Genomic DNA, 56,813 nt, shown 5'->3' on the forward strand with positions numbered 1-56,813 from the left:
GCCGGCCTCGCCCGTCTGCTTGGTGACGAGGGTGTTGCCGAGCATTTCCTTTGCGTTGGCGACCACGTCCGCGATGGACTTCGCCAGCCTGACGCCGCCCTTGGAATCGGGGCCGAGTTCCTTGAACTTGCCCTTGCCGCGCCCGCCGGCGTGGATCTGGCTCTTCACGACGTAGAGCGGGCCGGGCAGTTGCTTGGCCGCAGCCTCGGCCTTGGCGACGTCGTCAATGGCGATACCGGGCGCGATCGGCGCGCCGAACCTCTCCAGGAGCTGCTTGGCCTGGTATTCGTGGATGTTCATCGGCGGATCCCGCTGGTCAAAGGGCTTTGCAAGGAAAGGGCTCCCGCAACGCCTGCGGAAGCCCCTCGTCGGCATCGGCTGGTTTCTGCTAGAGCAGCCCCGCGCCGCGCGCCCAGCGATATTTCGCGCCGAGGACCTCGACCGGCAGCTCGGTCGAATAGGCATAGGCCGGGATGCCGTGGGCGTAGAGATATTCCGCCGCCGCCTCGACCTCGACGTCGCCGGCGAGCGAGGCGACCATCGGCTTCTCGATGCCCTTGGCCTTCATCTCCTCCTTCACCTCGACCATCAGCTTCGCGAAGACCATCGGCGGCGTGACGATGGTGTGCCAGTAGCCGAGGATGAGGGCGTGGATGCGCTCGTCCTCGAGGCCGAGCTTGACCGTGTTCTGGTAGGTCGCGGGGGGCTCGCCGCCGGTGATGTCGACGGGATTGCCGGCTGCGCCGAAGGGCGGGATGAACGTGCGGAAGGCGGCGTCGAGATCCTCCGGCATCGCCATCAGGCTCAATTTGTTGTCGACGCAGGCGTCGGACAGGAGCACGCCCGAGCCGCCGGCGCCGGTGATGATGACGACGTTCTCGCCCTTCGGCGTCGGCAGGACCGGCACGCCGCGGGCAAAATCGAGGAGCTGCCGCAGGGACTTCGCCCGGATGACGCCGGACTGGTTGAAGACGTCGTCATAGATCTTGTCGTTGCCGGCGAGCGCGCCGGTGTGGGACGAGGCCGCCTTGGCGCCGGCGGAGGTGCGACCGGCCTTCAGGACGACGACGGGCTTGACCTTCGACACGCGCCTCGCGGCCTCGGCGAAGGCGCGGCCGTCCTTCAGGTCCTCCAGATGCTGGGCGATGATCCTGGTGTTGTCGTCCTGCTCGAAGAAGCACAGGAGATCGTCCTCGTCGATGTCGGACTTGTTGCCGAGGCCGACGATGGCCGAAACGCCCATCCTGGCCGAGCGCGAGAAGCCGATGATCGCCATGCCGATGCCGCCGGACTGGGACGACAGCGCCGCCGAGCCCTTGACGTCGAAGGGGGTGCAGAAGGTCGCGCAGAGGTTTTCCGGCGTGTAGTAGAAGCCGTAGATGTTCGGCCCCATCAGGCGGATGCCGTATTCCTGGCCGATGGCGACGATCTCGTCCTGGAGTTCGGGCTCGCCGGCCTCGGCAAAGCCCGACGGGATCAGAACGGCGCCGGGGATCTTCTTCTCGCCGCATTCGCGCAACGCCCCGGCGACGAATTTCGCCGGGATCGCGAAGACCGCGGTGTCGACCTCGCCCGGAATGTCCTTGACGCTCCTGTAGGCCTTGTAGCCGAGGATCTCGCCCGCCTTGGGATGCACCGGGTAGATCTCGCCCCTGTAGCCGCCATCGATCAGGTTCTTCATCACCGAATTGCCGATCTTGCCGGCTTCGGCGGAGGCGCCGATCACCGCGACCGCCTTCGGCCGCATGATCCGGTTCATGGCGGCGACGATCTCTTCGCGGCTGTGTTGCTGGCGCGCCTCGGGCTGGTCGTAGGAGGTGACGATGCGCACGTCGGCGGCGATGGCGCCGTCTTTCGTGGCAAAGACCGGGTTGAGGTCGAGCTCGACGATCTCGGGATAGTCGGAGACCAGCTGCGACACCCGCACGATCATGTCGGCCAGTGCCTCGCGGTCGACGGCGTCGCCGCCGCGCACGCCCTTCAGCATCTCGGCGGCCTGGATGCCGTCGAGCATGGACAGCGCGTCTTCGCGGGTTGCCGGCGCGAGGCGGAAGGTGATGTCCTTCAGGACCTCGACGAGGACGCCGCCGAGGCCGAAGGCGACGAGCTTGCCGAAGCTCGGATCAGTGACCGCGCCGATGATGATCTCCTGGCCGCCGGTCAGCATCTGCTGGACCTGGATGCCGTCGATCCGGGCGTCGGCCTTGTAGGCCTTCGCATTGGCGAGGATCTTGTCGTAGCTGGCGCGCGCCTCCTCCTGCGACCTGACGCCGACGACGACGCCGCCGGCCTCGGTCTTGTGGAGGATGTCCGGCGAGACGATCTTCATCACCACCGGAAAGCCCATCGACGCGGCGAGCGAGGCGGCCTCGTCGGCCGAGGCGGCGATCCCCTCCTTCGGGACATTGATGCCATAGGCGTCGCAGAGGATCTTGCCTTCCGGCGCCGTGAGGGCGTCGCGGCCTTCCGAGCGGGCCTTGTCGAACAGGCTGCGGATGGCGGTTCTGTCGAGCATGATGGTCTCCATTCGAGGGTTGGCGCTAGGCCCGGCGGCGCCGGGGCGCGGCGGGTTGCGGGTTGGATGCGGCGGGCCGCGGTCGGACGAGGCCGGCCCAGTTTGGCGCTCATTGGCATTTGTAATGCCAGAGTTGAACGCAGATCGGCGGACAGGTCGGTCCTTCGACGCCTCCCATCGGGAGGCATCCCGTCGATCGCGATGACAGTGGGGCTTGCCTGCGGCCTTGCGGAGATCCTGCGGCGCCGGGGCGCCCGTCACTCCCTCCGGCCTCGGCACGGCCTCATCCGCCGTGGAGGTCCTTCCGGTTTCTCCGGCGATGTTCCTGGTGAACTCGCCGGAGAGAGAATCCCGAGCCGCCGGCGCAAAGTCAGGCGGGGCAGGCGGGGCCGGCGGCGCGTCAGGGGCGCCGCCGGCCGTGGCTCATTCGGCCGGCTGCAGGGTCGGATCCTGCGTCGCCTTGCGGATCAGGCCCACCCGCATCGGCTTCAGCACCGCGATGGCGAGGAAGGCCGCGAGCGCGTTGAGAACGACGCCGATGATGAACACCGGCCCCCAGTTGCCGTTGGCGGCCAGCGCCGTGCCGAAGGGGACGAGCAGCGCGGCGGTTCCCTTGGCGGTGTAGAGCAGGCCGGCATTGGTCGCCGCGAACTTCGACCCGAAGGTGTCGGTGCAGGTCGAGGGGAACAGGCTGTAGATCTCGCCCCAGGCGAAGAACACCATGCCGCTCAGGATGACGAACAGCACCGGATCGTGGGCGTAGAGATAGAGGAAGTAGATTCCCACCGCCTCGATGGTGAAGGCGATGAACATGGTGTTCTCGCGCCCGATCTTGTCGGAGATCCAGCCGCAGATCGGCCGGGTGATGCCGTTGAGGACGCGGTCGATGGTCGCCGCGAGGGTGAGCGCGGGGATGCCGAGCCACAGCGGGATGTCGGCGACGCCGAGATCCTTGGCCATGGGGGCGAGATTGGCCGTGACGACGAGACCGCCGGCGCCGACCATGACGAACATGGCATACATCAGCCAGAAGATCGGGTGCCTGACGGTTTCGGACGGCAGATATTGCCGGCGGGACTGGATGATCGGCCCCTTGCTGGTCGGCTCGGGCACCTGGCCCTTGCGCGGCGCCAGCATGAAGAAGGCGAGCACGACGACGACAATGCCCTGGCCGAGGCCGAAGCTGAAGAAGGCGCTTTCGAAGCCGTAATTGGCGATCGTGGCCTGGATCGGCCAGACCGTCAGGGCCGAGCCGGCGCCGAAGCCGGCGGCGGTGATGCCGGAGGCGAGACCGCGGCGATCGGGAAACCATTTCAGCGCATTGCCGACGCAGGTGCCGTAGACCGCGCCCGCACCGATGCCGGCGATGACCTGGCCGACGCAGAACAGGAAGATCGTGTCGGCCTGGGAGTTGACGATCCAGCCGACGCCGCAGAGGACGCCGCCGAAGATGATGACGTTCTTCGGCCCGTATTTGTCGACGAACCAGCCCTCGACCGGCACCAGCCACGTCTCGAACAGGACGAACAGCGTGAAGGACCACTGGATCGCCTCGCGCGTGAAGCCGTATTTCTCGACGATCTCCGGCACGAAGAACGTCCAGCCATATTGCAGGTTGGCGATCATCACCATGCAGACGACGCCGATGGCGAGCTGCGTCCACCGGAAGCCGTTGCTGACCGGCTCTGCGGCCGGTTCGTCATATACTGTAGCTACCATGCCTTCCTCCCATTATAGACAATGCGTTGTCTGGCGTTGTCTTGTTTGTTGTGAAAACAGAAGATCTTTTCTGGTAGTGCGCGGGGTCCGGCATCGCTCTTGCGGCGATGCGTCGGGATCGGGCTCCGCCCTCTGTCTCGTCCTGCCGCCGGGCGGGCCGGAGCCGCCGGCAGCCTTTGCCTATGCGACGCTCCTTTCCCGCGTTGCGTCCGCGGCCTGCCGCAGGGCGGCGCGGATCGTCTCGCCGATCAGATGGGGCGAGGGCGCGGCGACGATGCCGGCGCGCTCGAGGGCGCGGATCTTGCCAGCCGCGTCGCTCGTTCCCTCGGCGAAGGCGCCGGCATGGCCCATCCGCTGGCGGGGCGGGGCGTGCCGGCCGACCACCGTCGCGACGATCGGGATCGTCGGCCGGGCCGCGGCGACGAACTCCGCCAGCTCCTCCTCCTGGCTGCCGCCGATCTCGCCGATGAGGACGACGCCGTCGGTCTCCTCGTCCTTCAGGAACAAAGCGAGGCAGTCGCGCATCGACAGGCCGCAGATCGGGTCGCCGCCGATGCCGACGGTGGTCGACTGGCCGAGGCCCGCCGCGGTGATCTGGGCGATCACCTCGCTGGTCAGCGAGGCCGAGCGGGAGATGACGCCGACGCGGCCGGGCCGGGCGCTGGCCGTCGCCATGACGCCGATCTTGCACTGGCCGGGCGACAGGATGCCTTGCGAGTTCGGCCCGACGAGGATCGAGCGCGACCCTGAGAGCGCCGCGCGCACCTTCACCATGTCGTGGAGCGGCACCCGCTCGGTGACCGCGACGATCACCGGCACCTCCGCCTCGATTGCCTCGATCATCGCGGCACCGGCATTGTCCGGGGGCACGAAGACGATGCTGACGTCGGCCCGGTGCTCGCGCATCGCCGAAGCGACGTCCCCGTGGATCGGCAGATCGAGAAACCGCGTGCCGGCCTTGCCGGGGGTGACGCCGGCGACGATCCTGGTGCCGTAGTCGAGCATCGAGGACGAATAGTGCCGGCCGGCCCAGCCGGTCATGCCCTGGACGAGGACGCGGCTGCGGCCGCTTGCGAGAATGGCCATCGTCTCATCTCCTCCCATTGCGATTGGGGACGCCGGGCGCGGTGCGTCGGCGCGCGGTCATCGGACCGCCGCCTCCCGGCGCTCGAACAGCGGCATCGCCTTCGGCGTCTCGGCCGGGCGCGCCAGCCGGGCGGCGGTGGCCGCCGCCGTCCACATGTCGGCGCAGTCGACGATCTTGCAGCCGAAATTGGCGAGGCGGGCGCGGGCGAAATCGGCGTTGTTGCCGGCAAACCGCACCACCACCGGGCATTTGCGGCCGGTGCGGCGCATGGCGATGCCGAGCCCGTCGCCGACGGTGTCGCAGGACTGCATCCCGCCGCCATGGACGTTGACGAGGATCACCTTCACTGCCGGGTTTTCCAGAAGCAGCGCGATGCCGTGGGCGACGTCGAGGCTGGTGGCGGTGGTGCGGATGTCCATGAAGTTCGCCGGCCGGCCGCCCGCCGCTCGCACCAGATCGACCGTCGCCATGCCGAGCCCGGCGCCGTTGGCGACGAGGCCGATGTCGCCCTCCATCCGGACGTAGTTGATGCGGTGGCGCTGGGCGCTCGCCTCGAGATCGCCCGGCCGGTCGACGGGATCCTCCTGAGGCCGGTCCGGGTGGCGGAAGCCGGCGTTGTCGTCGAGGACGATCTTGGCGTCGAGGGCGACGAAGCCGCCGGCGTCGCTGAGGACCAGCGGATTGATCTCGACCAGCACCGCGTCGAGGCCGATCAGCGCGTCGGCGAGACCGGCGAGGACGGCGCGAAAGCCGGCGAGATGGTCCTCCGCGACCGCCAGCCGGGCGGCGAAGGCGCGGGCCTCGGCCGCGTCGATTGCGCCATTGGGGCCGACCGCCAGGCGCTCGATCGTGGTGCGGCCGGCGCGGACCTTCGCCTCGATGTCATCCTCGCCGCCCTTGGCGCCAAGAATGACGATGCCGGCGCTCGAGGTCTCGATCATGGCGCCGAGATAGAAGCTCGCGGGACCGTTCACGGCGGTTTCGACGAGGACCTGCCGGACGAGAGAACCCTCGGGGCCGGTCTGGTCGGAGACAAGGCGGCGCCCGAGGAGGGCGCGGCTCGCCGCCTCGACCGCGTCCGGCCCGTCGACGATCAGGATGCCCCCCGCCGCGGCGCGGCCGCCGGCGGGGATCTGCGCCTTCACCGCGAAGCGGGATCCGCCGAGGGTCGCCGCCACCGCGCGCGCCGCCTCGGGGCTATCCGCGACCCGGCCGGGCGGCACGGCGATGCCGTATCGCGTCAGGCATGATTTCGACTGGAATTCATGAAGTTTCATGACGACTCCCTCCCAAGAGCGGTGTCAGAACATCAATCGTCTCGTCTCACGTCGCTTGCCGAAGTCCCCCCGGGCGCCGGCTCCATCCGCCGGAATGCCGCCCTTTTGGGATTTATGATGCCAGTCGCCGAAGCCGCTGCCTATCGGCTGCCGTAACGCGGGCTGACTTTATTTCGCGCCAGCTTGGCCGGCGGTCATGGTCGGGTGTGGTGGGATCGGCCGCAAGCACTGCCCTTGGCGGCCGCGGTTCGGACGCCGGGGCGAGACCTTCGCCCGCCCCGGAGGCCGATGCTATTCGGCGGCCATCTGCCGCGGCGCGCCCATGGCGCCGGAGGCGGCCACGGCCTCGATCTTCGCCGCGTCATAGGCGAGGACGTCGCGCAGGATTTCCTCGTTATGCTCGCCGAGCAGCGGCGACCGCTTCACCTCGGCGGGGCTCGCCGACAGCTTGATCGGGTTGCCGACGGTCATGTAGGTGCCGCGCTCCGGGTGCTCGACCTCGACGAGGGTGCCGGTGGCCTGCAGCGACCGGTCCTCGGCGATCTCCTTCATCGACAGGATCGGGCCGCAGGGGACGTTGACCTTGTTGAGGATCTCCATCGCCTCGAACTTGGTGTACTGCATCGTCCAGGCCTCGATGCGCTCGAAGATCTGGTTGAGGCGCACCAGCCGGGCCTTGGGCTTGGCGTAGTCGGGATGGGTCTTCCAGCCAGGCTCGCCGATGACGTCGCAGATCGCTTCCCAGACGGGGGCCTGGGCGATGAAGTAGATGTAGGCGTTGGGGTCGCTCTCCCAGCCCTTGCACTTCAGGATGCGGCCGGGCTGGCCGCCGCCGGAATCGTTGCCGGCCCGGGGCACCGCGTCGCCGAATGCGACGCCCTCGCCATGCTGGCTGTATTCGGTGAGCGGCCCCGACTGGAGCCGCTGCTGGTCGCGCAGCTTGACGCGGCAGAGATTGAGGACGGCGTCCTGCATGGCGACCGAGACCTTCTGGCCGGCGCCGGTCTTCGTGCGGTGGTAGAGCGCGGTGACGATGCCGAGGCAGAGATGCAGGCCGGAGCCGGAATCGCCGATCTGGGCGCCGGTGACCAGCGGCAGGCCGTCGCGAAAGCCGGTGGTCGAGGCGGCGCCGCCGGTGCACTGGGCGACGTTCTCATAGACCTTGCAGTCGGCATAGGGGCCGGGGCCGAAGCCCTTGATCGAGGCGACGATCATCGCCGGGTTGAGCGCGTTGATGCGCTCCCAGGAAAAGCCCATGCGGTCGAGCGCGCCGGGGGCGAAGTTCTCCACCAGGACGTCGCAGACCCTGATCAGGCCCTCAAGGATCTCGCGGCCCTCGCGGGTCTTGGTGTCGAGGGTGATCGAGCGCTTGTTGTGGTTCAGCATGGTGAAATAGAGGCTGTCCGCCCCGGCGACGTCCTGCAGCTGGCCGCGGGTGGCGTCGCCGGTGCCGGGCCGCTCGACCTTGATCACGTCGGCGCCGAACCAGGCGAGAAGCTGGGTGCATGTCGGCCCGGACTGGACATGGGTGAAGTCCAGGATCCTGACGCCCTCGAGAGCTTGCATGTTTTCCTCCACGATTGTCGTTGGCGGCGGACGCGCGATCGGTCCTGCCGCGGATCTCGTCAGTCCGCGCGCCGGCCTTTGAGGGGCCGGCACGCCTCGGCCGCGCTCAGCCGACGGCCTTCGGCTTCCTGCCGACGGCGCTCTGCGGGTTGAGCTTGCCGATGTTGCCGCTCTCGGTGCCGGCGGCGGGGTCGATCACCGCGTTGACGAGGGTCGGCCGCCCCGAATCCATCGCCTCGGCGACGGCGCGGGCGAGCTCGTCGGGGGTGGTGGCGTTGACGCCGACGCCGCCGAAGGCCTCCATCATCCTGTCGTAGCGGGCGTTCTCGACGAAGACCGTGGTCGCGGCGTCGTCGCCGCCGGACGGATTGACGTCGGTGCCGCGGTAGATGCCGTTGTTGTTGAAGACGACGACGCAGACCGGCAGCCGGTAGCGGCAGATCGTCTCGATCTCCATGCCCGAGAACCCGAAGGCGCTGTCGCCCTCGACCGCCAGCACCGGCTTGCCGGTCTCGATGGCGGCGGCGATGGCAAAGCCCATGCCGATGCCCATGATGCCCCAGGTGCCGACGTCGAGACGCTTGCGCGGCTGGTACATGTCGATGATGCCGCGGGCGAGGTCGAGGGTGTTGGCGCCCTCGTTGACGAGGATGGCGTCGGGGCGATCCTTGACGATCTGCCTGAGCGCGGAGAGCGCTCCGTGGAAGTCCATCGGGCTCGAGTTCCTGCCGAGCCGGCCGGCCATCTTCGAAAGATTGTCCTGCTTCTTGGCCTCGATCGTCTCGATCCAGGCAACGGGCGGGGCCTGCCAGCCGGACGAGATCCTGTCGAGGAGCGCGGCGACGCAGGAGCCGATGTCGCCGACCAGCGGCGCCGCGATCTCGACGTTGCTGTCCATCTCCTTCGGCTCGATGTCGATCTGGATGAACCGCTTGGAGCCGGGCGGGCCCCAGCTCTTGCCCTTGCCGTGGGAGAGCAGCCAGTTGAGCCGCGCGCCGACGAGGACGACGACGTCGGCGTCCTTCAGCACCAGCGAGCGGGCGGCGCTCGCACATTGCGGATGGGTGTCGGGCAAAAGCCCCTTGGCCATGCTCATCGGCAGATAGGGGATGCCGCTCGCCTCGATCAGGGCGCGGATGTCGTCGTCTGCCTGGGCGTAGGCGGCGCCCTTGCCGAGGATGATCAGCGGCCGCTCGGCGCCTTTCAGGACGTCGATGGCCCGCTTCACCGCGTCCGGGCCGGGAATCTGCGCCGGAGCCGGATCGATGACCTTCACCAGCGAACGGGCGCCGAGCTCGGCATCGACGACCTGGGAGAGGAGCTTGGCCGGAACGTCGAGATAGACGCCGCCGGGCCGCCCCGACAGCGCGGCGCGGATGGCCCTTGCAACCGCGATGCCGATGTCCTCGGCATGGAGCACCCGGAAGGCCGCCTTGCAGAGCGGCCTGGCGATGGCGAGCTGGTCCATCTCCTCGTAGTCGCCCTGCTGCAGGTCGACGATCTCGCGCTCGGACGAGCCGCTGATCAGGATCATCGGGAAGCAGTTGGTGGTGGCGTTGGCGAGCGCCGTCAGGCCGTTGAGGAAGCCCGGCGCCGAGACCGTCAGGCAGATGCCGGGCTTTTTGGTTAGGAAGCCGGCGATGGCGGCGGCGTTGCCGGCATGCTGCTCGTGGCGGAACGAGATGACGCGCAGGCCCTCCGCCTGGGCCAGCCGGCCGAGATCGGTGATCGGGATGCCGGGAACGCCATAGATGGTGGTCAGGCCGTTCAGCTTCAGCGCGTCGATGATCAGATGGAAGCCATCGGTCTGCGCGGGTGCCGTGTCCGGTGCGTCTTCGGTCTCGATGACCTCAGCCAGTGCCGACATTGTCTCTTGTCCTCCCGAATGGTCGCGGCCGTTGGCCGGCCTGCCGATTGTCCGCAATCCCCGGCCGAGGGCCGCGATCGCCTGTCCCCATGCGCCGACCGGGCGCCTGCCGGGACGCCGGCCGTGGGCACGGCTTTCCCGTTCGTCCGCGCCGTCCCGGGGGCGGCGGAGGACGTGAAGCCTCGTGCGGACGGCGAGCGGCCGCGCGGCTTGCCTGGCCATGCGGCGGCCAGACCCAGTCGAAGTGCAGTAATGCTTGGCGTGTGACAGCAACTCAGTGCCGTCCCGGCGGACGAAGACCGTCCAGCCGGTGAATGATGCAGTGAGTCAGTGACCTCCGCCTCATTGCTCCAATGACGTTATTGCTGGCATGCCAGATACCAACCGTCAAGTTGGAATTCATCGAAACGTCATCGGGAGCGGAACTTTCGATTGTGCAGCGCCGCACGCGAAGACAATGCCGCAGCCTCGTTTTCCGTTGGATCTGGACGCAGAAGAGGCGCGGGAAGTGTCGTCGATTGCAGATGGTCAGGGGCTTCGGAAGCAGAACGGGCGAACTGCGGGAGGCCGACGCGGCGCCGTGTGCAGCTGCGATCCGGCGCCGCCTCCTGCCGGCGCATGGGCGCCGCTCACGAGGGCCGAGCCGTGCCAGGCATGCATGATGCTCGGGTCAGCCATGCAGCGGGGCGCGTTGCCCGTCATTCTCTGGCATGCCAGATACAAGGCCAGCCGACGGACAGTCCGCGGATCAGATCGAACCACCGGAGCCAGCCCATGCCGACGACCCACGCGAGCCTTTCCGGCACCCGCAACGCCGAGCCCCGCGGCCTCTTCGCCGCCGTGATGGCCTTTCTCGACAAGCGTGCCGTGAACGAGGCGAAGACCCGCAGCTACGTGCCGTTCGGCCTCTGAGCCGCGCGACCGCGTCAACTCCGGATCGGGCTCACCGATGAGCCGTCCGGACCGGATCTCGAAACGCCCTGCGTCCCGATGGACGACAGGGCGTTTCACATTTCTGCGGGATGCAGGACCTGTTTGCGCCAGATCTGCGGGGCGAGCTTGTTCTTCTGGCGGAACGCCCGCGAGAATGCCGTGGCGTCGCTGTAGCCGACCTCGAAGGCGATCTCCGTCAGCGGCATCGCCGTGTCGCGCAGCAGCCGGCTCGCCGCCTCGATCCGCATATGCAGGAGGATGCGGCGAAAGCTCGTCTCCTCCGCCGCCAGGCCGCGGTTCAACGCCCGTTCGCTGATCCCCAGCTCCAGCGCGACGTCGGCGAGGCGGGGCGTGCGGCCGCGGCCGACCTCGGCGCCGACCTGCCGCGCCACCACCTCCGCCAGCGACGGCTCATGGTGGCGGCTCGCTCGCAGCTTCGCGAAGTAGCTCTCCAGATGCTCGATCAGCAGCGGGTCGGGCGACGGCATGGCGAGGTCGAGCAGGGCGCGGTCGAAGAACAGGGCCGATTCCCGCTTGCCGAATTCGACGGCAGTGTCGAAATATTGGGCATGATGATGGTGCCGGGTGAGCGGCAGATGGGTGAAGTCCACCCGCATCGCTCGCCAGCGCGTGCCGAACAGCCGGCGGAACGCGGCATTCAGCATGCCGAGGGTGAATTCGGCGTCCTGCCGTCGGTGCCGCACGCGCGGATCGTCGATCCGGTAGACGATCCGGGCGAGGTCGCCATCGACCTCCAGCGTGATGGCGGAGCGTTCCTGCAGATCCTCGAAATGATCGGCGAAGAGCTGCAGCCCCTCCCGGACCGTGCGGGCGTGGATGAGCAGATAGCCGATCGGGCCGAGGTCGGTCATCAGGAAGGTCTCGCCGAATTCCAGCCCGAAATGCTCGTTTCCGGTCAGTTCCGCGGCTTCCTCGAGAAGCTGCGTGTAGTCGCGCAGCGGCATCGCGTTGGTGCCGCTCTGGGGCCGGTGGGCGAGCGCCCGGTACTTGTGGAGCAGCCTTTCGGGATCGCCGCCCATGCGCCGCGTGGTCTCGTCGATCCCCTTGGCGGCGGTGAGGAGGATCTCCGGATCGGTGAGGTCGGAGGGACGCTGGCCGATGCGCTGCGCCGGACCAGTCACGCCCTTTTCTTGGCAATGCGCTTGCTCTGGCATGAGGACGAACTCCGCTCTGGCTTGGAAAGCGTTGACGGGGATGGTTTCCGGCAAAGCAAGAACGGGGCCACTTGCCTGCATCGTCCCGCTCCCTTCGTCACGCCGCCCGCGACCCGCACAGGGTCCGGCACCGGGCGCAAACTGCCAAGAAGCTGGCGCAATCGGCCAAGCGGGCGGCGGGGCGCCTGACTAAGCTCGTCTCCACCGAGGAACGGAAGGCTGCGACTGCAGCCAGGGCCGTCAGAGAGCGAAGGATCCGGCGATGAATGTGAGCGAGGCGAAGTTCGAACCCGCAACCGGCCAGGCGACGCCGTTCGTCTCCGCCGGCGTCACCCATCCGCTGCAGCCGCTCACCGGAGAGGAGATGCATCTCGCCATGAAGATCGCCGGCGAGGCCCTCGGTCTCGGCGCCGATACGCTGTTCGAGCTGGTGGAACTGAACGAGCCTTCGAAGGACGCCGTCTGGGCGTTCCAGCCCGGCGACCCGATCCTGCGGGAGGCGCGGGTCAACGTCTATCCGCGGCGGGGGCTCGGCGTCTGGCGCTGCACCGTCAGCCTGGCGGAAGAGACGCTCTTGACGAAGACCTTCCACGAGACCGCCCGGCCGATGATCCAGCCGGAGGAGTTCCTGGAGGTCGAGGCCTGCGTCAAGCTCGATCCGCGCTTCGTGGAAGCCTGCGCCAAGCGCGGCATCACCGACATGTCCATGGTCTGCGTCGACCCCTGGTCGGCCGGCAACTTCGGCGTCGAGGGCGAGGAAGGCCTCCACCTCTCCCACACCTTTGCCTGGGTGCGCACCCGCGAGGACGACAATCTCTACGCCCACCCGCTCGAGGGGCTCAACGCCGTCGTCGACATCAAGACGATGACGGTGCTGCGGGTCGACGATCACGGCGGCGCGCCGGTGCCGTGGAAGGAAGTGAACTATGCCGCGCAGTTTCAGGGCGAGTTCCGCGACGACCTGAAGCCCATCGACATCGAGCAGAAGGAGGGCGTGAGCTTCGTCCTCGACGGCCATCACATCACCTGGGCCGACTGGTCCATGGTGATCGGCTTCTCCTCGCGGGAGGGCCTGACGCTGCACGACATCAAGGTCGCCGGGCGGCCGGTGATCTACCGCGCCTCGATCGCCGAGATGGTGGTGCCCTACGGTTCGACCGAGAAGGCGCATTTCCGCAAGAACGTCTTCGACATCGGCGAATACGGCATCGGCAAGCTGGCGAACTCGCTGAAGCTCGGCTGCGACTGCCTCGGCGCCATCGCCTATCTCGACGCGGTCTATGCCAACCGGACCGGCGAGACGATCACCATCGAGAACGCCATCTGCATCCACGAGGAAGACGACGGCATCGCCTGGAAGCACTGGGACTTCCGCACCGAGAAGACCGAGGTCCGGCGGGCCCGGCGCCTGGTGATCTCCTCGATCGCCACCGTCGGCAACTACGAATACGGCTTCTACTGGTACTTCCATCTCGACGGCACGATCGAGCACGAGATCAAGGCGACCGGCATCATCAACACCGTCGCCTGCGAGCCGGGAAGCCCGGGCAAGTACGGTGTCGAGGTGGCGCCGGGCGTCTCCGGCCAGATCCACCAGCACCTGTTCTGCGCCAGGCTCGACATGGCGATCGACGGCAAGGACAATTGCGTCGTCGAATGCAACACGCTCACGGCGCCGATGGGGCCGGAAAACCCCTATGGCAACGCCTTCTGGATCGAGGAGACGACGCTCGAAACCGAATGCGGGCGCTCGCGCAACGCCGACACCGAACGCTACTGGAAATTCGTCAGCGCGAGCCGCAAGAACGCCGTCGGCAGGCCCACCGCCTACAAGCTCCATCCCGTTCACGCGGTGCGCAACTTCTACCAGCCGGGCTCGCCCTCGGGGATGCGCGCCAGCTTCACCGACCAGCATCTCTGGGTGACCGCTTTTGCGGCCGAGGAGCGCTACCCGGCCGGCGACCACGTCAACCACTCGGACGGCTCCGACGGCGTCGCCGCCTATGCCGCCAAGGGACGGCCGGTCGCCGGCGAGGACCTCGTCGCCTGGCACGTCTTCGGGCTGCATCACCAGCCGCGGGTCGAGGACTTTCCCGTCCAGCCCTGCGTGACGACGGGATTCACGCTGATGCCGACGGGCTTCTTCGACGGCAATCCGAACATGGACCTGCCGCCGGACATCAACAAGAAGAGCAGCCACGTCAACGCCTGCTGCCACGCGGCGGCGGCGGAATGAGGCATCCCGCCTGATCCGGTCCGCTGCGGGGCGCGAGAGGGGCTCGTCGACCGGGCCCCTATCGACCCGGCCCCATCGACCCGCCCCCATCGACCGGGCCTCAGCCGGACGGATGCCGGGCAGCCTCCGACCCATCGTCGAAAACCGCCACCGCGAGACGACCGCCGACCGTACCGAGCCGCCAACGTACCGAGAGAGGATCACTGCATGCCAAAGTCGCTTGTCGGAATGCGCGGGTCGATCACCCGCAGATCGCTGCTCAAGACCTCCGCGGCCGGTGCGGCGGCGCTGGCCATGCCGATGATCGGCGGCCGCTCGGCCTACGCCTCCGAGGGCTCGGCCTATGCGATGGAGCTGTGGGAGAAGACCAAGAGCGACCTCGCCGCCATGGGCGACTTCCGCAAGGAGCTCAACATCCACGCCTGGGAGGGCTATACCGAAGAGCCCGTCCTCGATCCCTTCGCGTCCGAGGTCGGCGCGAAGGTGAACCCGCAGATGCTGATCTCCGACCCGGCGGCGGTGAACAACCTGCGCTCGGGCGGCACCTCGACCTGGGACGTCATCAATCTCAACAATGCCTGGCAACGCAAGGAACTCTATCCCGAGGGGCTGATCACGCCGCTCGACAAGGAGAAGTTCAAGCCGCTCTACGCCATGAACACGCCGAGCTTCCAGTGGCCCTATCTCTGGGCGATGGACCAGGGCGGCAACGAGCTCCTGGGCATGATCCAGCGCTTCGGCCCCTCGGGCATCGGCGTCAACACCGACAAGATCTCCCGCGAGACCGTCGAGAAGGGCGGCTACATGGAGATCATCGAGGGCGCCAAGGGGCAGTACGGCATCCTCGACTACGAGAACTGGGTGATCATGCACACCTGCATGGCCGCCGGCTTCTCGCCCTTCCGCAAGCACACCGAAGCGGAGATGGAGAGCTACCGGGAGCTGATCTTCAAGCTCTTCGCCAATGCCAAGAAGGTCTCCGACGACCAGGCGGCGCTCGCCCGCGACATGATCACCGGCGACATCGTCGCCGTCATCCCCGGCAGCGTCTATTCGGTCTCGGCCGCCCGCTACGAGGGCGAGACGCAGATCGAGAGCGTCATGCCCGAGGACGGCATCGAGGAGACCAAGACGGCGGCAAGCCCCAAGGGCAAGTCCGGCATCACCTGGATCGAGGTGACCTCGCTGGTGAAGAACCCGGCTCCGACGCCGCTGGCCGAAGCCTTCCTCGTCTACTGCCACACGCCGGAGGCCGCCTACCGCGTCGCCGCCAAGGCGCCGGGCACGCTCAACCCGATCGTCCAGATGGGCTCGCCCGACGTCCTTTCCCAGTTCAGCGAGGACGAGCTCGACGCGTTCCAGTGGGGCGAGAACGGCGTCTGGCTGCAGACGCTGCTCGACCGCTGCATCGATTTCGACATCAACCCCGACTATGCGGCGATGCACGACCTCTACACCGAGGCGAAGCGCTCGCGCGGCTGAGCCGCCTCGCCGAGAAGCACTGCCGGGGCACAGGTCCCGGTGGTCCCCATATCCGTCCCGAGCCGGTGAACGCCCATGGCCCTTCTAGAGCTTCGCAAGGTCGACAAGTTCTTCGACGACTTCGTCGCCGTCGATCGTGTCTCGCTGTCCATCGAGGAGGGCGAGTTCTTCACCATCGTCGGCCCCTCCGGCTCGGGCAAGACGACGATGATCCGCATGCTGGTCGGCATGGACAAGCCGACCAACGGCGAGATCCTCCTGCGCGGCAAGGTGATCAACGACGTGCCGGCCAATCTCCGGCCGACCTGCATGGTGTTCCAGTCGCTGGCGCTCTTCCCGCATATGAGCGTCGGCGCGAATGTCGAATATTCGATGAAGTGCAAGGGCGTGCCGAAGCCCGAGCGGCGCCGGCGGGCGATGCACTTCCTCGGCATCGCCCATCTGCCCGAGAGCTACTACGACAAGCCGGTCACCCAGTGCTCGGGCGGCGAGCGCCAGCGCGTCGCGATCGCCCGGGCGCTGGCCTTCGACCCGGAGATCCTGTTCTTCGACGAGCCGCTGTCGGCCATCGACTACCGGCTGCGCAAGGTGCTCGAGCGCGAATTGAAGGATATCCAGCGCGCCACCGGCAAGACCTTCGTCTACATCACCCATTCCCTGGAAGAGGCGATGGTGATGTCGGACCGCATCGCCGTCATGCAGAAGGGCCGGATCGCCCAGATCGGCACGCCGCACGAGATCTACCGCTCGCCCAACAGCCACTTCGTCTCCGAATTCATGGGCGAGGTGAACAGCTTCGCCGTCCGCCCGGACGGCGACGGCAGGCTGGTGGACCTCAAAAGCGGCCGCACCATCATCACCGTGCCCGACGCGACGCCGGCGGACCTGAAATCCGGCGTCCTCGTCGTGCGGCCGGAGGACATGCTGATGGGCCGGCAGATCCCGGCGGGGGCGGCCTTGGTGCTCGCCGGCCGCATCGTCAACGAATATGTGCTGGGCTCGCGGGTCCAGTATCAGGTGAAGGCCGAGGAGGATCTCTATCTCGTCGAGAAGATCCGCGCCGCCGATGACACCGAGACCGTCGGGTCCGATGTCGAGATCGGCTGGAAGCCCGCCGACGCGCGGATCTTCGCGGAGCCGATGCAATGACCGACCGCTCCCTCGAACCGACGATGGTCGGCGCGCCGGCCTATCAGGGCGAATACCGGGCGGGCGAGCACCGGGGCGAGGCGAGCCGCCGGGCGCCGGGTTTCCTGGCGGCGCGGCTGAAGCGGTTTTCCGGCGGGGCGGGCCTGTGGTCGGCCGTGCCGCTGTGCCTCCTGCTTCTCGCCGGCTTCTTCGGGCCGCTCCTCCTCGTCGTCCTCTACAGCTTCATGCCGCGCGGCTCGTTCAGCCCGATCGGCTGGCCGACGCTGGAGAACTACCGCGACATCGTCGAGCAGAACTTCTACATCTCCTTCGGCTGGTCGCTGGCGATGGCGGTGGTCGCGACGATCCTGCTGCTGCTCGTCGCCTATCCGCTGGCCGTCACCATGGTGCGCCTCGCCGGCAAGCGGGCCGACATCTACACGATCCTGATCGCCGCGCCGCTGTTCGTCGCCGAGAACATCCGCCTGCAGGGCTGGTCGCTGTTCTTCGACAAGGCGGGCCTCCTCGACGGGGCCAGCGAAAGCCTGTTCGGCGCCGGCACCGGGAGCCTCGTCGGCAACGTGCCGATCGTCGTCTTCGGCCTCGTCTACGTCTATCTGCCCTTCATGCTGTTTCCGCTGATCCTCGGCCTCACCAACGTCGCGCCCGACGCGCGGGAGGCGGCGAGCGACCTCGGCGCGACGCGGTTCCAGATCTTCCGCGACATCGAGCTGCCGCTGGCCTCGCCGGGCATCCTGATCGGCACGCTGCTCTGCTTCGTCCTCGCCCTCGGCGCGGTGTCGGAGGCGAAGTTCCTCGGCAAGGGCGTCGTCATCCCCGTCGTCCAGGACATCGACAGTGCCTTCACCTTCGGCCAGAACTGGCCGCGCGGCTCGGCGCTCTCGGTGCTGCTCATCCTGATCGCCGCCGCGGCCGTCGTCGTGGTGATGCGGCGGGTCGACATCGACCGCATGTTCACGAGGCGCTGAGCCATGGCCGACCTGCATCCCCTGACGCGGCGCCTGCTCTGGCTGTTCTTCGCCGTCGTCTCGATCGCCCTCTACCTGCCGATGCTGGTGACGGCGCTGGCGTCCCTGTCGCGGTCGCGCTTCTTCATCTTCCCCGTCAGCCGCTATTCCTGGAAGTGGTACGAGGACACGCTCGCCTCCCAGCAGATCGAGCAGGCGGCGATCACCTCGCTGACCGTCGCCGTGATGGTGGCGCTGATCTCGGTGGTCCTCGCCTTCTTTGGCGCGCTCGCCTTCGCCCGCTACGACTGGAAGGGCCGCAAGGGCTTCCAGTACCTCGTCCTGTTGCCGATCTTCTTTCCCCAGGCGGTGCTGGGCCTGGCGGTGCAGCTGTGGCTGAACACGATCGGCGTCGAGATGTCCTGGCATTCGACGGTGTTCGGACAACTGGTCTGGATCGCGCCGATCGCCACCCTCGTCGTCGCGATCCAGGTGTTCGGCTACGAGCCGGCCTTCGAGGACGCGGCGCGCGATCTCGGCGCGACAAGGTGGCAGGCGATGCGCGACATCACCCTGCCGCTGCTCTGGCCGGGGATCTTTTCCGGCTTCCTGTTCGCGCTGCTCCTGTCCTGGAGCAACTTTCCCTTCGCCTATTATACCAGCGGCGCCGACGTCACGATCCCCGAATGGCTGCACGCCAAGATGATCGGCGGCTATACGCCGATGGTTCCGGCGGTCGGGACCCTGTCGATCCTCGCGGGTGCCGCGGTCCTCGTCGGCGGCTTTTCCATCGCCGCCCTCGTCAAGGCGATCCTCGCCCGCAAGGCTGCGCGGCAGCAGGCCGCCTGATCTCACCTGAATTTGAAAGGACCTTCCATGACCGACACGATCGCTCCCGCCAGTACCGGCTCGCTGGTCCTGCCCGCCGTCCTCGGCGGCCTCGGCCTCCTGGCGCTGCTCGCCATGCAGACGCATCTCCTGTGCGACATCCTCTGCGTCCACGGCCCCGCTCACGCGGCATTCCTGGATCTCTGTCGCGGCTGATCTGCCGAAACTGGGGACCTTGCGGCGATGGGGCTGGCTGAAGCGATATATTCCCGCTAGAAAGAGCGCGAGCATCGCTTCCATCGACGAGCCCGAGCGAACGATCGAGCCCATGGACATGGCGCGTGCCGGCGCCGCATGCCGGCTTGGCTCGCGAGCGCATCGGTGCCGCGTCATCTCCATTCGAGGTCATCCAGACAGATCATGAGAAAGCAGACCCGGCCTTTCGCCGTCGAGATCAAGCGCAACAAGCGCTCGCGCGATCCCTCGCCCTTTTCCGACCTGCCCGCAGATGTCCGCACGACGATGGATACGCCCTTCAAGGACGCGGAAGCCAGACTGACCCGGGCCGTTTCGGCCGAGGCACCGGCGACGGCGACACCGCGCATCCTCGAAGACACCACCCCCGCCCGCACGCCGCCGCCCGAAGCCGAAGCCGAAGCCGAAGCCGAAGTCGTGCCGCGCAGGCGCGGCCGGCCTCCGAAGGTTCGGCCGGAGCCATCCGCAGACCAGCCCGAACGGACCGCGGAAGAGCCTGAACGGGCTGCGGAACAGCCCGGCGAGGCCGCGAGGCACGTGCCTGTGGCTGCTGATGACGACGACGCGCGGACGCAGGACGATGCCGTCGTGCCCGCCCGCCGGCCGCGCGCGGTCGCTGCCCGCCCGGCGGAAGACGACGCGCCGGCGGCGCCGGACGAAGCGGCCGGTCCGGGTGAATCCGGGCCGGTTGAACTGGCCGGGCCGGCCGTGCGGGCGCTGCGTGCGAGCCGCCGCCGGGCGCGCGAGGGCAACATCGGCGAGCGCTGGAAGCGCCACCTGCCGCGCTGGAAGCGCTAGAGCGGGATGAAATCAGCCTCGATCGACATCCCGCTCCATCCTCCTGTCGTCGCATGATCCTTTCCGAAAACCGGTTCCCACTTTTCGGTATCATGCGCTAGGCGCCCTTCCGGTGGAGGAGCGCCGCCTTCTCCCGCCAGGCCGGCGGCTACTTCACCGGCCCGAGCCTTGCGCCGGTGGCCGATCGCAGCTGCAGGGGGACGACCTCGAAGACGTGGTTCGGCGAGCCGGCCGCCGCCCAGACGGTGGCGTAGCGGAACAGGTCCTCGTCCATATAGACGGCGATGTCGGACGTCGCGCCGAGCGGCGCGACGCCGCCGATGGCAAAGCCGGTGACCTCTCGCACATAGGCCGCATCCGGCCGCTCCAGCGCCTCGCCGAGGGCGCCCGTCATGGTCGTCTCCTCGACCCGGTTGGCCCCGGAAACGAGAAGCAGATGCGGCATGCCGCTGTCCCTGCCGCGAAACACCAGCGACTTGACGATCTGGCCGACCTCGGCGCCGACGGCCGCCGCCGCCTCTTCGGCCGAGCGGGCGGATTTTTCCGTTCTGACGATCTTGATCTTCAGGCCCTTGGCTGCCGCGGCGTCGGCGACGCGCTGGACGGCGGGGGGATGGGGTTCGCCCGAATGGGGTTCGCTCGTCGACATCGCCATGTCTCCTTGAAAAAACGCGCTGAGCCGGAGGACTGCATGGGTAGGGCGGTCAGCTGCCCCAGACAAGCTCGCAAGGGCGGATCGGAGGATCACTTGCGCGGCTTGCGCGGCAAATCTCTCGCCAGGCGGGTCAGTTCGGCGATCTCTTCATCGGCGCTTCGGTGCCGCTCGCGCTTTCGCCGTTCGGCGAATGTCGCATATTCGGCCTCTGCAAGGCGCTTCGCCTCGGCGGCGCTCACCCGCCCGCCCGTCGAGAGGACGGCACGTCCGAGATCGCGCAACTGCCGGTCGAGCAGGGTCGATGCGTCCTCCATCACGACGAGCCGGCCCATCTCCAGCTGGTCTTCGAAGATGTCGAGGAGGATGGTGGTCAGCCGGTTGAGTTCGCGGATCTCCGGTCGCGCCAGATAGGTCTTCGAAACGACGACGTCCTGTTTGCGGATGGTGTCGTTCGGCCAGGTGGTCAGGCCCATGGTCTCGGCGTTGCCGTCGGCGCGATCCGCGACGATCTCGGAAGGCGTTCGCGACGTGACGGCATAGACCAGTCGCCTGGGTCCGCTGGAAGAACTCCGTCGCGGTCTTCGTCGTGCCGTCATCCTGGCAGAGAGCGCAGATGGCGCGCAGTTCGCGGTAGAGATTGGCTTCGTCCGAGCGCAGATCCCGGATGATCTCGCGCAGTTCGGCGACGCGGTCGGCATTCTCGCGCTGCTTGAGGCGCGGGGTATCGACGACGAAGCCCTTCTTCGCGAACTGGACCAGGATCGCCGTGGCCCAGCGACGAAACACCGTGGCCTTCGCCGACGAGACCCGGTAGCCGACGGAAATGATCATGTCGAGGCTGTCGAGGGTGACCGGGCGTGTCGCCGAAGCAATTTGCACTTCTTGCAAATTGCCCTCTTCTTCGAGTTCGCCTTCTTCGACGACATTGGCGATAGGCCGGGAAACGACCGACACGTCGCGGCCGAAAAGCTCGGCGATCTGCGCCTGGGTCATCCAGAGGGTCTCGCCCGCATAGCGGATGTCGAGCTTCAGCCCGCCGCCGGTGCCGTAGAAGAGGAAGCGGTCGCCGGTCGCTTGCGTCCTCGACGAGACGGACCGTGCCCCCGGCTTCGTCGCTCATGCTACCCTAGGGTCATGTTGCCGCAAGAACATCATGGCAACATTCGCGGAGGCGCCATCGAATTCGACCGGCGGTCGGCCCCTCGACGCCAAGGCGCGCCCGGCCCTCCCGGGCCAGGCCGCCTCCCGTCGGCCCTTACGTATTCATCGAATCGAAGAAGTCGCCGTTGGTCTTGGTCTGCTTGAGCTTGTCGTTGAGGAACTCGATGGCGTCGGTCGTGCCCATGGGCGAGAGGATGCGGCGCAGGACGAAGATCTTCTGCAGCTCCTGGCGCGGGACGAGGAGGTCCTCCTTGCGCGTGCCGGACTTGAGGATGTCCATGGCCGGATAGATGCGCTTGTCGGCGACCTTGCGGTCGAGCACGATTTCCGAATTGCCGGTGCCCTTGAACTCCTCGAAGATCACCTCGTCCATGCGCGAGCCGGTGTCGATGAGGGCCGTCGCGATGATGGTGAGCGAGCCGCCTTCCTCGATGTTGCGGGCTGCGCCGAAGAAGCGCTTCGGCCGCTGCAGGGCGTTGGCGTCGACGCCGCCGGTCAGCACCTTGCCCGAGGAGGGGACGGTGGTGTTGTAGGCCCGGCCGAGGCGGGTGATGGAATCGAGCAGGATGACCACGTCGCGGCCGTGCTCGACCAGGCGCTTGGCCTTCTCGATGACCATTTCGGCGACCGCGACGTGGCGGGTCGCCGGCTCGTCGAAGGTCGAGGAGACGACCTCGCCGCGCACCGAGCGCTGCATGTCGGTGACTTCCTCCGGCCGCTCGTCGATGAGCAGCACGATGAGATAGCACTCGGGATGGTTGGCGGTGATCGAATGGGCGATGTTCTGCAGCAGCACCGTCTTGCCGGTGCGCGGCGGGGCGACGATCAGGGCGCGCTGGCCCTTGCCGAGCGGCGCGACGAGGTCGATGACGCGGGCCGAGAGATCCTTCTTGGTGCCGGGATCCTCGAGCTCCATCTTGAAGCGCTCGTCGGGATAGAGCGGCGTCAGATTGTCGAAGTGGCTCTTGTAGCGGATCTTCTCGGGATCGTCGAAGTTGATCGTGTTGACCTTCAGGAGGGCGAAGTAACGCTCGCCTTCCTTCGGGCTGCGGATCGGGCCCTCGACGGTGTCGCCGGTCTTCAGCTGGAATTTGCGGATCTGCGAGGGCGAGACGTAGATGTCGTCCGGGCCGGGCAGGTAGTTGGCTTCCGGCGAACGCAGGAAGGCGAAGCCGTCCTGCAGGATCTCGACGACGCCCTCGCCGATGATCTCGACTTCCTGGGAAGCCAACTGTTTCAAAATGGCGAACAGAAGCTCCTGCTTGCGCAGGACGGAGGCGTTCTCGACACCGTTCTCCTCGGCGAATGCGATGAGTTCGGGTGCGCTCTTGTTCTTCAGGTCCTGAAGTTTCATTCGGGGGCTGATGCTCTTTGGCTGTCTGTCCGATGCGTCGGATCGGACGGGGCAGATCGGGTGGGAAAGGGAAACGCTGCAGCCGAAAAATGAAATCCGGCGAATGAGGGATGTCGGCGAAAAACCGATCCTCGGCCTTGGGAAGGCGGTAGCTTTCCCCGAGATATAGCTGCACAGCGGCGACGGCGCAAGAGGGTGCGAGGCGGCAAGTCTTGCCGCCCCGAAACCCGGCGCAATCCTCTCGCCGTCTCTGCCGCCGGACCGGGCAGGGGCGGCGAGGCGGGAAAGACCTTAGCCGCCGAAGGCGACGTAGAGCAGGCAGGCGATGGCGAAGCCGACGACGCCGATCAACGTCTCCATCACCGTCCAGGTCTTCAGCGTCGTCTTGACGTCCATGTCCATGAAGCGCCCGACCAGCCAGAAGCCGGAATCGTTGACGTGGCTGAGGGCCAGCGAGCCGGAGGCGAGCGCCACGACGATGGCGGCGAGGGGAAAACCGGTGATCCCCTGGGCGGCGATCGCCGGCTGGATGAGGCCGGCCGCGGTGATGAGCGCGACGGTGGCCGAACCCTGGGCCACGCGCAGCGCCAGGGCGATGAGGAAGCCGGAGACGATCAGCGGCAGCCCCACCCCTTCGAGCGTCGAGGCCAGCGCGTCGCCGATCCCGGTGGCCCGGAGGACGCCGCCGAACATGCCGCCGGCCCCGGTGATCAGGATGATGGCGCAGACCGGCCCGAGCGCCGAGTTGAGCAGGCTCTCAACCCGCAGCTTGTCGAGGCCGCGGCGGGTGCCGAGGACGTAGCTGGCGACGAGCACGGCGATGAGGAGCGCGATCGGCGTCGCGCAGATGGCGCGCAGGAACTGGAACCAGCCGGCCTCGCCATCGACCATCCCGGCGGCGCGGGCGGCGTCGAGACCGGTGTTGACGAAGATGATGGCGAGCGGCAGCAGCAGGAGCAGGATGACGGTGGAGGGCTGCGGCGGCTCGGCCATGTCCTCCTCGCGTTCGCCGCCGGAGAGGAAGTCCGGCACCGGCAGGACGAACTTCTTCCCGGCCCACAGGCCGTAGAGATAGGAGGCGACGAACCAGGTCGGGATCGTCACGATCAGCCCGACGATGGTCAGGATGCCGATGTCGGCGCCGAGCAGCTCGGCGCTGGCGACGGGGCCCGGATGCGGCGGCACGAAGGCGTGCATGCAGGAGAAGGCGCCGGCGACCGGCAGGGCATAGCGCAGGATGCCGCCGCCGAGCCGGCGCGCCACCGAGAAGACGATCGGCAGCATGACCACGAGGCCGGCGTCGAAGAAGATCGGAAAGCCGAAGACCAGCGAGGCGATGCCGAGGGCGAGGGGGGCGCGGTCCTCGCCGAACTTCGCGATCAGCGCGTCGGAGAGGGTCTGGGCCCCGCCCGACACCTCGACGAGCCGGCCGAGCATGGCGCCGAAGCCGACCAGCAGCGCGACGCTCGCCAGCGTCGAGCCGAATCCGCTGGTCAGGACGCCGAGCACCTCGCCGGATGGCAGGCCCGCGACGAAGGCGGTCGCCAGGCTGACGAGGACCAGCGCGATGAAGGCGTGGACCCGGAACTGGATGATGAGGACGAGGAGGAGCACGATGGCCCCGGCGGCGATCGCCAGGAGCGAACCGGCGCCCAGCGTCTGTTGAAATCCCTCCGGCACGCGGCTTGCTCCATTCGGTCTGGGAATTGATGTCGTCGAACGACGTCGCCGGGTGGCGGCGCGAGGCGGTTCGTCAGGCGCTCAGGTCGAGCTTCTCGAGGATCGTGCGCACCACCTCGTCGGGCGGCGCGATGACGGGAACGGTGATGCCGTCCTCGTCGGCGGCGAGCGGCTGGAAGTCGGCGAATTGCGACTGCAGCAGGGATTTCGGCATGTAGTGGCCCTTGCGCTGGTCGAGCCGGGAGGCGACCAGATCGGGATCCGCCTCGAGCGCGACGAAGCGCACATGGGCATGCGCCTCGCGCAGCACGTCGCGGTAGCGGCGCTTCAGGGCCGAGCAGGTCAGGACGGTGGAAACGTCGCTGTCGGCCTCGCGGGTGATCCAGTCGCGAATGGCCACGAGCCACGGCGCCCGGTCCTCGTCGTTCAGCGCGATCCCGGCCGTCATCTTCTCGATATTGGCCTGGGGGTGAAATTCGTCGGCCTCGGCGAACGGCCAGCCCAGCCGCGCCGCGATCAGTTCCGCCGTCGTCGACTTGCCGACGCCGGACGGTCCCATGATCACCAGGGCCGTCGGTTTCGAGCCTTCGCCCATCAGCATCTCCATCCCTTCATCGCCGGCTCTCGGCCGATCGAATCAGCGGCTGAATATAAGGGCATGGTGCTGAATGGAAATGCATGGGGAAATGGAATGTCGAAGCGGCCGCACCCGGGCGGCGTCGGGTCCGGCAAGGCGCCGGGTGCAGGAAGGGTGGCGGCGCCCGCCTCCTGCCCGCGCGGGGCGCCGGCGGCGAGGCGGTCCCGCCGATCGCGGGATCGGGCGCTGCCGCGCGCCGCGCCGGGGGCGAGGCGCGCCTCGCGCTCAGGCGGAATGGCGGATGCCGGGGATCATCCGCTTCAGCGTCGGGGAGCGGAACCAGACGTGCTGGGCGAGCGCCCCGACGACGTGGAGTGCGACGACGGCGAGCAGCGGGTTCCAGAGGAAGGCGTGAGCGCCGGCGATGGCGTCATTGCCGGTGAACCAGGCGGCGAGGCCGAGGATCGGCATGGCGAAGAGCATGGCGTAGAGCAGGGCATGAGTCGCCTTTGCGAGCATCGTCGCCCATTGCGGCTCGTCGGCGCCAAGGGGCGGGCGGCCGTGGGTGAAGCGGTCGACGAGCCGCATGGCCGCCGCGACGAGGACGAGCGTTCCGATGACGATGTGGCTGTAGCCGAGCAGGGTGGCGAGCTGGCCGGGTGCCTCGCCCTCCAGCGTCGCGTCCCAGAAATCGGCCATGAATTCCCCCTGGATCCACTGGCAGACGATCAGGACGACGATCGCCCAGTGGAGGAAGACGTTCAGCCTGCTCCAGGCGGCAGGGCGGGCGGTCGCGGACATGGCGGTCTCCGGTGCGGTTGATCCATCGCCGTCCTTATGGGCGCAAGGCCGTGCCGCCAGATTGCGGGGAGTATACGGTTGCGTAACCCGCCGCCGGCCGTCCCGCGCGCCGGGGGACGCGCGGCAAGCGCGGGAAGCGCGGCAAGCGGCGGCGGGGCGCGGGGGAGCGAGCGTCGCCCGGCCGGCGGAGCTTCGGCGTCAGGCCGACCGCGGCAGGCTGACCCGGACCGTGAGGCCGGGCGCGTTGTCCAGCGCCGTCGCCGTGCCGCCATGGAGTTCCGCGATCGCCGTGACGAGGGCGAGGCCGAGGCCGCTGCCGGGGGTCGAGCGGCTCTGGTCGAGCCGGTAGAGCCGGCGAAAGATCCTCTCCCGGTCGGCCTCGGGCACGCCCGGCCCGTCGTCCGACACCTCCAGGCGGGCGAAGCCGCCGGCCGGCTGCAGCGTCACCACGATCCGGCCCGGCGCCGGCACGTGGTTGATGGCGTTTTCGATCAGGTTGGCCAGAAGCTGCGTCAGAAGCTCCTCGTCGCCCTCGATGATCAGGGGTTCGAGGGGCGCGCAGGACAAGGCATGGCCGGCATCGGCGGCGACCTCGGCATAGATCTCCACCGTTCGCGAGACGATCGCGGCGAGATCGAGGGTGCGAAAGCGCGAGCGCCGGGTTCCGGCCTCGATCTGGGCGATCCGCAGGAGCGCGTGGAAGGTGGCGATGGCGGCCTCGCTCTCCGCGATCGCGGCGTCGATGGCCGTCTCGTATTCCTGCGGCGTGCGCGGTTTGCGGCGCACCGCGTCGAGGCGCTGGTGCAGCCGTGCGAGGGGCGTGCGGAGGTCGTGGGCGATGTCGGTGGAGACCTGCCGGAGGCTGGACAGCAGCGTCTCGATCCGGGCCAGCATGGCATTGATGTCGCCGGCCAGCCGGTCGAGCTCGTCGCCGCGCCGCGACACCGGCAGGCGCAGGTCGAGCCGCCCGTCGACGATCTGCCGGGTGGTCATGGCGATCGCGTCGACCCGGCGCGTCGGCCCGCGCGACACCAGGAAGCCGCCGAGAAGGGCCAGCGCGGCCGTGACCAGGCCGCCGATCAGCATGGCCGAGAGGATGATCTCCTGGGTTTCGTCGAGAACGTGGGAATTGCGCCCGATCATTACCCGGAAGGGGCCGACCGCCTCGCCCAGCGAGAGGAGGATCACCTCGTGGTCGTCGTTGTGCGCGGCGGCGGCGGCGAGATCCGGCGAGGTCGCGATGGTCGGGCGCGTCAGCCGGGCCTCCTGCCAGCCGGGTCGCCAGAGACCGTCCGGCAGGTTGCCGACGAGCCTCGTCCCCGCCTCGTCGAGGACGAGGAGGAACCGATCCTCCGAGGCCGCCTCGCCAAGCTCGCCGAAGTCCTCCCAAAGCGCCGCATCACCCCCCGCGTCGTAGGCCCGGCGCAGCCGCTGCAGGTCCTCGGTGATCTGGGCGCGCAGGGTGTTTTCCAGTTCACCCGAGGCGATCACGTAGGTCGTCCCGAGGATGACGAGGACGGAGACGAGGAAGAAGGCTGTGCAGATCAGCGCGACGCGGAACGAGATCGAGCGGAATTCGGCGGGAAGCAGCATCAGGCCGGGGTGTTCAGCATGTAGCCGGAGCCGCGGATGGTGCGGATCATCTCGCCGGAAAAGGGCCTGTCGACCTTGGAGCGAAGGCGGCTGACATGGGTCTCGACGACGTTGGTCTTCGGATCGAAGTGGAACTCCCACACGCGTTCGAGCAGCATGGTGCGGGTCAGCACCCGGCCGCGGTTGCGCATCATGTATTCGAGCAGGCGGAACTCGCGCGGCTGCAGGTCGATCTCGCTCGCCCCGCGCCGCACCGTGCGGGCGATCAGGTTCATCTCGAGATCGCCGACCTTCAGCACCGTCTCCTCGCGGCGCAGCGGCGAGCGCCGGGCCAGAGCGTTCAGCCGCGCCATCAGCTCGGAAAAGGCGAAGGGCTTGACCAGATAGTCGTCGGCGCCGGCCTCCAGCCCCTCGACCCGGTCGTCGAGGCCGGAGACCGAGGTGAGGAAGATCACCGGCGTGTCGCGGCCCGACGAGCGCAGGGCCTTGACGATCGACAGCCCGTCGAGGCCCGGCAGCATCCGGTCGACCACGATGGCGTCGTAGTCCCGCGTGCAGGCGAGTTCGAGGCCGTTCGGGCCGGAGGCGGAATGGTCCGGGTCATGGCCCTCCTCCTTCAGGCCTGCGACGACGTAGTCGGCGGTCGAGCGGTCGTCCTCGATGACCAACACCTTCATGGCGGGCTGCCTCCCGGGGCGGTTTCCTTCGAAGCCTGCTGGTCGTCGACGAAACGCTCGAAGGCCCGATCCATAGCGCCGGTCCTGCTGGTGAGCCAGGGGAAATGGCCGTAGGCGAAGGAGAGCTGCCCGCGAGCCGCATCGGCGGACCGTCCCGCCACGGCATATTCGTAGATGGCGCTGGCAAGCCCCGAGCGGTCCGCGCCGCCCATGCAGTGGATGAGCAGGGGCTTCGGCGCCGTCCGGATGGCCGCCGCGATCTGCCGCAGCGTCGCCATCGACGGCTCGCGGTTGGCGGATATTCCAAGGGGGATGCTGTGCACCCCGTTCTCGGCGGCCACCAGTTCCTCGTCGCGGTACCACGCCTCTCCCGGATTGGCGCCGCGCAGGTTGAGGATGGAGCGGATATGGGTGCGGTCGATCAGCTGCTGCAGCTGGTCGGCGTCGAGCTGGCCGGACCGGTAGACCACGCCGGGTTCCACGGCATGGATGTTCCCCGACAAGGACAGATATCCCGCATAGGTCGCCGGCGGGGCGACGAGGAGAAGCGCGGAGAGGACGGCATGTCTGAGGACTTTGGGAAACGGGGGCATCGTCGCTCGCTCGGGAAGTTGCCTTCCCGGGCTAGCCTGTCCGTCCTTCCGTCAGATGGCGGCGCGTATACGGATCGGTATAGTCGCCGCCGAGCGCTGACCCGTCCCGGTCAGTCGACCTGGCGCACGGCGCCCCTGGCGGCGCTGGTGGTGAGCGCCGCATAGGCCTTCAGCGCCTGGGTCACCTTGCGGGGACGCGGTTCGGCGGGCTTCCAGCCCTTGGCCTCCTGCGCCTCGCGGCGACGGGCGAGTTCGGCGTCGTCGACGGCGAGATGGATCGACCGGTTCGGGATGTCGATCTCGATCCGGTCGCCCTCCTCGACGAGGCCGATCGTGCCGCCTTCCGCCGCCTCCGGCGAGACGTGGCCGATCGACAGGCCCGAGGAGCCGCCGGAGAAGCGCCCGTCGGTGACGAGGGCGCATGCCTTGCCGAGGCCCTTCGACTTCAGATAGCTCGTCGGATAGAGCATTTCCTGCATGCCGGGGCCGCCGCGCGGGCCCTCGTAGCGGATCAGGACGATGTCGCCGGGCTTCACCTCATTCGACAGGATCGCCTTCACCGAGGCGTCCTGGCTCTCGAAGATGCGGGCGGGGCCGGAGAAGGTGAGGATCGAGGCGTCGACGCCGGCGGTCTTCACGATGCAGCCGTCCTCGGCGAGGTTGCCGTAGAGGACCGCGAGGCCGCCATCCTTGGAGAAGGCGTGGTCGGCCGAGCGGATCGCCCCCGCCTCGCGGTCGAGGTCGAGCTCGTCCCAGCGCCGCTCCTGGCTGAAGGCGGTCTGCGTCGGCACGCCGCCGGGCGCGGCGCGGTAGAAGTCGTGGACGGTGCGGCTCGACGTGCGCACGACGTCCCAGCGATCGAGCGCGTCGGCGAGGCTTTCGGCATGGACCGAGCCGACCGAGGTGTCGAGGAGGCCGGCGCGGTCGAGCTCGCCGAGGATCGCCATGATGCCGCCGGCCCGGTGGACGTCCTCCATGTGGACGTTGGCGACGGCCGGCGCGACCTTGCACAGCACCGGGACGCGGCGCGACAGCCGGTCGATGTCGCTCATGGTGAAGTCGACCTCGCCCTCGTGGGCGGCGGCCAGGAGATGCAGCACCGTGTTGGTCGAGCCGCCCATGGCGATGTCGAGGGTCATGGCGTTCTCGAAGGCGGCAAAGCTCGCGATCGCCCGCGGCAGCACGGAAGAGTCGTTCTGTTCGTAATGGCGGCGGGCGAGATCGACGATCAGGTGCCCAGCCTCGACGAAGAGGCGGCGGCGGTCGGCATGGGTAGCAAGCGTCGAGCCGTTGCCGGGCAAGGACAGGCCGAGCGCCTCGGTGAGGCAGTTCATGGAATTGGCGGTGAACATCCCCGAGCAGGAGCCGCAGGTCGGGCAGGCGGAGCGCTCGATGGTCGCGACGTCCTCGTCGGACACCCGGTCGTCGGCGGCGGCGACCATGGCGTCGACGAGGTCGAGGGCCTTGGCCTCGCCGTTGGAGAGGACGACCTTGCCGGCCTCCATCGGGCCGCCGGAGACGAAGACGACGGGAATGTTCAGCCGGAGCGCGGCCATCAGCATGCCCGGCGTGATCTTGTCGCAGTTGGAGATGCAGACCATGGCGTCGGCGCAATGGGCGTTGACCATGTATTCGACGCTGTCGGCGATGAGCTCGCGGGACGGCAGCGAATAGAGCATGCCGTCATGGCCCATGGCGATGCCGTCATCGACCGCGATGGTGTTGAATTCCTTGGCGACGCCGCCGGCCTTCTCGATTTCCCTCGCGACCAGCTGGCCGAGATCCTTCAGGTGGACGTGGCCGGGCACGAACTGGGTGAAGGAATTGACGACCGCGATGATCGGCTTGCCGAAGTCGCCGTCCTTCATGCCGGTGGCGCGCCACAGGCCGCGCGCGCCGGCCATGTTGCGGCCGTGGGTGGTCGTGCGGGAGCGATAGGCGGGCATGGGATCCTCCGGTCTTCTTCTTTGAGCTGTTCGTCGAACGCTCGTTCGGCCGAGCGCATATACCGGATCGGGCGATGTTCCAATTCCCGGCCCGCTTCGGGCGCGGAAAAAGCCGGCGGCGCGGCTGTGGCCGGCGCGCCGAAACGACACTGGCGCGCCGAAACAACAAGGGCGGGCCGAAACGACAACGGCGGGCGGCGTCTCGCGCCGTCCCGCCGGTCGTCACCCGTTCAGGTGCTTGCGATCGCCCCGCCCGCCGGAGGTCTCCGGCCAAGGCGGCCTCAGGCGAAGGCGCCGTGGCAGTGCTTGAACTTCTTGCCCGAGCCGCAGGGGCAGGGCTCGTTGCGGCCGATCCGGCCCCAGCTTTCAGGCGCGTTGGGATCGAGCGTCGAGCGATCGGCGGGCTCGCCCAAAGCGCTGGTCGGATAGTAGCCGGAACCCATCTCGTCGTAGCCGGTGTCGGGATCGAGGTGATGGGCTTCGACCTCGGGGACCTGCGGCATCTCGCGCGCCTCGGGCTGCACCAGCTCCACCCGCATGAGCTGCCGGGTGGTGCGCTCGCGCAGATTGCCGAGCATCGACTGGAAGAGCTCGAAGGCCTCGGACTTGTATTCGTTCAAGGGATCGCGCTGGGCATAGCCGCGGAAGCCCACCACCGAGCGCAGATGGTCGAGATTGACCAGATGCTCGCGCCACAGCGCGTCGAGGGTCTGGAGCACGATCGAGCGCTGGACGTAGGTCATGACCTCCGGCCCGAAGCGCTCGGCCTTCTCCCTGGCGCTGGCATCGGCGGCCGCCACGATGCGCTCGCGCACGTCGCTCTCGTCGATGCCTTCCTCGGCCGCCCATTCGGGGATCGGCAGGTCGAGATTGAGGACGTCCTCCACCTCGGCCTTGAGCTCGCCCGTCGACCACTGCTCGGGATAGGCCTTCTCGGGAATGTGCCGGGCGACCAGGGCCTCGATGGTCTCCTCGCGCATGTCCGCGACGGTCTCGCCGAGGTCCGCCGCGTCCATCAGCTCGATGCGCTGGTCGAAGATGACCCGGCGCTGGTCGTTCATCACGTCGTCGTATTTGAGGAGGTTCTTGCGGATGTCGAAGTTGCGGGCCTCGACCTTCTTCTGGGCCTTTTCCAGCGCCTTGTTGATCCAGGGATGGACGATCGCCTCGTCCTCCTTGAGGCCGAGCCGGGTCAGCATCGAATCCATCCGCTCGGACCCGAAGATCCGCATCAGGTCGTCCTGCAGCGACAGGTAGAACTTCGAGCGGCCGGGATCGCCCTGGCGTCCGGAGCGGCCGCGCAGCTGGTTGTCGATGCGCCGGGATTCGTGGCGCTCGGTGGCCAGAACGTAGAGCCCGCCCGCCTCCAGCGCGATCGCCTTCAGGCGCTTGATGTCGGCCCGGATCGCCTCTTCCTTGGCGGTCCGCTCGGGGCCCTCCGGCATGTCGGCGAGCTCGCGCTCGATGCGCATGTCGGCATTGCCGCCGAGCTGGATGTCGGTACCGCGGCCGGCCATGTTGGTGGCGACCGTCACGGCGCCCGGCACGCCGGCCTGGGAGACGATGTAGGCTTCCTGCTCGTGGTAGCGGGCGTTCAGCACCTGGAAGTTCTGAACACCCTCCCGGCGCATCATGTCGGCGAGGAGTTCGGACTTCTCGATCGAGGTGGTGCCGACGAGGATTGGCTGGCCGCGCGAGGCGGCGTCCTTGATCTCGCGCACGATCGCCCGGAACTTTTCCTCGAAGGTCCGGTAGACCTCGTCGTCCTCGTCGAGGCGCTGGATCGGCAGGTTGGTCGGGATCTCGATGACGTCGAGGCCGTAGATGTCGCCGAATTCGGCGGCTTCCGTCTGGGCCGTGCCGGTCATGCCGGACAGCTTCTTGTACATGCGGAAGTAGTTCTGGAAGGTGATCGAGGCGAAGGTCTGGTTCTCGGGCTGGACGGTGACGCCCTCCTTGGCCTCCAGCGCCTGGTGCAGCCCTTCCGAATAGCGCCGGCCCGGCATCATGCGGCCGGTGAACTCGTCGATCAGGACGATCTCGTCGCCGCGCACGATGTAGTCCTTGTCGCGCTGGAAGAGCGTGTGGGCCTTCAAGGCGTTGTTGACGTGGTGGACGATCGCGACGTTCTCGATGTCGTAGAGCGAGGGGCCGTGGAGATGGCCGGCGGCCTCCAGCATGCGCTCGAGCTTTTCGGTGCCGTCCTCGGTGAAGGACACCTGGCGCTGCTTCTCGTCGACCTCGTAGTCTTCCTTCGAGAGCTGCGGCAGAAAGCCGTCGATGGTCTTGTAGAGGTCGGAGCGGTCGTCGAGCGGGCCGGAGATGATCAGCGGCGTGCGCGCCTCGTCGATCAGGATCGAATCGACCTCGTCGACGATCGCGTAGTGGTGGCCGCGCTGGACCATCTGGTCGCGCTCGTACTTCATGTTGTCGCGCAGATAGTCGAAGCCGAGCTCGTTGTTGGTCGCGTAGGTGACGTCGCAGCGATAGGCGGCGCGGCGCTCCTCGTCCGACATGCCGTGGACGATGATGCCGACGGTCAGGCCGAGGAAGCGATAGACCCGCCCCATCCACTCGGCATCGCGCGAGGCGAGGTAGTCGTTGACCGTGACGACGTGGACGCCCTTGCCCTCGAGGGCGTTGAGATAGACGGCGAGGGTGGCGACGAGGGTCTTGCCCTCGCCGGTCTTCATCTCGGCGATGGAGCCGGAATTCAGCACCATGCCGCCGATCATCTGGACGTCGAAGTGCCGCATGCCGAGGACGCGCTTGGCGGCCTCGCGGACGACGGCGAAGGCCGGGACGAGGAGGTCGTCGACCGTCTTGCCGTTCGCGAGCTCGGCCCGGAAGACGTCGGTCCGGCCGCGCAGCTCGTCGTCCGACAGCCGCGCCATCTCGTCTTCCAGCGCTGCGATCGCCTGGGTGCGGGACTGGAAGCGCTTGACGACGCGGTCGTTCGCCGATCCCAGCAACTTCCGGGCAAGCCCGCCAAAACTGACCATGAAGGGGTCCTTCCAATACTTTTCAGAGAGGCGACGAGGCCGGTCGAACGTCGGCCGCGGCCGCCGTCCCGGTCGATCGTGGCGTAGTCGGAAGCCTGCAATCTCAGCGGAAGGCGGCTGGACTTTCGGTTGGCGCGAGAGATAAGAGGGGGCAAATCCGATGTCAACGGCGGCGGCAGGCCGCGTTGCGGGCGGCGGCCGAAGCGGCCTTGAAGGGAGCGGCATGCCGAGCGTCGGTGATCCCCGTTTCATCAGAAGTCCCTGGAAGGAATCGTCTCGATGGTAAGAAATTTCGGCGTCCTGCTCTCGGCAGGCGTATTGGCGGCCGTGGCCTTCGGCCAGCCCGCCGCAGCGGCCGACGGCGACGTGATCGCCACGATCGGCAAGGACCAGGTGACCGAGGCCGAGCTGAAGGCCGCCGAGGCCGAACTCGGCCCGCAGTTCCAGCAGATGCCCGAGGATCGCCGGCGCTTCGCCGTCCTCTCGGCCCTCATCGACATCAAGGCGCTGGCCGCCGAGGCCGAGAAGGCCAAGCTGCAGGATGAGGCGGCGGTCTCCGCCCAGCTGGAGTTCGAGCGCGACCGCACCCTCCACAACGCCTATTTCGCGAAGAATGCCGTCTCCACCGTCACCGACGACGAGCTGAAGGCGCGCTACGACAAGGAGATCCAGGCGATGCCCCCCCGCAAGGAGGTGCATGCCCGCCACATTCTCCTGAAGACCAAGGAAGAGGCCGAAGCCGTCGTCAAGCAGCTCGAGGACGGCGCCGATTTCGACGCCCTCGCCAAGGAGAAGTCGACGGGCCCCTCCGGCCCCGACGGCGGCGATCTCGGCTTCTTCGGCCAGGGGCAGATGGTGCCGCCCTTCGAGACGGCCGCCTTCGCGCTCGAGCCCGGCCAGTACACCAAGGAGCCGGTCGAGACCCAGTTCGGCTGGCACGTGATCAAGGTCGAGGAGACCCGCGACGCGCCGGCGCCGGAATTCGCCCAGGTCAAGGACCAGCTGCGCCAGCTCGTGCTGCGCGAGAAGTACATGGCGATGGTCGGCAAGGCGCGTCAGGGACTCGGCATCGAATATGTCGACCCGCAGATCAAGGCGCAGGTCGAGAGCATCGAGAAGGAAATCGAGAGCGGCCAGCCGGCCGGCGAAGCGGCACCCTCCGCGAACTGAGGCGTGCCGGCGGCGCGGGCCCCCGGGCGCCCGCGCCGCCGAAATACCAAGGTCTGGTCCGATCCGTCCCCCGCGGCTTTGCGCCCGCGGCTTCGAGAAAGCCTCCGTCATGTCCCATCCCGTCTCTCCGCTGGCCCCGACGGTCTTTCCGGACCTGCCGGACATCGCCGGCCTGCGCATCGCCACGGCCGAGGCCGGCATCAAGTACAAGAACCGCACCGACCTTCTGATGATGGTGTTCGACGCGCCGACGGCGGTCGCCGGCGTCTTCACCCGCTCGAAGTGCCCCTCCGCCCCCGTCGACTTCTGCCGTGGGAACCTGCCCGGCGGCTCGGCGAGGGCGCTGGTGGTCAATTCCGGCAACGCCAACGCCTTCACCGGGCGGCGCGGCCGCGAATCGACGGCGCTGACCGCCGAGGCGGCGGCGAAGGCGGTGGGTTGCGCGCCGTCGGAGGTGTTCCTCGCCTCCACCGGGGTGATCGGCGAGCCGCTCGATGCCGGCCGCTTCTCGCATCTCCTCGAAGGCCTCGCCGGCGCGGCGAAGGGCGATCGCTGGCGCCAGGCGGCCGAGGCGATCATGACCACCGATACCTATCCGAAGGTCGCGACCCGCAGCGTCGAGATCGGCGGCTGCGCCGTCACCATCAACGGCATCGCCAAGGGCGCCGGCATGATCGCGCCGGACATGGCGACGATGCTGTCCTTCCTCGCCACCGACGCGGCGATCGCGGCGCCCGCCCTGCAGGCGATGCTGAAGGCGGCGGTCGAGCCGAGCTTCAACTCCGTCACCGTCGACAGCGACACCTCGACCTCGGACACGCTGTTGTTCTTCGCAACGGGCGCTGCGGCGTCGCGCGGCTGTCCGGCGATCGCGGACGCTTCCGATCCGCGGCTCGCCGAATTTCGCGGCGCCTTGTCCTCGCTGCTCCTCGACCTCGCCCGCCAGGTGGCGCGGGACGGCGAGGGCGCGCGCAAGGAGATCCAGGTGACGGTGGAGGGGGCCGTGAGCGACCAGGCGGCCAAGCGCATCGCCCTGTCGATCGCCAATTCGCCGCTGGTCAAGACCGCCGTCGCCGGCGAGGACGCCAACTGGGGCCGGGTCGTCATGGCCGTCGGCAAGGCCGGCGAGGAAGCCGACCGGGACCGCCTCGCCATTCATTTCGGCGACGTCCGCGTGGCGGTCGGCGGCGAGCGCGATCCGGACTATTCGGAAGCTTCGGCCTCGGCGGTGATGCGCCGCGACGAGGTTCCGATCCGCGTCGAGCTCGGCCTCGGCACCGGCCGCTGGACGGTCTATAGCTGTGACCTGACCAAGGAGTATGTCGCGATCAATGGCGATTACCGAAGCTGAGAGGATGCGCCAGTTCGCGGTCGTGCGGCGTCTCGAGGCGGCGGGCTTTCGGGCCTGGCCGGCGACCTCCACGGCCTTCGACGGCACCTGGGCCGTGCGCCTGACCCGGTCGTTCCCGGCCAAGCGGCTGAACTCGATCAATCCGCTGGACCCTTCCGACACCACCGACATCGCCGAGCGGCTCGCCCGGGCGCGCAAGACCTTCGCCGAGGCCGGCCGCACCCTGACGGTGCGCCAGTCGCCGCTGGCGCCGCCGGAACTCGTCGCGCATCTCGATGCCGAGGGTTGGCAGAGCTTTGCCGAGGCGATCGTCATGACCTGCGAGATCGCCCGGATCGACTTTTCCTCCTCGGTCGACCGGATCCCGATCCGCGACGCCAACCGCTATCTCGAGGCCAGTCTTGCGGTGCACGGGCGCCCGGCCTCGATGCGGGCCGGCCTCGGCGGCATCCTCTCGGCGATCCGTCCGCCCTGCGGGATGTTCGTCTGCGAGAGCGAGGCCGGACGCCCGGTCGCCGTGACCCTGGCGATCCAGGACAACGACCTCGCCGGGCTCCTCGACGTCGCCGTCGCGCCGGAATGCCAGCGCCGGGGCATCGGCATCGATCTCGTCAGCACCGCGCTTCGCTATTCGATGCACAAGGGAGCGAAGACCGGCTGGGTGCAGGTGGAGGCCGACAATGTCGCCGGGCTCAACCTCTACGGCAAGCTCGGCTTCCAGGAAGCCTATCGCTACGTCTACCGCATGCCGCCGGGAGAGCGGCCGTGAGCGCGGAAAAACAGAAGCGGCTGCTCCTCGTCGTCGCCTGCGCGCTGCTCGACGCCGACGGCCGGGTGCTGATCGCCCAGCGCCCCGAGGGCAAGTCGCTGGCCGGGCTGTGGGAGTTTCCCGGCGGCAAGGTCGAGCCGGGGGAGGCGCCGGAAGCGGCGCTGATCCGCGAGCTTGCCGAGGAACTCGGCATCGTGACGCAGGCCGCCTGCCTCGCGCCGCTGACCTTTGCCAGCCATGCCTATGACGATTTCCACCTCCTGATGCCGCTCTTCGTCTGTCGCCGGTTCGAGGGGACTCCGGCTTCGCGGGAGGGCCAGGCGCTGAAATGGGTGCGGGCGAGGGCGCTGCGGGATTATCCGATGCCGCCGGCCGACGCCCCGCTGATCGCCCATCTGATCGACCTCGTCGAGCCGCGGGGCTGACACCCGGCGAAGCGCGACGGGCCCGCGGCGCAGCGCCAAATACCATGTCCGACGTAACGGAAGAAAAACCTTCTGTTGCGGTTCGCTTAACCGCAGGCCGCCGCCTTAAGCAGTTGTTCAGCGTTTCCTTGCCAGAGTTCCCCGGCGAAACTCTGGAGGTGGCACGATGGATGGGGGCGATCGCCTGGCCGACGCGGATGTCTATGACGGCAGCCTGCCCGCGCGTCTGAAACCTGCCACGGGAGGATTGCTGCTGCGCGCCACGCTGCTGTTCTCCGCCGCCCTCGTCGCCCTGGCGCTGGTCGTCGTGCCGATGGCCGATCGCCGCACCCATGACGTCGCCGCCTCGGGCGGCCCCGAACTCGACATGATGGCGACGGGCTCGATCGGCACCTCGACGCAGCACTATACCGTGCGGCGCAGCGTTCTCCAGGCCCCGGGCAGCGCGCCCTGTCTCCTGTTTTCCGACGGCACCAGCCGCGGTGGCTGTTGATGCCCCGCGCCGGTCCCGGATTCTTCCTGGTGCTGCATCTTCGCCGGTTCGCCCGCAGCGAGAGCGGCGCGACGGCCGTCGAATACACCCTCATCGGCATCGTCATGGCCGTTGCGATCCTCGCCATCTTCCCGATGCTGGAGGAGCCGCTGACGAACCTGGCCACCGACATCGCGGCTGCGATCAAGCCGGACTGACCGGAAGCTCCCCGGCATCCGGCGTCGCTGCCGCCGCACCGCCGGTCACGACAGATCCGACGACCGATCCTTGAGCGCTGCCGCGAGGCTCGCCTTGGCGCTGCCCGGCCGCAGCGGCTTCTGCTGGCTCTCGTGCGGCGCCCAGCCCGACAGATAGACGACATCGAAGCTCGCCCGGATCCGCCCGTCCGGATCGGCATAGCGCTCCGCATAGATCTCGGCCGCCCGCAGGAACAGGCGGCGGGTCGCCGGCCGGCGCGAGCGCTCGCGCAGGATGTTGGCGGCGCCCATGGCGCGGATGTCTCTCGCGAGCGCGAAGAGATTGTCGTAGCGCACCGTCAGCCGGTCGAAATCGGTGACGGGCAAAGCGAAGCCGGCGCGCTGGAGAAGACCGCCCGCCTCGCGGATGGCGATGAAGGGCAGCACCCGCGGCGAGACGCCGCCCGCAATCTCGCTCTCGGCGACGAGCAGCGCCGCGCGCAGCTCGTGCAGCGTCTCGCCGCCGAGAAACGCCGCCAAAAGGAGGCCGTCCGGCCGCAGCGCCCGGCGGATCTGGGCGAGCAGTCCCGGCACGTCGTTGACGAACTGCATCGAGAGGGCGGACACGACGAGATCGACGCTCTCGGCCTTGAGCGGCAGGAATTCCTCGTCGGCGACGACCGCGAGGGGCTCGCCCGCAAGGAGGAACGGCTGGCGCTCGATCCTGACCACCTGATCGCAGGATCCGCCCGCCCGCATCGCCGCCGCCATCTCGCCGAAGGAGCCGGCGAGATCGACCGCGACCTCGAAGCGCCGCTCGACCACGGAGAGGCGCTCGGCGAGCTCGTCCGCGACCGCCTTCATCAGGAAGCCGGCACCCTCGTCGGGGGAGCCGGAGAGCCAGCGTCTGCGCCGGGTTTCGAGGAGGGCCCGGTCGAACGGGGTGGGGGATGATTGGTCGGACATCGGCTTCAATTTGGCTCGAAGTGTCTTTGATCTTGACGCAGGTAGCTGTCTGCAGGTGGAATGTCGTCAAGGCAAGGTCGGGAGGAAGCGTGGGCGGGGTGGCCACGCCGGCCGGTGAGATTCCGGCTGGCTTGCCTGTGGACCCATCAGATGCACCTGTTCAAGCGCGGAAGGGCAGCCATCACCAACTCCCTCGGGCGGCTCTTGTTTCCGGCGGTCTGCGCCGGGTGCCAGAGCGCGGTGACGCGGGCCGGCAGCGTCTGCCCGCAATGCTGGGCGAAGCTGCGCTTCATCGAGCGACCCTATTGCGAGGTGCTGGGCCTGCCCTTCTCCTACGATCTCGGCCGGGGCTTCCTGTCGGCCGAGGCGATCGCCGAGCCGCCGCCCTTCGGCCGGCTGCGTGCCGCCGTCCTCTACCAGGACCTCGCGTCGCATCTCGTCACGGCGCTGAAATACGGCGACCGCACGGACCTCGTGCCGCTGATGGCTGGCTGGATGCGCCGGGCGGGGGACGAACTCCTCGCCGAGGCCGACGTCGTCGTGCCGGTGCCGCTGCATGCCGGCCGGCTCTGGCGCCGCCGCTTCAACCAGGCGGCCGAACTCGGGCGGCATGTGGCGAGGCAGTCGGGCGTCCCCTTCGCGCCGCTGGCGCTGAAGCGCGTCAAGGCCACCCGCACCCAGGTCGGCCTCGGCCAGAAGCAGCGCCAGGACAACATGCGCGGGGCCTTCCGCGTCGCCGATCCGCGGCGCTTCGAGATCGAGGGCCGGCGGGTGCTTCTGATCGACGACGTCTACACGACCGGCGCCACGGCCCAGAGCGCGACGCGGGCCCTGAAGCGGGCGGGCGCCAGGGACGTCGACGTCCTCGTCTTCGCCAGGGTCGGCCCCGGCATTGGCACCGGAACCGGCTCCGGCCTTGCGAGCGGGCCGGGCTGAGGCCATATCGACCGATCAGTCATGCGAAACGAAACGAGGTTTGGCCGATGGCCGATGTGACGATCTACACGCGCCAGTTCTGCGGGTTCTGCGCGCGGGCAAAGCAGCTGCTCGAAGAGAAGGGCGTCGACTACCAGGAAAAGGACGCGACCTCCTCGCCGGATCTGCGCGCCGAGATGCGCGAGCGGGCGAAGGGCGGCTCGACCTTTCCGCAGATCTTCATCGGCGACACCCATGTCGGCGGCTGCGACGATCTCTTCGCGCTGGACCGGGCCGGCAAGCTCGATCCGCTGCTCGCCGCCTGAGACGACCGGGCGAGGGCGCCGGCCTTCGCAGCTCGTTGCATCGCAACGCCCTTGCGCCGGTTGACGGCTCGCAGCCGGAGACTTGACGCCGATCGTTCGACCGCGCCAGGGTCGGGTCCGACGCCTGCCGGCATTTTGCATGAACCTTTCGGAGACACGTCCGTGACCACCTTCCGCGCCGCCGTCCTGCAGATGCGCTCCGGCACCGAGCCGGACGCCAATGTCGAGGCCTTCGCCGGTCTGGTCGAGGCGGCGGTCGGCGAGGGCGCCGGCTACGTCCAGTCGCCGGAGATGACCGGTATGGTTCACCGGGACCGCGACAGCCTGATGGCGCGGCTGCGCCCGGAGGCCGAGGATCCGCTGCTTCTCGAGGCGGCGCGGCTGGCGGGGCGGCACCGGATCTTCGTCCATGTCGGCTCGACGGCGGTGCCCCTCGATGACGGCCGGGTCGCCAACCGCGCCTTCCTGTTCGGGCCGGACGGCGAACGCATCGCCAGCTACGACAAGATCCACATGTTCGACGTCGATCTCGACAATGGCGAGAGCTGGCGGGAATCGCGCACCTACCGGCCGGGCGAGACGGCCACCACCGCCGATCTCGCCTTCGAGGACGGCGCCGCGCGGCTCGGCTTCGCCGTCTGCTACGACATGCGCTTTCCCCATCTCTTCCGCGAGGAGGCGATGGCCGGCGCGGAAGTCCTCACCGCGCCGGCGGCCTTCACCCGCCAGACCGGCGAGGCGCACTGGCATGTCCTCCTGCGCGCCCGGGCGATCGAGAACGGCGCCTTCGTCATCGCCGCGGCGCAGGGCGGGCTGCACGAGGACGGCCGCGAGACCTATGGCCATTCGCTGATCGTCGATCCCTGGGGCCGCGTCGTCGCGGAAGTCGCCGGCGACGCGCCGGGCATTGCCGTCGCCGAGATCGACACCGCCGCCGTCGCCGCCGCCCGGGGCAAGATCCCGAACCTTCGCAATGCCCGCGCCTTCGTCGTCGGCGGGGCGGACGGTGCGCCGGGCGAAAGCGTGCGCGTCACCGGCGCGGTGGCGGCAGAGTAGTGATCCATTTCCAGCTCCGCTGCCGCCCCTCCGGCCATTCCTTCGACGGCTGGTTCCGCTCGAGCGACGATTTCGCGCGCCAGGCGGGCGAGGGCTTCGTCGAATGCCCGGTCTGCGGCGCCCGCGAGGTGGAGAAGGCGCTGATGCGCCCGGCGATCGCCAAGGCGGGAGCGGCCGGCCGCGCCGCTGCCGAGGCGCTGGCGGAAAGCGCGGCAGCCGCACGACGCTCCGGTGACGCCGAGGGCTCCGGTCCGCCAGCCGGCGCAGCTGCGGCACCGGCGGCCTTGGACCCGCAGCCGCCCCGCAGCCTCGCCCATCTGCCGGCGCCGAGCCCGGAGGTCGCCAGGGCCTTCGCCGTCCTCCAGGAGATCTCGCGCAAGGTGCGGGCCGAGGCCGACTATGTCGGCGAGGGCTTTGCCGAGGAGGCGCGGCGGATCCATTACGGCGAGAGCGAAGCCCGCCAGATCTATGGCGAGGCCTCGAAGAAGGACGTCGAGAGCCTGAAGGAAGAGGGCATCGCCGCCCTGCCGCTGATGCCGCTGCCGGAAGACGGGCAGTAGGCGGCCGCGCCGGGCGACGCCGTCACGGCCGCCCGAAGGCGCATGCCGGGCGGCCGTGACGGGCGGCCATGCCGGGCGGATGGACTCCTGCGGGGCGTGGGCTCATAGTTCCCCGACGTTCGATCGCATCGTCGTCCGCCTCGCTCCGTTCGCTGCACCAGAAAGGGCAGGGGATGTCCAAAGACGGCTACAACCAGTTCTGCCCGGTCGCCAAGGCCTGCGAGGTGCTGGAGCCACGCTGGACGCTGCTCCTCCTCTGCGAGATGTGGGCCGGCTCGACGCGGTTCAACGAGATCCGCCGCGGGGTTCCCGGCATGTCCCCGACGCTGATGTCGAAGCGGCTGAGGGAGATGGAAGGGCGCGGCCTGATCACGAGGTCGCAGAGCCCGGGCGGCGACATCCATTACCGCACGACGCCCGTCGCGGCCGAGCTGGAACCGATCGTCCACGCCTTCGGGCAATGGGCGCACCGCAACCTCGACGCCGACGTCACGCTGGAGCATCTCGATGCGCGGCTCCTGATGTGGAACATGCGCCGCAAGATCAACGTCGCGGCGTTGCCGGCCAAGCGGCGAAACGTCATCGAGTTCATCTATCCCGAACTGCCGAGGGACGAGCGGCGCTACTGGCTGATCGCAAGGGCGGGAATGCCGGTCGATCTCTGCTCGAGCGACCCGCGCCACGACGTCGACCTCTTCGTCACGGCAGAGCTGAAGGCGATGACCTCGGCCTGGATCGGCCTGTCGAGCCTGCGCGCGCAGATCGACCGCGGCGGCATCGCCCTGGTCGGGGATCCGGTGCTGTCGGCCACCATCGAGGCGTGGATGGTCCGCAGCTCCTTCGCCCCCGCGGGCTGCGAGGCGGCCGAGGGCCGGGATGATCCGGATCGGGCCGATCCAGAATCTGTACCGCGAGCGCTACAGTTTCTACCCTAGCTCGCGGCCGGCCTTCGCCCGAAGGTCCGGGGAGAGCGTCCTTTGCTCGCAATTTGCGGAACCCGCGATGATGGCGGTGCCCGCGTGGCTGGAGCCGCCAGCGTTGCGAAGGAGGGCGCGTCACCGGCCAGGAGAGCAACTATGGAAACCACCCGTCTCGCCACCCCATCCGTCGCCGCCCCACCCCTCGCTGCCGCCGCAGCACCCGATCTTGCGGCGGTGAAGGCGCGCCAGCAGGCGGCCTGGGCGTCCGGGGATTATGCCGTCGTCGGCACGACGCTGCAGATCGTCGGCGAAAGCCTCTGCGAGGCGCTGGACCTGCGCTCCGGACAGAGCGTGCTCGACGTCGCGGCCGGCAATGGCAATGCGACGCTGGCGGCCGCCAGGCGCTGGTGCGAGGTGACGTCGACGGACTATGTGCCGATGCTGCTCGACAAGGGCCGGGCCCGGGTCGATGCGGAGGGGCTGCTGGTGACGTTCCAGACCGCCGATGCCGAGGCGCTGCCCTTCGAGGACGATCGCTTCGATGCGGTGGTCTCGACCTTCGGCGTGATGTTCACCCCCGACCAGGAGCGTGCGGCCGCCGAGATGCTGCGGGTCTTGAGGCCGGGCGGCAAGGTCGGCATGGCCAACTGGACGCCGGACGGTTTCATCGGCCAGCTCTTCCGGACGATCGGCGGCCATGTCCCGCCCGCCCCGGGCCTGCGGTCGCCGGCGCTCTGGGGGACGCTCCAGCGGCTGGAGCAGCTGTTTCCCGGCTGCCGCAGCCTGACCGCGGAACCGCGCAGCTTCGCCTTCCGCTACCGTTCGCCGGAGCATTGGCTGAGCGTGTTCCGGACGTGGTACGGCCCGGTCCTGAAGGCCTTCGCGGCCCTGCCCGAGGCGCAGCAGGCGGCGCTGGAACACGATCTTCTGGCACTGCTCGACCGCTTCGACACCGCCGGCGACGGCACGATCGTCGTGCCGAGCGAATATCTCGAGATCGTCGTCGTGAAGGCCTGAGCAAGGGGGCGGCATCGCCGCCCCTTCCCCGCCGCCCGCGATGGCGGGTCAACGGTCAGCGCGGCAGGGCGCCTGCCGCATCGCCCCGCCGGACCAGCGAGGCGGGACATTCGAGGCCCGTCAGCCCCTCGCCGTGCGGGCGAGGGTCACGCCGCGGCGCTTCGGCAGGACGGTGTCCTGATCCTCGTAGATGCCGTATTCGGTCGCCTGCTGGTAGAGCATGTCGCCCTTGGTGCCGGCGAGAATGCGCAGGTCCTTCAAGTCGCAGAGCAGCGTGATGCGGAAGGCCAGCGCGCGCAGATGCACCCGGTTGTAGCAGAAGAATGCCAGTCGCGCCCGTTCCATCGGGGCGATCGCCCGGATCATCTCGTCGCGAAGATCCCCGTCCGAGCGCAGGAGCCTGGCCAGGAGGTCGAGGGAAACCGGACAGGTGGTCTCATTCGGGATACCGTCTCGGTTGGCTGCCATCTCATCACCTCTTTCCGGTTTCTGGCCCTTCATGTTCGGTTGATGTTCTTCGCCCGACTTCAGCACCCTAGCACCCCGGGCTTGTCCTGACCTTGATCACGCGCTCGTGAATACTGGTAATTTGTAAGTTATCATTGTCATTCGATCCGGCGAGCCGACACGCTGCCGATATTAACTTGCGATGTGTCAATATTGCAGCAGTGATCAGCCCTGTCTCGCCCGCGACCTGATCCGGCCACAGCGAGGAAAACGGCAGAAACGCATAAAGCTTGTCGTCGTTCTGTCGCGGGTTGCTTTCCGGCGATTTGCGCCCAAACGGATTCGCCGAAGAAAAATCGCCGCAAAGGCTGCCGGCATACTTGCCCGATCACCCGCCTCGCGGCCGTTTCGTCCCGGATCGTCAGATTTCGGGACGGCGGGCGAGGACCATGTAGTTGACATCCATGTCGCGCGACATCCGCCATTCGTCGGCCAGCGGATGGTAGACGACGCCGGTCTCGTCGATCATCGACAGCCCGGCCGCCTGGACCGGCCGCTCGATCTCGGCCGGGCGGACCAGCTTGGCATATTGGTGGGTGCCCTTGGGCAGCCAGCCGAGGACATATTCGGCGCCGACGATCGCGAAGGTCAGGGCCTTGAACGTCCGGTTGATCGTCGCGACGAAGAGCAGCCCCCCCGGCTTCACCATGGCGGCGCAGGAGGAGAGGAACAATTCGACGTCGGCGACGTGCTCGACGACCTCGAGCGCCAGCACCACGTCGAAGGTCTCGCCGCCGGCGGCGATGGCCTCGGCCGTCGTCGCCCGGTAGTCGATGGCAAGGCCCGACCCCGCGGCGTGGAGCTTGGCCACCTCGATGTTGGTCTCGGAGGCGTCCGCGCCGACGACACGGGCGCCGAGCCGGGCCAGGGGTTCGGCGATCAGCCCGCCGCCGCAGCCGATGTCGAGCACCGACAGGCCGTCGAAGGGCTTCGGCTGCATGACGTCGCGGGCGAAATTCGTCGCCACTTCCCGGCGGATATAGTCCAGCCGGACCGGGTTGAACCTGTGCAGCGGCTTGAACTTGCCGGCGGGATTCCACCATTCCTGCGCCAGCCGGGAGAAGCGTTCCACCTCGCCCGCGTCGATCGTCGTTGCGTCCGGCATCGATCCGTCCCGTTCCTTGCTTCGGTTACGGATGTTCGGTCCGAGGTGGTGAAGTCAAGCGCCTTTGCGAAACCGGGCCGATACGTCGCGGTCCCTCGGCGATGCGTAGCCGGCCATCGAGATTCGATGGCCGCCTCGGATCGGCAGTACCGATGCCACTTTTGCGGTAGCCGATCCCGACGTCGGTAAGGGACCCTCTTCGTCACCGATGGCGGCGCCTCGCATCCGCGCTCGTTCCGCTGGCCGCGGGTACGGCTTTCGTCGCAGAGCGGGCTCGCGGCGTGCATCTGCGCGAGGCGATGTCCACCCGCCACGCGAGAGATTGCGCGGATCGCCGCCATCGGCTAGGGAACGCGCGCCGAAGGGGGCAGGCCCACCGCTGCCGCCACGATCAACGAAAAGAGGAACGGCCGGCCCGCAAGGGCCCGTGCCCAGGTGAACGATCCCAGCCCATGGCCCGTCTCGTGCTGAAATTCGGCGGAACTTCCGTCGGCGACATCGACCGTATCCGCAACGTCGCCCGGCACGTCAAACGCGAGGTCGATGCCGGCCATCACGTCGCCGTCGTCGTCTCCGCCATGGCCGGCAAGACCAACGAGCTGGTCGGCTGGTGCCGCGAGGCCTCGCCCATGCACGACGCCCGCGAATACGACGCGATCGTCGCTTCCGGCGAACAGGTGACCGCCGGGCTTCTCGCCATCACCCTCCAGGCGATGGGCGTCAATGCGCGGTCCTGGCAGGGCTGGCAGATCCCGATCCGCACCGATGGCGCCCATGGCGCGGCGCGGATCCAGGAGATCGAGGCGAGCGAGATCGTGCGGCGCTTCGAGGAAGGCCAGGTGGCGGTGGTCGCCGGCTTCCAGGGCATCGCCCCCGACAACCGCATCGCGACGCTCGGGCGCGGCGGCTCCGACACCAGCGCCGTCGCCATCGCGGCGGCGATCGCCGCCGACCGCTGCGACATCTACACCGACGTCGACGGCGTCTACACCACCGATCCGCGGATCGAGCCGAAGGCCCGCCGCATGGCCAAGATCTCCTTCGAGGAGATGCTGGAGATGGCCTCGCTCGGCGCCAAGGTGCTGCAGGTGCGCTCGGTGGAGCTCGCCATGGTACACAAGGTGCGCACCTTCGTGCGCTCCTCCTTCGAGGACCCGGATGCTCCCGGCATGGGCGACTTCGACAATCCGCCGGGAACCCTCATTTGCGACGAGGACGAAATCGTGGAACAGCAGGTCGTAACGGGCATCGCCTATTCGAAGGACGAGGCGCAGATCTCGCTGCGGCGCGTCGAGGACCGGCCGGGCGTCGCGGCGGCGATCTTCGGGCCGCTGGCCGATGCCGGCGTCAATGTCGACATGATCGTCCAGAACATCTCCGAATCCGGCGATGCCACCGACATGACCTTCACCGTCCCGGCCGGCGATCTCGGCAAGGCCACGGCGATCCTCGAAAAGGCCAAGGCCGAGATGCGCTACGACGCGCTGCAGAGCGAATCGGGCCTCACCAAGGTCTCGGTGATCGGCATCGGCATGCGCAGCCACACCGGCGTCGCCGCCACCGCCTTCAAGGCGCTCGCCGCCCGCGGCATCAACATCAAGGCGATCACCACCTCCGAGATCAAGATCTCTATCCTCATCGACGGCGACTATACCGAGCTCGCCGTCCGGGCGCTGCACGGTGTCTACGGCCTCGACAAGGCCTGAGGAACGGCGCTGCGGCGGGCGAGCCACGCAAGGTCGCTTCGTCCGGCGGATGCCAGAATCGGCAGGCTTCTTGCTTGATGACCTGCTAATCCGGCACCATGGCCGCAGCGGCGCCACTGAGTCGCCCCAATCGCCGTGCCGGCACGACGCCCGGCACCAGGCATCGGGGTGAAGGAGCGGCGAGACGGGAACGATCTCCGACAGCGTTTGTCGCGACACGGGACGGAAGGCAGGGTTGAACAGGAGCGACACCTCAGGACCGCGGGTGCTGATGCGCCGCATCCGGGAGCTCATGATCGAGCCCCTGGAGCCGCAGGTGCGTCTCGATCAGATCGTCAAGCTGATCGCCAAGCATATGGCGACCGAGGTCTGCTCGCTTTATGTGCTGCGGGCCGACGGCGTGCTCGAACTCTACGCCACCGAAGGCCTCAATCCCGGATCGGTGCACCTGGCGCAGCTGCGGCTCGGCGAGGGCCTCGTCGGCACCATCGCCGCGACCGCGCGCCCGCTCAATCTGACCGACGCGCAGAACCATCCCGCCTTCACCTACCTGCCGGAGACCGGCGAGGAGATCTACGCGACCTTCCTCGGCGTGCCGGTGCTCAGGGCCGGCCGCACCCTCGGCGTCCTCGTCGTCCAGACCAAGGCGGCCGGACGGCACTATCCGGAAGAGGAATCCGAGGCGCTCGAGACGGTGGCGATGGTCATCGCCGAGATGATCGCCGCCGGCGGGCTGGAGGGCCTGTCGCGCCCCGGCGTCACCCTCGACCTGACGCGGCCCGTCAGCTTCGACGGCGTGCCGCTCTGCGACGGCATCGGCATCGGCCGGGTCGTCCTGCACGAGCCCCGCGTCGTCGTCTCCAGCCTGTTCAACGAGGATGTCGACAGCGAGGTGTCGCGCCTCACCGAGGCTCTGGCGATCCTGCGGGAATCGATCGAGGACATGCTGGCGCGGCGCGACGTCGCCGACGAGGGCGAGCATCGCGCGGTGCTGGAGACCTATCGCAAGTTCGCCCAGGACCGCGGCTGGGTGCGCCGGCTGGAGGAGGCGGTCCGCAACGGCCTCACCGCCGAGGCCGCGGTGGAAAAGGTGCAGTCGGACATGCGGGCGCGCATGATGCACCTGACCGACCCCTACATCCGCGAACGGCTGCACGATTTCGACGACCTCGCCAACCGGCTCTTGCGCCAGCTGATCGGCCAGGGCAGCGTCAATGGCGACGTCACCGACGCCGTCGTCGTCGCCCGCAACATGGGGGCGGCCGAGCTTCTCGACTATCACCGCGGCCAGATCCGCGGCCTCGTCCTCGAAGAGGGCGCGGCGACCAGCCATGTCGTTATCGTCGCACGGGCCCTCGGCATTCCCGTCGCCGGCCAGGTGAAGGGCGCCGTCTCCATGTCGGAGAAGGGCGACGCGATCATCGTCGACGGCGAGAGCGGTGCGGTGCATCTGCGCCCGCCGCCCGAGGTCCACGACCTGTTTTCCGACAAGCTGCGGTTCCGGGCCGAGCGCCAGCAGCGCTACCGCTCGCTGCGCGACGAGCCGGCGCGCACCCGCGACGGCGTCTCGATCGGGCTGCAGATGAATGCCGGGCTCCTCGTCGACCTGCCGCAGCTGGCCGAATCCGGCGCCGAGGGGATCGGTCTCTTCCGCACCGAGCTGCAGTTCATGGTCGCCTCGACCATGCCGCGCGCCAGCGACCAGGAGCGGCTCTACCGGGCGGTGATCGAGGCGGCGGAGGACAAGCCCGTCACCTTCCGCACCCTCGACGTCGGCGGCGACAAGCTGCTGCCCTATCTCAGCCATGCGCCGGAGGAGAACCCGGCGCTCGGCTACCGGGCGATGCGCCTCGCCCTCGACCGGCCGGGCCTCTTGCGCACCCAACTGCGGGCGCTCTTGAAGGCCGCGTCGGGCAGCGCCATCCGCATCATGTTCCCGATGGTCACCGACCTGTCGGAGATCCATGCCGCGCGGGCCCTGATCCGGCGCGAGAGCGAGCACCTGGCGCGCTTCGGCTACGCGCCGCCGAGGAGCCTGATGATCGGCGCGATGCTGGAGGTGCCCTCGCTGCTCTACCAGCTGGATCCGCTGATGGCCGAACTGGACTTCGTCTCGATCGGCTCGAACGACCTGTTCCAGTTCTTCTTCGCCGTCGACCGTGGCAACGCCAACGTCGCGAACCGCTACGACGACCTCTCCGTGCCGTTCCTGCGGGCGCTGCGCGACGTGGTGCGGGCCGGCGAGCGCCACGACGTTCCGGTCTCGCTGTGCGGCGAGATGGCCGGCCGGCCGCTCTCGGCCCTGGCGCTGATCGGCCTCGGCTTCCGCAACATCTCGATGGCGCCGCCCTCGATCGGGCCGGTCAAGGCGATGCTGATGGCGCTCGACGCCGGCGCCCTGGCGGGCGAACTCCACACCCTCCTCGACGACGGGGAGGAGGCGGGCTCGGCACGGGCGCTCCTGAAGGATTTTGCCGAGCGCCACGCCATCCCATATTAGCGCAACGGGCCTTCATCGGTCACGCGGCAGAGCCGGCGACTTCGCGGCGAGACGCGTCTGGCCGAGAGCCACCGTGCCGCGACACCCGTCATTCCATTCACCGAACCGGATCCCATGGCGACCCTGCCGAACGCGACGTTGAACGACATCCAGAACCGCTTCGCCACCCTCGAGCGCGAGATGGCGAAAGGCCCGGAGCACGAGGTCTATTCGAAGCTCGCGGCGGAATATGCCGGGCTCGAGGAGGTGAACGCCGCGATCGGCGAGTATCGCCGGGCCGAGGAGGAGCTGAAGGGCTCGCGGGCGCTCCTGACCGATCCCTCCGCCGACCGAGAGATGCGCGAGCTCGCCGAACTCGAGATCGATAGCCTGAAGGAGACGATCGAGGCGCTGACCCAGAAGATCCGCCTCCTGCTCCTGCCGAAGGACGCCGCCGACGAGAAGGGCGCGATCCTGGAAATCCGCGCCGGCACCGGCGGCTCGGAGGCGGGGCTGTTTGCCGGTGACCTCTTCCGCATGTACCAGCGCTATTGCGAGCTCAACCGCTGGAAGCTGGAAATCCTCTCGGCGAGCGAGGGCGAGGTCGGCGGCTACAAGGAAGTCATCGCCGCGATCCGCGGCGCCGGGGTGTTCTCGCGGCTGAAGTTCGAATCCGGCGTCCACCGGGTGCAGCGGGTTCCCGAGACCGAATCCGGCGGGCGCATCCACACCTCGGCGGCGACCGTCGCGGTGCTGCCCGAGGCCGAGGACATCGACGTCGAGGTGCGTGCGGAAGACATCCGCATCGACACCATGCGGGCGTCGGGCGCCGGTGGCCAGCACGTCAACACCACCGATTCCGCCGTGCGCATCACCCATCTGCCCACCGGCATCGTCGTCACCTCGTCGGAGAAGTCGCAGCACCAGAACCGGGCGCGGGCGATGCAGGTCCTGAAGGCGCGGCTGTTCGACATGGAGCGCCAGAAGGCCGACGACGAGCGCTCGGCCGCCCGCAAGAGCCAGGTCGGATCGGGCGACCGCTCGGAGCGCATCCGCACCTACAACTTCCCGCAGGGGCGCGTCACCGACCACCGCATCAACCTCACCCTCTACAAGCTCGACCGGGTCATCGAGGGCGAGATGGAGGAACTGGTCGAGGCGCTGGTCGCCGACCACCAGGCGCGGCTGCTCGCCGCCGTCGGCGGCGAGGACGGGGCGTGAAGACGCACCGATGGCCGTGAGCGAGGAGAGCGAGCCGAAGTCGGGCACGGCCGCGCCCGCCTCGGGCGGGACCGGCAGGGCCGCTGCCGATGCCGCCGACGATGACCGGCCGGGCGAGGGCCCGCGGCTCGGCGCGCTCCTTGTCGAGGCGGCGAAGCGCCTGCGGGAGGCCTCGGCCGCCAGTCCCGCCAGTCCCGGCGGACCGGTCTTTGCGACGCCGGAGCTCGATGCGAGGCTGCTCCTCGCCGAAGCCACGGGCAACCCGCCCGCCGCGGTCCACCGCCTGAGCGGACAGGCCCTCGAAGCCGCCCAGGCGAAAAAGTTTGCCGGCTTTCTTCACCGGCGCCTCGCCGGCGAGCCGGTGCACCGGATCATCGGGCGGCGGGCGTTCTACGAGCACGACTTCGCCCTGTCGCCGGAGACGCTCGAGCCGCGGCCGGAGACGGAATTCCTCGTCGAGGTGGCACGGCCGCTGATCGATGCGGTGATCGCCGAGCGGGGCGCGTGCCTGTTCGCCGACGTCGGCACCGGGACGGGCGCCATCGCGGTGTCGCTGCTCGCCCTGTGCCCGCAGGCCGAGGCCGTCGCCATCGACATTGCCGAAGGGGCGCTGGTCACGGCGCGGCAGAACGCCCATGCTGCGGGCGTCGCGGCGCGTTTCATGCCGGTTCTCTGCGACCATCTCGCGGCCCTTGGCGGGAGCCTCGACCTGCTCGTCTCCAATCCGCCCTATATCCCGAGCAGGGACATCGCCGGACTGGACGTCTCGGTGCGGCGGCACGACCCGCTCGCCGCCCTCGACGGCGGCGCGGACGGGCTCGTCTCCTACCGGGCCATCGCGGCGGGCGCGGCCGGCCTTCTGCGGCCGGGCGGGGCCGTCGTCGTCGAGATCGGGCAGGGTCAGGCCGGCGACGTCGAGGCGATCTTTGCAGCCTGCGGTTTCCTCGCCGGGGGGCGCACGAAGGACCTTGCCGGGATAGAGCGTATCCTCGTGCTGACGCTCGGTCGGGGGTGAGCACCAAGCTTTCGCGAAGCCCGCCGGATTGTGGGCGCAAACGCCGGATCCGGGAAATAAGGCTTGTCGCTCCGGGGTTTCATCTCTATTGTCAGGCGCGTACGGAGGAATCGAGGGGGACATCTCAGACGGCAGGGCCGGGAGATGCTCGAGATGACCGGAAGGTCGTCCGTTGAACTGGGATTTCGGATCGCCAGTCGAAACCGACTTTTGAACATTTCCATCGCCGGCCCGTCTTGGGAAAGAGGGCCGCGCACAGGAGCAGTTTGCACGCTCCCGAGGCGGAACATCGCGGATGTTCCCACCATCAAGAGACAGGAAGAGCATGAGGCCTGGACAGCAGCAGAAGAACCGTATGCGCGGTCGTGGACGCAAGGGTCCGAATCCGCTTTCGCGCAACTACGAGTCGAACGGCCCTGACGTCAAGATCCGCGGATCGGCCCAGCACGTCGCCGAGAAGTATTCGATGCTGGCGCGGGACGCCTCCGCTGCCGGCGACCGGGTGATGGCGGAGAACTATCTCCAGCACGCCGAGCACTACAATCGCATCGTCGCCGCCGCCCAGGCGCAGTTCCAGCAGCCGCGCGACGACCGCGACATGCGCGACAGCGACGACGACGAGGACGACGAGGACGGCTTCGACAACGGCAACTACACCCGCGACGAGCGGGGCAGCGACCGCAACGAACGCAACGACCGGAATGAACGCGGCAACGATCGCAACAACGATCGAAACAACGACCGGGGCGATCGCCGTCCGCAGCATGCCAATGCCCGCGATGGCCGCGACCAGAACACGCGCGACCAGGGCGGCGGCAACCGCCCCGGCCAGCGCAACCGCGACGACAACCCGCGGCGCGACGACAATGGCTCCAATGGCGGCTCGAACGGTTCGCGGGATGGCCAGCCCTCGCGCGACGGCCAGCGCGGCGACCGGCGCGACCGCAACAACACCAACATGCCGGCCGGCTCCGGCCCGCAGCCGGTGATGGTGCGCGGCGACGGCGACAATCGCTCCAGCGGCCACGGCGGCCACCAGGGCGCCAATCTTGGCGCCGGCGATGCGAACGAGGATGCCGGCGCGGCGTCCGGCGAGCGGTCCAGCCGGGATCGCAATTCCGGCGAGCGTCGCAGCGACCGTTTCTCCGAGACGGCTCGCGACGACACTGCTGGCTCGCAGGACACCGACGCGCCGATCGGCATGACCGCTGCCGAAGCGCTCGAAGAGACGCAGAGCCGCGCCAAGCGGCGCCCGCGCACCCGCCGTCCGCGGCTGGGCGACAAGGCCGAGGCGAACAACGATACGGGCAACGAGGCGGCCAACGAGACGGGTAGTGAAGCGCCTGGGGTGCCGGCGGCGAGGGCCGCACCCGCGAGCCAGCCCGAGGCGGCCGACGCGCGCGAGACGACCGGAAGCGCGGCAGCCGGGGACGAGCCGAAGAAGGCCGCTCCGCGCCGCAAGGCCAAGGCCGACGCCGAGGCCTCCGGGGAGGAAAAGCCGAAGCGCCGCCGCACGACGCGCGCCAAGAAAACGGACGACGACGACGACGACGGCGAGAGCCAGGGCCAGCTGCCGGACTTTCTGCTCGCCTCGAACGGCTGACGGAGCGGCTTTGCCGCCGCAGATCGACGGCAGGCTTTTGCCCCGGCATGAGCGAACGCAAGACCAGGGGCGCGATCGAGCTGATCGCGCCCCTGTCCGCGTTCAGTCACGCGGCTGGTCCCACAAGGGTTTTGAGGGCGCGGTCCCATTCGGGCATGATCGCGAAAGGCGCGAACCGTCTCTTTGAAAAAACTCGTGCGGCAACGGGATGATGAAGCGGGATGCCGGGCGAGCACACGGGATCCCGCTCCAGCGGGCGGATGCATCGGCGTCCGTTTTTTCGTCATCCTGTTGATAAGACGGATCTTCTTCGACGGCCGATTGCGCTTTGCGCATTGTATTGCGGGCGCGATCGGGAGGTCGGCCATCGGACGGTCTTGAAATCTCGCTGAAATATTCGGCGAGTAATCCCTCGCCATCCAGTCTCAGGAGGCGATCATGAACAACCAATCGTTGGGCCAATCGTTGGGCCAATCGCTGGAATGGCCGCGCAAGACGCGCGAGATGCACAACCATCATTTCGATTCGACGATCTGGAACGATCTCGTCATGCGCGACGACGACATCGTCATCGCCACCTACGCCAAGTCCGGCACGACCTGGATGCAGCAGATCGTCGGGCAGCTGATCTTCCAGGGCGCGGAGGACGTCGACGTCGGCGAGATCTCGCCCTGGGTCGACCTGCGCGTGCCGCCGAAGGCGATCAAGCTGCCGGTGATCGAGGCGCAGACCCACCGCCGGTTCCTGAAGACCCACCTGCCGGTCGACGCGCTGGTGTTTTCGCCCAAGGCCAAATATCTCTATATCGGCCGGGACGGGCGCGACGTCGTGTGGAGCATGCACAACCACCATGCGACGGCCAATGCCGCCTGGTACGAGGCGCTCAACGACACGCCCGGCCGTGTCGGCCCGCCGATCGCGCCGCCGCCGGCTTCCAAGCGCCAGTACTTCCTCGACTGGCTCGAGGGCGACGGCCATCCCTTCTGGCCGTTCTTCGAGAATGTCCGGTCCTGGTGGGCGATCCGCGATCTGCCGAATGTCCATCTCGTGCATTTCGCCGACCTCAAGGCCGACATGCCTGGCGAGATCGCGCGGATCGCCGCGTTCCTGGAGATCGACGTCGACCAGGAGCGCTGGGAGGCGGTGCTTTCCCATTGCAGCTTCGACTACATGAAGGCCCATGCCGAAAAGGCCGCGCCGCTGGGCGGGGCGCTCTGGGAGGGCGGTGCCACGAGCTTCATCCATCGCGGCGTCAACGGCCGCTGGCACGACGAACTCCTGCCCGAGGACGTCGCGGCCTATGAGGCGAAGGTGAAGGCCGAGCTTTCGCCGGAATGCGCCGACTGGCTGGCCAACGGCGCGCGCCATGACGCGGTTGCCGCGGCCTGAGGGCGAGTCGCCTCGTGAACGGGCGGGCCTCATGAACAGGCGGCCCGCATGAGCGGGCGGCCCGTCGCGGTGGATGACGGGCCGCCTCTCTCCGGCGAAGGAAGCGGCAGGTCGGCGGACCTTTCCCCGGCTCCGTCGGCGGATCGGCTCCTCATCGAGCCGAGCCTCGTGCGGCTCAGCCCCTCGCGGCCCGCTCGATCGCCGCGACGTCGATCTTCTTCATCGCCATCATCGCCTCCATCACCCGCTTGGCCTTCGCCCGGTCCGGATCGCAGAGGAGGGCCGGCAGGATGCGCGGGACGATCTGCCAGGACAGGCCGAAGCGGTCCTTCACCCAGCCGCAGGCCTCGTTCTCGGGATGCGCCGACAAGGCGGCGTGATAGCGATCGACCTCGTCCTGGCCGTCGCAGTCGATCGACAGCGAGATCGCCTCGGTGAAGGTGAAGTTCGGCCCGCCGTTCAACGCCTGGAAGCGCCGCCCGGAGAGGGTGAAGTCGATCATCAGGACGTTGCCGGCAGAGCCCGAGGGATAGTCCGCCGGCGCATGCATGATCCGGTCGATCGCGGAGGCGGGGAAGAGATCGACGTAGAAGCGCGCGGCCTCCTCGCCATTCGTGTCGAACCACAGGCAAGTGGCGATCCTGTCCGTCATAGCTTGCACCATGATCTCAAGCCGTCTTGCGCGGGCCGACGAGGCCGAAGCGGGCGCCCTGCGGATCGGCCGAGAGGATCGTGAAGGCGCCGCCCGGCACCTCGCTCGGACCCTCCAGGATCTTGCCGCCGGCCGTTTCCAGCCGCCGATGCGCCGCATCGATGTCGTCGACGGAGAAATACACCAGCCAGCCCGCCGGCCCGCCCGGCATCTGCGGCATGACGGCGCCGATCCGGGTTTCGCCGGCGTACCAGAAGCGATACTCGCCGAGATCGCCCATCGGCATGGCGCCCTCCTGCCGGAAGCCGAGGAGTTCGCCATAGAAGGCGACTGCCGCGCCCTGATCCGGCGACGCCAGCTCGTTCCAGACGCCGTGGCCGGGAAGGGCGGTCATGCCGTCCTGGAAGGCATGGCTCTCTTCGGGGGAAAAGCCGCGCATGACGTAGAACAGGCAGCGCTGCGGATCGGCGAGAAAGGCCATCCGGCCGACATCCGGGATGTCCATCGGCGGCATGTGGACGGCGGCGCCGAGGCCTTGCGCCTTTGCCACCGCGGCGTCGACGTCGTCCACGCCGAAATAGATCAGCCATGTGGGCGGCATCGGCGCACCCTCCGGCATCCTCATGATACCGCCGACCGGCCCGTCCTTTGCCGATGCCACCCGATAATCGATGCCGGGCGGGCCCATTTCGGGCTTGGCGATCGTCCAGCCGAGGACATTTCCGTAGAAATCCTGGGCGGCGTCCTGGTTGCTGGTCAGGAGCTCGTACCAGATCGGGGTGCCGTGAACATTGGCCATGCAAGGCCTCCTGTTGTTCGTGCGAGAGACTTCGGGCCTGTCAGACGACCTCGAAACCGGCGAAGATCATGCGCTTGCCGTCGAAGGGCATTTCGGGCGGCATCGTCGCCATCCGCTCGTCTTCCATCACCGCCTTCATGCCGGCATCGCGGGTTTCCTTGTCGGGCCATTCGAGAAAGGCGAAGACGACGTGCTCGCCGTCCTCGGCATGGGCGGCCCGGAAGAAATCGGTGACGGTTCCACGCGGGACGTCGACGCCCCAGGCTTCGACGTCCCGCGTCGCCCCGTGGTCGCGGAACATCGGCCAGGCGGTCAACGCC

The 56,813-nt window shown here is 68.4% G+C and carries 51 protein-coding genes and 1 pseudogene (1 of these 52 running past the window's edge); 26 read left to right on the plus strand and 26 right to left on the minus strand.

Translation table 11 applies throughout. From position 1 onward, the window contains the following. The 7 genes from ATO4_RS07020 to oxc all read right to left on the minus strand — a co-directional run. Positions 1-300 (minus strand): ATP-grasp domain-containing protein (locus tag ATO4_RS07020; protein WP_348626450.1); only part of this gene is annotated, 300 nt, incomplete at its 3' end. An 88-nt stretch (positions 301-388) separates the two neighbouring features. Then, positions 389-2,527 carry an acetate--CoA ligase family protein gene (locus tag ATO4_RS07025; protein WP_083590728.1) on the minus strand — a complete coding sequence of 713 codons (2,139 nt, stop codon included), beginning with the start codon at positions 2,525-2,527 and terminating at the stop codon, positions 389-391. Positions 2,528-2,938: 411 nt separating this feature from the next. After that, positions 2,939-4,234, minus strand: a complete 1,296-nt coding sequence (gene oxlT, locus ATO4_RS07030; protein WP_083590729.1) for an oxalate/formate MFS antiporter — start codon at positions 4,232-4,234, stop codon at positions 2,939-2,941. Between the two features lie 180 nt (positions 4,235-4,414). Next, positions 4,415-5,320 carry a succinate--CoA ligase subunit alpha gene (locus ATO4_RS07035; RefSeq protein ID WP_083590730.1) on the minus strand — a complete coding sequence of 302 codons (906 nt, stop codon included), beginning with the start codon at positions 5,318-5,320 and terminating at the stop codon, positions 4,415-4,417. A 57-nt stretch (positions 5,321-5,377) separates the two neighbouring features. Beyond that, entirely contained in the window at positions 5,378-6,598 is a 1,221-nt protein-coding gene (locus tag ATO4_RS07040) for an ATP-grasp domain-containing protein (protein ID WP_083590731.1), read from the minus strand. A gap of 291 nt (positions 6,599-6,889) precedes the next feature. After that, complete coding sequence (frc, locus tag ATO4_RS07045) at positions 6,890-8,164, minus strand: formyl-CoA transferase (protein ID WP_083590732.1); 1,275 nt, start codon at positions 8,162-8,164, stop codon at positions 6,890-6,892. Positions 8,165-8,270: 106 nt separating this feature from the next. Then, positions 8,271-10,031, minus strand: coding sequence for an oxalyl-CoA decarboxylase (gene oxc / locus ATO4_RS07050; protein ID WP_083590733.1), 1,761 nt, complete (start codon positions 10,029-10,031; stop codon positions 8,271-8,273). Between the two features lie 774 nt (positions 10,032-10,805). Here oxc and ATO4_RS27640 point away from each other — a divergent pair. Further along, positions 10,806-10,943 (plus strand): hypothetical protein, encoded by a 138-nt coding sequence (locus ATO4_RS27640; RefSeq protein ID WP_176222888.1) that lies wholly within the window; start codon positions 10,806-10,808, stop codon positions 10,941-10,943. Positions 10,944-11,038: 95 nt separating this feature from the next. Here the strand turns inward: ATO4_RS27640 and ATO4_RS07055 are convergent, their stop codons facing one another. Next, complete coding sequence (locus ATO4_RS07055) at positions 11,039-12,106, minus strand: AraC family transcriptional regulator (RefSeq protein ID WP_176222889.1); 1,068 nt, start codon at positions 12,104-12,106, stop codon at positions 11,039-11,041. 295 nt (positions 12,107-12,401) lie between these two features. Here ATO4_RS07055 and ATO4_RS07060 point away from each other — a divergent pair, with 295 nt between their 5' ends. The 7 genes from ATO4_RS07060 (at position 12,402) to ATO4_RS07085 (ending at position 19,834) form a co-directional block, all read left to right on the plus strand. Next, positions 12,402-14,375 carry a primary-amine oxidase gene (locus ATO4_RS07060; RefSeq protein WP_083590735.1) on the plus strand — a complete coding sequence of 658 codons (1,974 nt, stop codon included), beginning with the start codon at positions 12,402-12,404 and terminating at the stop codon, positions 14,373-14,375. A 207-nt stretch (positions 14,376-14,582) separates the two neighbouring features. Further along, positions 14,583-15,857 carry a PotD/PotF family extracellular solute-binding protein gene (locus ATO4_RS07065; protein WP_139802300.1) on the plus strand — a complete coding sequence of 425 codons (1,275 nt, stop codon included), beginning with the start codon at positions 14,583-14,585 and terminating at the stop codon, positions 15,855-15,857. A gap of 75 nt (positions 15,858-15,932) precedes the next feature. Then, positions 15,933-17,006, plus strand: coding sequence for an ABC transporter ATP-binding protein (locus tag ATO4_RS07070; protein ID WP_083590737.1), 1,074 nt, complete (start codon positions 15,933-15,935; stop codon positions 17,004-17,006). After that, complete coding sequence (locus ATO4_RS07075; RefSeq protein ID WP_083590738.1) at positions 17,003-17,974, plus strand: ABC transporter permease; 972 nt, start codon at positions 17,003-17,005, stop codon at positions 17,972-17,974. The genes ATO4_RS07070 and ATO4_RS07075 overlap by 4 nt, the downstream gene beginning before the upstream one ends. Positions 17,975-17,977: 3 nt before the next feature. After that, positions 17,978-18,802, plus strand: a complete 825-nt coding sequence (locus ATO4_RS07080) for an ABC transporter permease (protein ID WP_083590739.1) — start codon at positions 17,978-17,980, stop codon at positions 18,800-18,802. 27 nt (positions 18,803-18,829) lie between these two features. Continuing rightward, positions 18,830-18,997 (plus strand): hypothetical protein, encoded by a 168-nt coding sequence (locus ATO4_RS27645; RefSeq protein WP_176222890.1) that lies wholly within the window; start codon positions 18,830-18,832, stop codon positions 18,995-18,997. Positions 18,998-19,135: 138 nt separating this feature from the next. Next, positions 19,136-19,834, plus strand: coding sequence for a hypothetical protein (locus tag ATO4_RS07085; protein WP_139802301.1), 699 nt, complete (start codon positions 19,136-19,138; stop codon positions 19,832-19,834). Between the two features lie 148 nt (positions 19,835-19,982). Here the strand turns inward: ATO4_RS07085 and ATO4_RS07090 are convergent, their stop codons facing one another. The 12 genes and pseudogenes from ATO4_RS07090 to secA all read right to left on the minus strand — a co-directional run bounded on the left by ATO4_RS07090 (position 19,983) and on the right by secA (position 33,873). Next, positions 19,983-20,483 carry a YbaK/EbsC family protein gene (locus tag ATO4_RS07090; protein WP_139802302.1) on the minus strand — a complete coding sequence of 167 codons (501 nt, stop codon included), beginning with the start codon at positions 20,481-20,483 and terminating at the stop codon, positions 19,983-19,985. A 95-nt stretch (positions 20,484-20,578) separates the two neighbouring features. Then, complete coding sequence (gene rhuM, locus ATO4_RS07095; protein WP_348626454.1) at positions 20,579-21,187, minus strand: RhuM family protein; 609 nt, start codon at positions 21,185-21,187, stop codon at positions 20,579-20,581. Then, positions 21,099-21,482: pseudogene (gene rhuM, locus ATO4_RS28780) on the minus strand (RhuM family protein); the annotation flags it as partial. The gene rhuM (ATO4_RS07095) and the pseudogene rhuM (ATO4_RS28780), both read right to left, overlap by 89 nt. Before the next feature lie 262 nt (positions 21,483-21,744). After that, complete coding sequence (gene rho / locus ATO4_RS07100) at positions 21,745-23,004, minus strand: transcription termination factor Rho (protein WP_083590742.1); 1,260 nt, start codon at positions 23,002-23,004, stop codon at positions 21,745-21,747. Between the two features lie 291 nt (positions 23,005-23,295). Continuing rightward, positions 23,296-24,684, minus strand: coding sequence for a gluconate:H+ symporter (locus ATO4_RS07105; RefSeq protein ID WP_210191035.1), 1,389 nt, complete (start codon positions 24,682-24,684; stop codon positions 23,296-23,298). A 73-nt stretch (positions 24,685-24,757) separates the two neighbouring features. Continuing rightward, positions 24,758-25,279 (minus strand): gluconokinase, encoded by a 522-nt coding sequence (locus tag ATO4_RS07110; protein ID WP_245308609.1) that lies wholly within the window; start codon positions 25,277-25,279, stop codon positions 24,758-24,760. A gap of 267 nt (positions 25,280-25,546) precedes the next feature. Next, positions 25,547-26,062 (minus strand): cytochrome b/b6 domain-containing protein, encoded by a 516-nt coding sequence (locus ATO4_RS07115; protein WP_083590743.1) that lies wholly within the window; start codon positions 26,060-26,062, stop codon positions 25,547-25,549. Between the two features lie 198 nt (positions 26,063-26,260). Then, on the minus strand, positions 26,261-27,655 hold the full coding sequence (locus ATO4_RS07120) for an ATP-binding protein (RefSeq protein ID WP_083590744.1): 1,395 nt from the start codon (positions 27,653-27,655) through the stop codon (positions 26,261-26,263). Further along, entirely contained in the window at positions 27,655-28,332 is a 678-nt protein-coding gene (locus ATO4_RS07125; RefSeq protein ID WP_083590745.1) for a response regulator transcription factor, read from the minus strand. The genes ATO4_RS07120 and ATO4_RS07125 overlap by 1 nt, the downstream gene beginning before the upstream one ends. Further along, positions 28,329-28,925, minus strand: coding sequence for a tyrosine-protein phosphatase (locus tag ATO4_RS07130; protein WP_083590746.1), 597 nt, complete (start codon positions 28,923-28,925; stop codon positions 28,329-28,331). The genes ATO4_RS07125 and ATO4_RS07130 overlap by 4 nt, the downstream gene beginning before the upstream one ends. Before the next feature lie 110 nt (positions 28,926-29,035). Further along, positions 29,036-30,871 (minus strand): dihydroxy-acid dehydratase, encoded by a 1,836-nt coding sequence (ilvD, locus tag ATO4_RS07135; protein WP_083590747.1) that lies wholly within the window; start codon positions 30,869-30,871, stop codon positions 29,036-29,038. Positions 30,872-31,152: 281 nt separating this feature from the next. Continuing rightward, positions 31,153-33,873: a preprotein translocase subunit SecA gene (secA, locus tag ATO4_RS07140; RefSeq protein ID WP_083590748.1), complete on the minus strand. Its 2,721-nt coding sequence runs from the start codon at positions 33,871-33,873 to the stop codon at positions 31,153-31,155. Positions 33,874-34,152: 279 nt separating this feature from the next. On the opposite strand from secA, the gene ATO4_RS07145 reads away from it, so the two are divergent. The 6 genes from ATO4_RS07145 to ATO4_RS07170 all read left to right on the plus strand — a co-directional run bounded on the left by ATO4_RS07145 (position 34,153) and on the right by ATO4_RS07170 (position 38,278). Next, on the plus strand, positions 34,153-35,043 hold the full coding sequence (locus ATO4_RS07145; RefSeq protein ID WP_083590749.1) for a peptidylprolyl isomerase: 891 nt from the start codon (positions 34,153-34,155) through the stop codon (positions 35,041-35,043). Between the two features lie 109 nt (positions 35,044-35,152). Next, a complete protein-coding gene (gene argJ, locus ATO4_RS07150) occupies positions 35,153-36,394 on the plus strand; it encodes a bifunctional glutamate N-acetyltransferase/amino-acid acetyltransferase ArgJ (RefSeq protein WP_083590750.1) in 1,242 nt (413 codons plus the stop codon). After that, the gene (locus ATO4_RS07155) at positions 36,375-37,163 is read left to right on the plus strand and encodes a GNAT family N-acetyltransferase (RefSeq protein WP_245308610.1); all 789 of its coding nucleotides are present in this window, start codon (positions 36,375-36,377) and stop codon (positions 37,161-37,163) included. Before argJ ends, ATO4_RS07155 begins: the two co-directional genes overlap by 20 nt. Then, positions 37,160-37,588 (plus strand): 8-oxo-dGTP diphosphatase MutT, encoded by a 429-nt coding sequence (gene mutT, locus ATO4_RS07160; protein WP_083590752.1) that lies wholly within the window; start codon positions 37,160-37,162, stop codon positions 37,586-37,588. Before ATO4_RS07155 ends, mutT begins: the two co-directional genes overlap by 4 nt. Positions 37,589-37,754: 166 nt before the next feature. Then, positions 37,755-38,081, plus strand: coding sequence for a hypothetical protein (locus ATO4_RS07165; RefSeq protein ID WP_245308611.1), 327 nt, complete (start codon positions 37,755-37,757; stop codon positions 38,079-38,081). 29 nt (positions 38,082-38,110) lie between these two features. After that, positions 38,111-38,278 carry a Flp family type IVb pilin gene (locus ATO4_RS07170; RefSeq protein ID WP_210191036.1) on the plus strand — a complete coding sequence of 56 codons (168 nt, stop codon included), beginning with the start codon at positions 38,111-38,113 and terminating at the stop codon, positions 38,276-38,278. Positions 38,279-38,323: 45 nt separating this feature from the next. On the opposite strand, the gene ATO4_RS07175 is transcribed toward ATO4_RS07170, so the two are convergent. Beyond that, on the minus strand, positions 38,324-39,223 hold the full coding sequence (locus ATO4_RS07175; protein WP_083590754.1) for a methyltransferase domain-containing protein: 900 nt from the start codon (positions 39,221-39,223) through the stop codon (positions 38,324-38,326). 150 nt (positions 39,224-39,373) lie between these two features. Between ATO4_RS07175 and ATO4_RS07180 the strand changes: the two genes are divergently transcribed. The 6 genes from ATO4_RS07180 (at position 39,374) to ATO4_RS07205 (ending at position 44,017) form a co-directional block, all read left to right on the plus strand. After that, entirely contained in the window at positions 39,374-40,159 is a 786-nt protein-coding gene (locus tag ATO4_RS07180; protein ID WP_083590755.1) for a ComF family protein, read from the plus strand. Between the two features lie 47 nt (positions 40,160-40,206). Further along, on the plus strand, positions 40,207-40,464 hold the full coding sequence (gene grxC / locus ATO4_RS07185; RefSeq protein WP_083590756.1) for a glutaredoxin 3: 258 nt from the start codon (positions 40,207-40,209) through the stop codon (positions 40,462-40,464). Between the two features lie 162 nt (positions 40,465-40,626). After that, positions 40,627-41,520: a carbon-nitrogen hydrolase family protein gene (locus ATO4_RS07190; RefSeq protein WP_083590757.1), complete on the plus strand. Its 894-nt coding sequence runs from the start codon at positions 40,627-40,629 to the stop codon at positions 41,518-41,520. Continuing rightward, positions 41,520-42,080 (plus strand): DUF1178 family protein, encoded by a 561-nt coding sequence (locus tag ATO4_RS07195; protein ID WP_083590758.1) that lies wholly within the window; start codon positions 41,520-41,522, stop codon positions 42,078-42,080. The genes ATO4_RS07190 and ATO4_RS07195 overlap by 1 nt, the downstream gene beginning before the upstream one ends. Before the next feature lie 173 nt (positions 42,081-42,253). Next, a complete protein-coding gene (locus ATO4_RS07200; protein ID WP_083590759.1) occupies positions 42,254-43,015 on the plus strand; it encodes a helix-turn-helix domain-containing protein in 762 nt (253 codons plus the stop codon). A gap of 141 nt (positions 43,016-43,156) precedes the next feature. After that, a complete protein-coding gene (locus ATO4_RS07205; RefSeq protein ID WP_083590760.1) occupies positions 43,157-44,017 on the plus strand; it encodes a class I SAM-dependent methyltransferase in 861 nt (286 codons plus the stop codon). A 120-nt stretch (positions 44,018-44,137) separates the two neighbouring features. On the opposite strand, the gene ATO4_RS07210 is transcribed toward ATO4_RS07205, so the two are convergent. Next, positions 44,138-44,485: a hypothetical protein gene (locus tag ATO4_RS07210; RefSeq protein ID WP_083590761.1), complete on the minus strand. Its 348-nt coding sequence runs from the start codon at positions 44,483-44,485 to the stop codon at positions 44,138-44,140. Between the two features lie 400 nt (positions 44,486-44,885). Then, positions 44,886-45,629, minus strand: coding sequence for a bifunctional 2-polyprenyl-6-hydroxyphenol methylase/3-demethylubiquinol 3-O-methyltransferase UbiG (gene ubiG / locus ATO4_RS07215; RefSeq protein ID WP_083590762.1), 744 nt, complete (start codon positions 45,627-45,629; stop codon positions 44,886-44,888). Between the two features lie 452 nt (positions 45,630-46,081). Between ubiG and ATO4_RS07220 the strand changes: the two genes are divergently transcribed. From ATO4_RS07220 to ATO4_RS07245, 6 genes are all read left to right on the plus strand, one after another. Further along, positions 46,082-47,335 (plus strand): aspartate kinase, encoded by a 1,254-nt coding sequence (locus ATO4_RS07220; protein WP_083590763.1) that lies wholly within the window; start codon positions 46,082-46,084, stop codon positions 47,333-47,335. Positions 47,336-47,606: 271 nt separating this feature from the next. Then, positions 47,607-49,835, plus strand: a complete 2,229-nt coding sequence (gene ptsP, locus ATO4_RS07225) for a phosphoenolpyruvate--protein phosphotransferase (protein ID WP_083590764.1) — start codon at positions 47,607-47,609, stop codon at positions 49,833-49,835. A 114-nt stretch (positions 49,836-49,949) separates the two neighbouring features. After that, on the plus strand, positions 49,950-51,035 hold the full coding sequence (gene prfA / locus ATO4_RS07230) for a peptide chain release factor 1 (protein WP_083590765.1): 1,086 nt from the start codon (positions 49,950-49,952) through the stop codon (positions 51,033-51,035). A gap of 10 nt (positions 51,036-51,045) precedes the next feature. Then, positions 51,046-52,050, plus strand: a complete 1,005-nt coding sequence (gene prmC / locus ATO4_RS07235) for a peptide chain release factor N(5)-glutamine methyltransferase (RefSeq protein WP_083590766.1) — start codon at positions 51,046-51,048, stop codon at positions 52,048-52,050. 355 nt (positions 52,051-52,405) lie between these two features. Continuing rightward, positions 52,406-53,653: a DUF4167 domain-containing protein gene (locus ATO4_RS07240; RefSeq protein WP_245308612.1), complete on the plus strand. Its 1,248-nt coding sequence runs from the start codon at positions 52,406-52,408 to the stop codon at positions 53,651-53,653. Between the two features lie 438 nt (positions 53,654-54,091). Continuing rightward, positions 54,092-55,042 carry a sulfotransferase domain-containing protein gene (locus tag ATO4_RS07245; protein ID WP_083590768.1) on the plus strand — a complete coding sequence of 317 codons (951 nt, stop codon included), beginning with the start codon at positions 54,092-54,094 and terminating at the stop codon, positions 55,040-55,042. 175 nt (positions 55,043-55,217) lie between these two features. On the opposite strand, the gene ATO4_RS07250 is transcribed toward ATO4_RS07245, so the two are convergent. The 3 genes in view from ATO4_RS07250 to ATO4_RS07260 are tightly spaced (at most 40 nt apart) and all read right to left on the minus strand, a layout consistent with a single transcriptional unit that may run on beyond the window. Further along, the gene (locus ATO4_RS07250; protein ID WP_083590769.1) at positions 55,218-55,694 is read right to left on the minus strand and encodes a VOC family protein; all 477 of its coding nucleotides are present in this window, start codon (positions 55,692-55,694) and stop codon (positions 55,218-55,220) included. 16 nt (positions 55,695-55,710) lie between these two features. Continuing rightward, on the minus strand, positions 55,711-56,493 hold the full coding sequence (locus ATO4_RS07255) for a VOC family protein (protein ID WP_083590770.1): 783 nt from the start codon (positions 56,491-56,493) through the stop codon (positions 55,711-55,713). Positions 56,494-56,533: 40 nt separating this feature from the next. Next, on the minus strand, positions 56,534-56,813 hold the final stretch of the coding sequence (locus ATO4_RS07260; protein WP_083590865.1) for a DUF1428 domain-containing protein. Its footprint extends 428 nt past the window's final position; the window shows 280 of its 708 coding nt (coding positions 429-708); the start codon falls outside the window, past its right edge; it ends in the stop codon at positions 56,534-56,536.

The organism is Aurantimonas sp. 22II-16-19i, assembly GCF_002088275.1.
Classification (GTDB): domain Bacteria; phylum Pseudomonadota; class Alphaproteobacteria; order Rhizobiales; family Rhizobiaceae; genus Jiella.

Coding starts and splice junctions, on each gene's coding strand:
- ATO4_RS07220 (WP_083590763.1), top strand. CDS start 46,082: ATGGCCCGTCTCGTGCTGAAATTCGGCGGAACTTCCGTCGGCGACATC.
- ATO4_RS07210 (WP_083590761.1), bottom strand. CDS start 44,485: ATGGCAGCCAACCGAGACGGTATCCCGAATGAGACCACCTGTCCGGTT.
- ATO4_RS07080 (WP_083590739.1), top strand. CDS start 17,978: ATGGCCGACCTGCATCCCCTGACGCGGCGCCTGCTCTGGCTGTTCTTC.
- ATO4_RS07025 (WP_083590728.1), bottom strand. CDS start 2,527: ATGGAGACCATCATGCTCGACAGAACCGCCATCCGCAGCCTGTTCGAC.
- ATO4_RS07200 (WP_083590759.1), top strand. CDS start 42,254: ATGTCCAAAGACGGCTACAACCAGTTCTGCCCGGTCGCCAAGGCCTGC.
- oxlT (WP_083590729.1), bottom strand. CDS start 4,234: ATGGTAGCTACAGTATATGACGAACCGGCCGCAGAGCCGGTCAGCAAC.
- ATO4_RS07205 (WP_083590760.1), top strand. CDS start 43,157: ATGGAAACCACCCGTCTCGCCACCCCATCCGTCGCCGCCCCACCCCTC.
- oxc (WP_083590733.1), bottom strand. CDS start 10,031: ATGTCGGCACTGGCTGAGGTCATCGAGACCGAAGACGCACCGGACACG.
- frc (WP_083590732.1), bottom strand. CDS start 8,164: ATGCAAGCTCTCGAGGGCGTCAGGATCCTGGACTTCACCCATGTCCAG.
- ilvD (WP_083590747.1), bottom strand. CDS start 30,871: ATGCCCGCCTATCGCTCCCGCACGACCACCCACGGCCGCAACATGGCC.
- ATO4_RS07155 (WP_245308610.1), top strand. CDS start 36,375: ATGGCGATTACCGAAGCTGAGAGGATGCGCCAGTTCGCGGTCGTGCGG.
- grxC (WP_083590756.1), top strand. CDS start 40,207: ATGGCCGATGTGACGATCTACACGCGCCAGTTCTGCGGGTTCTGCGCG.
- ptsP (WP_083590764.1), top strand. CDS start 47,607: ATGCGCCGCATCCGGGAGCTCATGATCGAGCCCCTGGAGCCGCAGGTG.
- ATO4_RS07245 (WP_083590768.1), top strand. CDS start 54,092: ATGAACAACCAATCGTTGGGCCAATCGTTGGGCCAATCGCTGGAATGG.
- ATO4_RS07255 (WP_083590770.1), bottom strand. CDS start 56,493: ATGGCCAATGTTCACGGCACCCCGATCTGGTACGAGCTCCTGACCAGC.
- rhuM (WP_348626454.1), bottom strand. CDS start 21,187: ATGCCGACCGCGTCGCCGAACTGCGCGAGATCATCCGGGATCTGCGCT.
- ATO4_RS07240 (WP_245308612.1), top strand. CDS start 52,406: ATGCGCGGTCGTGGACGCAAGGGTCCGAATCCGCTTTCGCGCAACTAC.
- ATO4_RS27640 (WP_176222888.1), top strand. CDS start 10,806: ATGCCGACGACCCACGCGAGCCTTTCCGGCACCCGCAACGCCGAGCCC.
- ATO4_RS07040 (WP_083590731.1), bottom strand. CDS start 6,598: ATGAAACTTCATGAATTCCAGTCGAAATCATGCCTGACGCGATACGGC.
- ATO4_RS07130 (WP_083590746.1), bottom strand. CDS start 28,925: ATGCCCCCGTTTCCCAAAGTCCTCAGACATGCCGTCCTCTCCGCGCTT.
- prfA (WP_083590765.1), top strand. CDS start 49,950: ATGGCGACCCTGCCGAACGCGACGTTGAACGACATCCAGAACCGCTTC.
- ATO4_RS07065 (WP_139802300.1), top strand. CDS start 14,583: ATGCCAAAGTCGCTTGTCGGAATGCGCGGGTCGATCACCCGCAGATCG.
- ATO4_RS07035 (WP_083590730.1), bottom strand. CDS start 5,320: ATGGCCATTCTCGCAAGCGGCCGCAGCCGCGTCCTCGTCCAGGGCATG.
- ATO4_RS07060 (WP_083590735.1), top strand. CDS start 12,402: ATGAATGTGAGCGAGGCGAAGTTCGAACCCGCAACCGGCCAGGCGACG.
- ATO4_RS07110 (WP_245308609.1), bottom strand. CDS start 25,279: ATGGGCGAAGGCTCGAAACCGACGGCCCTGGTGATCATGGGACCGTCC.
- ATO4_RS07070 (WP_083590737.1), top strand. CDS start 15,933: ATGGCCCTTCTAGAGCTTCGCAAGGTCGACAAGTTCTTCGACGACTTC.
- ATO4_RS07175 (WP_083590754.1), bottom strand. CDS start 39,223: ATGTCCGACCAATCATCCCCCACCCCGTTCGACCGGGCCCTCCTCGAA.
- ATO4_RS07090 (WP_139802302.1), bottom strand. CDS start 20,483: ATGTCGACGAGCGAACCCCATTCGGGCGAACCCCATCCCCCCGCCGTC.
- argJ (WP_083590750.1), top strand. CDS start 35,153: ATGTCCCATCCCGTCTCTCCGCTGGCCCCGACGGTCTTTCCGGACCTG.
- ubiG (WP_083590762.1), bottom strand. CDS start 45,629: ATGCCGGACGCAACGACGATCGACGCGGGCGAGGTGGAACGCTTCTCC.
- ATO4_RS07180 (WP_083590755.1), top strand. CDS start 39,374: ATGCACCTGTTCAAGCGCGGAAGGGCAGCCATCACCAACTCCCTCGGG.
- ATO4_RS07145 (WP_083590749.1), top strand. CDS start 34,153: ATGGTAAGAAATTTCGGCGTCCTGCTCTCGGCAGGCGTATTGGCGGCC.
- prmC (WP_083590766.1), top strand. CDS start 51,046: ATGGCCGTGAGCGAGGAGAGCGAGCCGAAGTCGGGCACGGCCGCGCCC.
- rho (WP_083590742.1), bottom strand. CDS start 23,004: ATGAAACTTCAGGACCTGAAGAACAAGAGCGCACCCGAACTCATCGCA.
- ATO4_RS07115 (WP_083590743.1), bottom strand. CDS start 26,062: ATGTCCGCGACCGCCCGCCCTGCCGCCTGGAGCAGGCTGAACGTCTTC.
- ATO4_RS07085 (WP_139802301.1), top strand. CDS start 19,136: ATGCCGGCTTGGCTCGCGAGCGCATCGGTGCCGCGTCATCTCCATTCG.
- ATO4_RS07165 (WP_245308611.1), top strand. CDS start 37,755: ATGGATGGGGGCGATCGCCTGGCCGACGCGGATGTCTATGACGGCAGC.
- ATO4_RS07075 (WP_083590738.1), top strand. CDS start 17,003: ATGACCGACCGCTCCCTCGAACCGACGATGGTCGGCGCGCCGGCCTAT.
- secA (WP_083590748.1), bottom strand. CDS start 33,873: ATGGTCAGTTTTGGCGGGCTTGCCCGGAAGTTGCTGGGATCGGCGAAC.
- ATO4_RS07250 (WP_083590769.1), bottom strand. CDS start 55,694: ATGACGGACAGGATCGCCACTTGCCTGTGGTTCGACACGAATGGCGAG.
- ATO4_RS27645 (WP_176222890.1), top strand. CDS start 18,830: ATGACCGACACGATCGCTCCCGCCAGTACCGGCTCGCTGGTCCTGCCC.
- ATO4_RS07120 (WP_083590744.1), bottom strand. CDS start 27,655: ATGCTGCTTCCCGCCGAATTCCGCTCGATCTCGTTCCGCGTCGCGCTG.
- ATO4_RS07125 (WP_083590745.1), bottom strand. CDS start 28,332: ATGAAGGTGTTGGTCATCGAGGACGACCGCTCGACCGCCGACTACGTC.